The sequence below is a fragment of the Methylobacterium sp. J-070 genome, from assembly GCF_022829385.1.
Taxonomy (GTDB): Bacteria; Pseudomonadota; Alphaproteobacteria; order Rhizobiales; family Beijerinckiaceae; genus Methylobacterium.
Window position 1 is genome coordinate 1 of record NZ_JAKSXX010000293.1, and the last position, 47,609, is coordinate 47,609.

General features: G+C 71.7%; 50 protein-coding genes. 25 read left to right on the top strand and 25 right to left on the bottom strand.

All coding sequences use genetic code 11. The features are described 5' to 3' along the window. From MKL01_RS33870 to MKL01_RS33920, 11 genes are all read right to left on the bottom strand, one after another. The coding region (locus MKL01_RS33870; protein ID WP_243909600.1) for a 1-deoxy-D-xylulose-5-phosphate synthase N-terminal domain-containing protein at positions 1-174 on the bottom strand (174 nt) is incomplete at its 3' end. A 43-nt stretch (positions 175-217) separates the two neighbouring features. Next, positions 218-478 (bottom strand): exodeoxyribonuclease VII small subunit, encoded by a 261-nt coding sequence (locus MKL01_RS33875; protein WP_243909557.1) that lies wholly within the window; start codon positions 476-478, stop codon positions 218-220. A gap of 127 nt (positions 479-605) precedes the next feature. Continuing rightward, the gene (locus MKL01_RS33880) at positions 606-1,118 is read right to left on the bottom strand and encodes a tyrosine phosphatase family protein (RefSeq protein WP_243909558.1); all 513 of its coding nucleotides are present in this window, start codon (positions 1,116-1,118) and stop codon (positions 606-608) included. Between the two features lie 49 nt (positions 1,119-1,167). Continuing rightward, positions 1,168-1,728, bottom strand: coding sequence for an HD family hydrolase (locus tag MKL01_RS33885; protein ID WP_243909601.1), 561 nt, complete (start codon positions 1,726-1,728; stop codon positions 1,168-1,170). 29 nt (positions 1,729-1,757) lie between these two features. Next, positions 1,758-2,372 (bottom strand): DNA-3-methyladenine glycosylase I, encoded by a 615-nt coding sequence (locus tag MKL01_RS33890; protein ID WP_243909559.1) that lies wholly within the window; start codon positions 2,370-2,372, stop codon positions 1,758-1,760. A gap of 226 nt (positions 2,373-2,598) precedes the next feature. Beyond that, positions 2,599-3,447 carry a YgfZ/GcvT domain-containing protein gene (locus MKL01_RS33895; protein ID WP_243909560.1) on the bottom strand — a complete coding sequence of 283 codons (849 nt, stop codon included), beginning with the start codon at positions 3,445-3,447 and terminating at the stop codon, positions 2,599-2,601. Positions 3,448-3,549: 102 nt separating this feature from the next. Beyond that, the gene (locus tag MKL01_RS33900; RefSeq protein WP_243909561.1) at positions 3,550-3,804 is read right to left on the bottom strand and encodes a hypothetical protein; all 255 of its coding nucleotides are present in this window, start codon (positions 3,802-3,804) and stop codon (positions 3,550-3,552) included. 159 nt (positions 3,805-3,963) lie between these two features. Beyond that, complete coding sequence (locus MKL01_RS33905; RefSeq protein ID WP_243909562.1) at positions 3,964-4,425, bottom strand: TIGR02301 family protein; 462 nt, start codon at positions 4,423-4,425, stop codon at positions 3,964-3,966. Then, a complete protein-coding gene (locus MKL01_RS33910) occupies positions 4,422-4,910 on the bottom strand; it encodes an NUDIX hydrolase (protein ID WP_243909563.1) in 489 nt (162 codons plus the stop codon). The genes MKL01_RS33905 and MKL01_RS33910 overlap by 4 nt, the downstream gene beginning before the upstream one ends. After that, a complete protein-coding gene (locus tag MKL01_RS33915; RefSeq protein WP_243909564.1) occupies positions 4,907-6,052 on the bottom strand; it encodes a hypothetical protein in 1,146 nt (381 codons plus the stop codon). Before MKL01_RS33915 ends, MKL01_RS33910 begins: the two co-directional genes overlap by 4 nt. A 98-nt stretch (positions 6,053-6,150) precedes the next feature. Beyond that, positions 6,151-6,873, bottom strand: coding sequence for an SDR family NAD(P)-dependent oxidoreductase (locus MKL01_RS33920; protein WP_243909602.1), 723 nt, complete (start codon positions 6,871-6,873; stop codon positions 6,151-6,153). Between the two features lie 175 nt (positions 6,874-7,048). Between MKL01_RS33920 and MKL01_RS33925 the strand changes: the two genes are divergently transcribed. The 10 genes from MKL01_RS33925 (at position 7,049) to MKL01_RS33970 (ending at position 18,163) form a co-directional block, all read left to right on the top strand. After that, on the top strand, positions 7,049-7,630 hold the full coding sequence (locus tag MKL01_RS33925) for a carboxymuconolactone decarboxylase family protein (protein WP_243909565.1): 582 nt from the start codon (positions 7,049-7,051) through the stop codon (positions 7,628-7,630). A gap of 260 nt (positions 7,631-7,890) precedes the next feature. After that, the gene (gene ribH, locus MKL01_RS33930; protein ID WP_243909566.1) at positions 7,891-8,385 is read left to right on the top strand and encodes a 6,7-dimethyl-8-ribityllumazine synthase; all 495 of its coding nucleotides are present in this window, start codon (positions 7,891-7,893) and stop codon (positions 8,383-8,385) included. Positions 8,386-8,396: 11 nt separating this feature from the next. Next, positions 8,397-9,035 (top strand): transcription antitermination factor NusB, encoded by a 639-nt coding sequence (gene nusB, locus MKL01_RS33935; protein WP_243909567.1) that lies wholly within the window; start codon positions 8,397-8,399, stop codon positions 9,033-9,035. 3 nt (positions 9,036-9,038) lie between these two features. After that, positions 9,039-10,034, top strand: a complete 996-nt coding sequence (thiL, locus tag MKL01_RS33940; RefSeq protein ID WP_243909568.1) for a thiamine-phosphate kinase — start codon at positions 9,039-9,041, stop codon at positions 10,032-10,034. Positions 10,035-10,555: 521 nt separating this feature from the next. Further along, positions 10,556-12,700, top strand: coding sequence for a sodium-translocating pyrophosphatase (locus tag MKL01_RS33945; protein WP_243909569.1), 2,145 nt, complete (start codon positions 10,556-10,558; stop codon positions 12,698-12,700). Positions 12,701-12,871: 171 nt separating this feature from the next. Continuing rightward, on the top strand, positions 12,872-13,222 hold the full coding sequence (locus MKL01_RS33950) for a hypothetical protein (RefSeq protein WP_243909570.1): 351 nt from the start codon (positions 12,872-12,874) through the stop codon (positions 13,220-13,222). Between the two features lie 25 nt (positions 13,223-13,247). After that, complete coding sequence (locus MKL01_RS33955; protein ID WP_243909571.1) at positions 13,248-13,754, top strand: DUF6036 family nucleotidyltransferase; 507 nt, start codon at positions 13,248-13,250, stop codon at positions 13,752-13,754. A 207-nt stretch (positions 13,755-13,961) separates the two neighbouring features. Continuing rightward, positions 13,962-15,053: an alkene reductase gene (locus tag MKL01_RS33960; RefSeq protein WP_243909572.1), complete on the top strand. Its 1,092-nt coding sequence runs from the start codon at positions 13,962-13,964 to the stop codon at positions 15,051-15,053. A 313-nt stretch (positions 15,054-15,366) separates the two neighbouring features. Beyond that, complete coding sequence (locus MKL01_RS33965; protein ID WP_243909573.1) at positions 15,367-17,277, top strand: PAS domain S-box protein; 1,911 nt, start codon at positions 15,367-15,369, stop codon at positions 17,275-17,277. 166 nt (positions 17,278-17,443) lie between these two features. Further along, positions 17,444-18,163 carry an HAD hydrolase-like protein gene (locus tag MKL01_RS33970; RefSeq protein WP_243909574.1) on the top strand — a complete coding sequence of 240 codons (720 nt, stop codon included), beginning with the start codon at positions 17,444-17,446 and terminating at the stop codon, positions 18,161-18,163. On the opposite strand, the gene MKL01_RS33975 is transcribed toward MKL01_RS33970, so the two are convergent. Then, the gene (locus tag MKL01_RS33975; protein ID WP_243909575.1) at positions 18,100-18,597 is read right to left on the bottom strand and encodes an outer membrane protein assembly factor BamE; all 498 of its coding nucleotides are present in this window, start codon (positions 18,595-18,597) and stop codon (positions 18,100-18,102) included. The two genes, MKL01_RS33970 and MKL01_RS33975, sit on opposite strands and share 64 nt — an antisense overlap. A gap of 191 nt (positions 18,598-18,788) precedes the next feature. Between MKL01_RS33975 and MKL01_RS33980 the strand changes: the two genes are divergently transcribed. The 12 genes from MKL01_RS33980 to MKL01_RS34035 all read left to right on the top strand — a co-directional run bounded on the left by MKL01_RS33980 (position 18,789) and on the right by MKL01_RS34035 (position 30,854). Next, positions 18,789-19,364, top strand: a complete 576-nt coding sequence (locus MKL01_RS33980) for a ubiquinol-cytochrome C chaperone family protein (protein WP_243909576.1) — start codon at positions 18,789-18,791, stop codon at positions 19,362-19,364. Then, positions 19,361-19,876 (top strand): YceD family protein, encoded by a 516-nt coding sequence (locus MKL01_RS33985; protein WP_243909577.1) that lies wholly within the window; start codon positions 19,361-19,363, stop codon positions 19,874-19,876. The genes MKL01_RS33980 and MKL01_RS33985 overlap by 4 nt, the downstream gene beginning before the upstream one ends. Positions 19,877-20,185: 309 nt before the next feature. Then, on the top strand, positions 20,186-21,220 hold the full coding sequence (plsX, locus tag MKL01_RS33990; protein ID WP_243909578.1) for a phosphate acyltransferase PlsX: 1,035 nt from the start codon (positions 20,186-20,188) through the stop codon (positions 21,218-21,220). A gap of 294 nt (positions 21,221-21,514) precedes the next feature. Next, a complete protein-coding gene (locus MKL01_RS33995) occupies positions 21,515-22,507 on the top strand; it encodes a beta-ketoacyl-ACP synthase III (protein WP_243909579.1) in 993 nt (330 codons plus the stop codon). A gap of 155 nt (positions 22,508-22,662) precedes the next feature. Beyond that, positions 22,663-22,986, top strand: a complete 324-nt coding sequence (locus tag MKL01_RS34000) for an integration host factor subunit alpha (RefSeq protein WP_243909580.1) — start codon at positions 22,663-22,665, stop codon at positions 22,984-22,986. A gap of 258 nt (positions 22,987-23,244) precedes the next feature. Beyond that, positions 23,245-23,718, top strand: coding sequence for a MerR family transcriptional regulator (locus MKL01_RS34005; RefSeq protein WP_243909581.1), 474 nt, complete (start codon positions 23,245-23,247; stop codon positions 23,716-23,718). Between the two features lie 87 nt (positions 23,719-23,805). Next, on the top strand, positions 23,806-24,225 hold the full coding sequence (locus MKL01_RS34010) for a hypothetical protein (RefSeq protein WP_243909582.1): 420 nt from the start codon (positions 23,806-23,808) through the stop codon (positions 24,223-24,225). A 120-nt stretch (positions 24,226-24,345) separates the two neighbouring features. Then, positions 24,346-24,789 carry a cadherin-like domain-containing protein gene (locus MKL01_RS34015; RefSeq protein ID WP_243909583.1) on the top strand — a complete coding sequence of 148 codons (444 nt, stop codon included), beginning with the start codon at positions 24,346-24,348 and terminating at the stop codon, positions 24,787-24,789. A gap of 219 nt (positions 24,790-25,008) precedes the next feature. After that, complete coding sequence (locus MKL01_RS34020; protein WP_243909584.1) at positions 25,009-26,961, top strand: PrkA family serine protein kinase; 1,953 nt, start codon at positions 25,009-25,011, stop codon at positions 26,959-26,961. 150 nt (positions 26,962-27,111) lie between these two features. Then, positions 27,112-28,413, top strand: a complete 1,302-nt coding sequence (locus MKL01_RS34025; protein WP_243909585.1) for a YeaH/YhbH family protein — start codon at positions 27,112-27,114, stop codon at positions 28,411-28,413. 244 nt (positions 28,414-28,657) lie between these two features. Beyond that, positions 28,658-30,232, top strand: a complete 1,575-nt coding sequence (locus MKL01_RS34030) for a SpoVR family protein (protein ID WP_243909586.1) — start codon at positions 28,658-28,660, stop codon at positions 30,230-30,232. Between the two features lie 193 nt (positions 30,233-30,425). Then, entirely contained in the window at positions 30,426-30,854 is a 429-nt protein-coding gene (locus tag MKL01_RS34035) for a PaaI family thioesterase (protein ID WP_243909587.1), read from the top strand. Positions 30,855-30,860: 6 nt separating this feature from the next. Here MKL01_RS34035 and MKL01_RS34040 read toward each other — a convergent pair whose 3' ends face one another. The 9 genes from MKL01_RS34040 to MKL01_RS34080 all read right to left on the bottom strand — a co-directional run bounded on the left by MKL01_RS34040 (position 30,861) and on the right by MKL01_RS34080 (position 41,686). Next, the gene (locus tag MKL01_RS34040; RefSeq protein WP_243909588.1) at positions 30,861-31,481 is read right to left on the bottom strand and encodes a riboflavin synthase; all 621 of its coding nucleotides are present in this window, start codon (positions 31,479-31,481) and stop codon (positions 30,861-30,863) included. Between the two features lie 3 nt (positions 31,482-31,484). Next, complete coding sequence (gene ribD, locus MKL01_RS34045; protein ID WP_243909589.1) at positions 31,485-32,594, bottom strand: bifunctional diaminohydroxyphosphoribosylaminopyrimidine deaminase/5-amino-6-(5-phosphoribosylamino)uracil reductase RibD; 1,110 nt, start codon at positions 32,592-32,594, stop codon at positions 31,485-31,487. Then, complete coding sequence (gene nrdR / locus MKL01_RS34050) at positions 32,591-33,130, bottom strand: transcriptional regulator NrdR (protein WP_243909590.1); 540 nt, start codon at positions 33,128-33,130, stop codon at positions 32,591-32,593. Before nrdR ends, ribD begins: the two co-directional genes overlap by 4 nt. A gap of 102 nt (positions 33,131-33,232) precedes the next feature. Further along, complete coding sequence (gene glyA / locus MKL01_RS34055; RefSeq protein ID WP_243909591.1) at positions 33,233-34,537, bottom strand: serine hydroxymethyltransferase; 1,305 nt, start codon at positions 34,535-34,537, stop codon at positions 33,233-33,235. Positions 34,538-34,746: 209 nt separating this feature from the next. Further along, positions 34,747-35,058, bottom strand: coding sequence for a cupin domain-containing protein (locus tag MKL01_RS34060; protein ID WP_243909592.1), 312 nt, complete (start codon positions 35,056-35,058; stop codon positions 34,747-34,749). A gap of 76 nt (positions 35,059-35,134) precedes the next feature. Further along, the gene (locus MKL01_RS35900) at positions 35,135-35,941 is read right to left on the bottom strand and encodes a DUF937 domain-containing protein (protein WP_279605068.1); all 807 of its coding nucleotides are present in this window, start codon (positions 35,939-35,941) and stop codon (positions 35,135-35,137) included. A 157-nt stretch (positions 35,942-36,098) separates the two neighbouring features. Next, the gene (locus MKL01_RS34070) at positions 36,099-37,535 is read right to left on the bottom strand and encodes an MATE family efflux transporter (protein WP_243909593.1); all 1,437 of its coding nucleotides are present in this window, start codon (positions 37,533-37,535) and stop codon (positions 36,099-36,101) included. Between the two features lie 8 nt (positions 37,536-37,543). Further along, positions 37,544-39,520 carry a monovalent cation:proton antiporter-2 (CPA2) family protein gene (locus MKL01_RS34075; RefSeq protein ID WP_243909594.1) on the bottom strand — a complete coding sequence of 659 codons (1,977 nt, stop codon included), beginning with the start codon at positions 39,518-39,520 and terminating at the stop codon, positions 37,544-37,546. Between the two features lie 546 nt (positions 39,521-40,066). After that, positions 40,067-41,686, bottom strand: a complete 1,620-nt coding sequence (locus MKL01_RS34080; RefSeq protein ID WP_409566401.1) for a formyl transferase — start codon at positions 41,684-41,686, stop codon at positions 40,067-40,069. Between the two features lie 504 nt (positions 41,687-42,190). Between MKL01_RS34080 and MKL01_RS34085 the strand changes: the two genes are divergently transcribed. Beyond that, a complete protein-coding gene (locus tag MKL01_RS34085; protein ID WP_243909595.1) occupies positions 42,191-42,484 on the top strand; it encodes a hypothetical protein in 294 nt (97 codons plus the stop codon). A 303-nt stretch (positions 42,485-42,787) separates the two neighbouring features. Here MKL01_RS34085 and MKL01_RS34090 read toward each other — a convergent pair whose 3' ends face one another. Continuing rightward, positions 42,788-43,279, bottom strand: coding sequence for an RT0821/Lpp0805 family surface protein (locus MKL01_RS34090; protein WP_243909596.1), 492 nt, complete (start codon positions 43,277-43,279; stop codon positions 42,788-42,790). A 92-nt stretch (positions 43,280-43,371) separates the two neighbouring features. Between MKL01_RS34090 and pdxH the strand changes: the two genes are divergently transcribed. Beyond that, positions 43,372-43,995, top strand: coding sequence for a pyridoxamine 5'-phosphate oxidase (gene pdxH / locus MKL01_RS34095; protein WP_313901507.1), 624 nt, complete (start codon positions 43,372-43,374; stop codon positions 43,993-43,995). A gap of 163 nt (positions 43,996-44,158) precedes the next feature. Here the strand turns inward: pdxH and MKL01_RS34100 are convergent, their stop codons facing one another. Beyond that, a complete protein-coding gene (locus MKL01_RS34100; RefSeq protein ID WP_243909597.1) occupies positions 44,159-44,848 on the bottom strand; it encodes a 50S ribosomal protein L25/general stress protein Ctc in 690 nt (229 codons plus the stop codon). A gap of 296 nt (positions 44,849-45,144) precedes the next feature. Here MKL01_RS34100 and MKL01_RS34105 point away from each other — a divergent pair, with 296 nt between their 5' ends. Continuing rightward, the gene (locus MKL01_RS34105) at positions 45,145-45,420 is read left to right on the top strand and encodes a type II toxin-antitoxin system ParD family antitoxin (RefSeq protein ID WP_243909598.1); all 276 of its coding nucleotides are present in this window, start codon (positions 45,145-45,147) and stop codon (positions 45,418-45,420) included. 320 nt (positions 45,421-45,740) lie between these two features. Here the strand turns inward: MKL01_RS34105 and MKL01_RS34110 are convergent, their stop codons facing one another. Then, positions 45,741-46,634, bottom strand: a complete 894-nt coding sequence (locus tag MKL01_RS34110; protein ID WP_243909599.1) for an ABC transporter permease — start codon at positions 46,632-46,634, stop codon at positions 45,741-45,743. A gap of 1 nt (position 46,635) precedes the next feature. Further along, a complete protein-coding gene (locus MKL01_RS34115; protein WP_243909605.1) occupies positions 46,636-47,565 on the bottom strand; it encodes an ABC transporter permease in 930 nt (309 codons plus the stop codon). Positions 47,566-47,609 lie beyond the last annotated feature (44 nt).

The window sequence follows — 47,609 nt, forward strand, 5'->3', positions numbered from 1 at the left end:
CTCGACCACGCCCAGCCCCGAGCCCAGATGGCCGCCGGTGATCGACACCGCGTCGATCATCTCCGCCCGCACCGCGTCCGCAACCGCCTGAAGATCCGACTCCGGAAGACCCCGCAACGCCGCGGGGTTCGGGATACGGTCGAGAAGCGCGCTCTGCTCGGGGGTAATCGCCACGGCATCAACCTCTATCGGACGGGATCGGTCGGACCGCCGAGCCTCAGGACATATCGAGCGGCGCCACGCCCTCGGGCCGCCCGTCGGAGCCGAGGGTGATCCGCTGGATCCGCGCCTCGGCCCGCTTCAGAAGCGCTTCGCAATGCTTCTTCAGCACCTCGCCGCGCTCGTAGATCGCCACCGACTCGTCGAGCGGCACGTCGCCCCGCTCCAGCCGGCGGACGATCTCCTCGAGCTGTTCCAGTGCCTTCTCGAAGGGCAGGTCGCCGGCGGCGGGGGCCACCTCGGGTCGGCTCGCATTCATCCCGGATACTTCCTTTGGGGAGATTCTAAGGCGCTCGACCCCGGGGCTACAACCCGGGGATGGGGCGCGCCAGCCCGCTCAAGCCCGTTTTGACGCGGCGCGGCGGCCTTTGCGCCACACCTCACCCTCACGCGAGCGCCAGGCAAAACGGGGTGCCCTCGAAGGCGTCGGCCCCGCGGCCGATCCGGGCGATGGCCGCGACCATGCGGCCCTCGCGGCCGAGCATCCGGTCGGCGATCGCGACGAACAGGGGGTTGGGCGTGGCCGACGGGGAGGCCGCCCGCAGGGCGTCGGCGATCATGCCCTCGTCGCGCTCCGGCGCCAGCGCGCAGGCCGCGATATAGGCCGCCGCGGTCGAGCGGCTGATCCCCGCGTAGCAATGTACGACGAGCGGCTTCTCCCGGGGCCACGCCCGGACGAAGTCGAGCAGGCGCGCCACATGGTCTTCGGCCGGCAAGACATGTCCGTCGCGGGCCTCCGCGATGTCGCTGACCCCGATGACGGCGTGATTCTCGGCATCGATCAGGGCCGGCCGCTCCAGGGGCGTGCCGACATTGATCAGCGTGAGCACGTGGCTCGCGCCGGTGGCGGCGACGGTCTCGGGCAGCCGCGAGAGGGGGCAGACGTGAAGGGTCGGCATGGTGAGGCTGCCAGTGACGCGCGATCGTGACGGATCGAGGGCGAGGCGGTCAGGTTCCGCTGAGGTTCCGGAAGCGATCGAGGAAGCGCGCCTCGGCCTCGGCGGTCGGCCACGGCTCGGCGAGCGCCACGACCGCGCCCGGCAGATCCGTGGCCCGGCCGAAATGGAGCGCCGCCTCGTCGGGCGCGAATCCGGCGAGCCGGACCGCCTCCAGATGGGCGGCGATCCGGTCGGCCCGCTTCACCAGGCGGGCGAGCGTCGGCGCCGGGGCGGGCAGGCCGAAGCGGCTGCGTATGGCGGCGAGCAGGCGCAGCTCGACCCCGCGATAGGCATCGCCGATGGCGGCCTTCAGCGGGGAGATGATGTCGCCCACCACGTATTCCGGCGCATCGTGCAGCAGCAGCTCCAGGCTGTCCGGATCGGCGCAGGCGGGGACGATGTGGCGGCCGACCGCCTCGACCAGCAGGCTGTGCTGGGCCACCGAGAAGACGTGCGGTCCCCTTGTCTGGCCGTTCCAGCGGGCGACACGGGCGAGGCCGTGGGCGATGTCGGCGATCTCGATGTCGCGGGGCGCGGGGTCGAGGAGGTCGAGGCGGCGGCCGGAGAGCATCCGCTGCCACGCCCGCGGCGCGGGCGCGCTCACGGCGCCCGCCCCAGCCCGGCGCAGGATCCGTGCCGGTGACAGCCGACGAGGTGGTCGTTGACCATCCCCACCGCCTGCATGAAGGCGTGCACGATGGTGGGTCCGCAGAACGCGAACCCCTCCGCCTTGAGCGCCTTGCCGATCGCCCGGGAGACCGGCGTCTCGGTCTGGATCTCCGGCCGGGTCCGGGCCGTGCCCTGGATCGGGCGTCCGTCGACGAAATCCCAGAGGAAGCGCGCGAAGCCGGGCCCCTGCTCCTCGATCCGCAGCCAGGCCCGCGCCCCCGCGATGGTGCCCTGGATCTTGGCGCGGTTGCGGATGATCCGGGTATCGGTCATCAGCCGCGCCACGTCGGCCTCCGTGAAGCGGGCGATCCGCTCCGGCTCGAAACCCGCGAAGGCGTCGCGAAACCCTTCGCGGCGGCGCAGGATGGTGATCCACGACAGGCCGGCCTGGAACCCGTCGAGGATCAGCTTCTCGTAGAGGGCGCGGCTGTCACGCTCGGGCACGCCCCACTCGGTGTCGTGATAGGCGACATAGAGCGGGTCGAGGCCGGCCCACCAGCAGCGGGCGCAGCCATCGGGATGGTCGATCAGGCCGATCTCGGACATGGGACCGGTTTAGCGAGAACAGGAGCGGAACGCCATCGGTGCAGCGGAGCCGCTATCGCGGCGCTTCGCGTGCGGGGTCCGGGATCAGGTTCCGCTTCGCTCCACCCGGCCGGGAAAGGCGTGCTGCAGGATACATCGCGCCGCCCATTCCCGGGCGCATGAAGGGTCAGCGGAATGCGACCCGGGATCCAGCACAGGATTCGCCGCGAAGCGGCACGATCCATCGTCAACCCGCAGCGTCGGCCGCCTCCGGCATCGCGAAACGCGCGTAGGCCGGCCGCTCCAGCCGCACCGGTTGGCCGCCCGCGAGCGGCGTCTCCCCGGCCGCCAGCGCGTCGCCCAGGCGGTCGAGGCGGACCAGGGCGAGGCCGCGTCCGCCCGCGGCGCTGCCGGTGGTGCCGAGGACCTTGCCGCCGGCCGCGATCCCGGTGCCCGGCTCGGGGATGCCGTCCGGATAGGTGGCCGCCAGGATGCGCGTCCGCGCGGTGCCCCGGTGCTGCATGCGCGAGACCACCTCCTGGCCGACATAGCAGCCCTTCCGGAAGTCGACCCCGCCGAGCTGGTCCATCAGCGCCTCGTGCGGGAAGGCGTCGCCGAACGCGTAGTCGCGCCCGCCCTCGGGGATGCCCAGCGCGATCCGGTGCGCGTGGTAATCCGCCTCCGCGGCGTCGGCCGAGAACGCGCCTTCGGCGGCATAGAGCCGGGCGCCGAGATCGGCATGGCGGGAATCGGCGACGGCCTCGGCGGCGGCCGGCGCCGCCCCGTCCCAGGCGGCCGCCACCGCGACGGTGGGATCGGCGGCGATCGCCGCCTGGGCGCGCAGGCGATAGAGCGACAGGCGCTTGGCGAGATCCGCCGCCCGGTCCCCCCGCACGTCGAACCGGAAGCCGTCCGGGATCCGCGACACGAGGAAGTCGAACAGGACCTTGCCCTGCGGCGTCAGCAGGGCGCCCAGCCGCGCCTCCCCGGCCTGGAGCGTCTCGACGTTGCAGGTCAGCACGCCCTGGAGCAGCGCGGCGGCGTCGGGACCGGTGACGGCGACGAGGGCGCGGTCCGGCAACAGGGCGACGGGCATGGCGGGCACTTCCTCACGCGACGGGAGCGGTCCGACGATCCGGACCGTGCGGCCGGGAGGTAGGCGCGGCCCGCCCGCGGCTCAACCGCCCGGCGCGGGGCCTCAGTGCTGGAGGGTCGTCGTGAAGGCGCCGCCGCGGATGCGCTCGGGGAAGCCTTCCGCGTAGCGCGCCGTCGCCTCCTCGCCGTAGGTCATCACCAGTTCCTGGAAGGCCGCGAACAGCGCGGCCTGAGCCATGCAATCGCCGTCGAGCCCGTCGAGGCAGCCTTCCGCGAACGCTTCCGAGACGTAACTCAGCGCGACGCGCTTCTCCTCGACATCGACCTCGATGGGGGCGGTGTGAGAGATGTGCTGCATGACCCGATACTTCCGCTGCGCCGGGCCCAAGACCCGACGGACACCACGGATGATAAGCAGGTCCCGGCGGCTCGGCCAGCCGGGAATTTCAAATCGGTTAACGCGAGGGCTCAAATCCGATGCTTCGCCGGCATCGTCGCGCGGTGTGCTGCGCCTGCATCACCCCCCGAAACGCCCGGCCAGCGCATGCGACAGCCGGTCGCCCTCGACGACGTAGCGGGCGGCCGCCTCGTGGGCGGCCGGCGTGCAGACCCGGTAGGTCAGCGCGTAGCCGCGGTAGCCGCGGTTGTAGGCCCCGGCCAGCCGATCGCGGCGGGCCGGCGTCACGCCCTCGGACTCGATCAGCGCCTTCATCCGGGCCGGCCAGTCGGCGGCGTCGGCCGTGCCGCACAGGCCGCGCAGGAACGCCAGCGCCCCGATGATCTCGGACATCCGCAACAGCTCGCGGTCGTACGGCGCCTGCGCGTCCGCGGGGGCGTTCGCCTCCTTGGACGCCTCCTTCGGGGCTTCCTTGGCGGCGGGGGCGGCCGGGCGGCCGGAGCGCTGCTGCGCCAGCACCGGCCCGGCGGCGGCGCCCGCGAGCACCGCGAGCAGGCACGCGATCGAGGCCGGGCGCCTCACGTCGCCGCTCCGGCGCGCAGGGCCGCGACGCGCGCGAACGCCTCGCGCAGGGTGTCGGACAGGCCCGGGGTCGTGGCCAGGGCCGCGACCTCCGCCAGCGTCGCCCATTGGGTTCCGAGGGCCTCGGGTCCGGCGACCGGCTCGCCGCCGTGCCAGAGGGCCGCGTGTGGATGGACGACGTAATGGTGCCGGGCGCGCCCGGCCTCGTCGCGGACGATGATCTCGGTGGGCGACAGCACGCCGACCACCTCCGTGGGCAGGCCGACCGCCGCGCCGATCTCCTCGGACAGTTCGCGCAGGGCCGCCTCCGCCAGGGTCTCGCCGGCCTCGACGAGGCCGCCGGGCAGCGTCCAGACTCCGCGCATCGGCTCGTTGGCGCGCGCGGCCAGCAGGACCCGGTCGCCCCGGATCACCGCGATCGACGCGCCCACGAAGGGTCGGGCCGGGAACAGCCGGCTCTCGGCCGCCGGCGCCTCGGCGGTCACGGCGTCCCTCCCTCGGGGGCGACGACCGCCACCCGCCCGTCGGCGAGGCCGATCACGAGCCGCGTCGCCGCGCCCTCGCCGAGGACCACGATGCCGGTCTCGGCCGGGGCCGGAAGCGGCACGCGCAGGCGTTCGTGCAGGGATCCGCGCGCAGTGACGAGGGCGATCTCCGGCCGGCCCGCCACCGGCAGCGCCAGTTCGGGATCGCCGCCGCCGTTCGGGGCCGTGACGGCGAGATCCGAATCACCGTCCCCGGCCGCGTAGCCCTCCGCCGAGCCGGCGGGCTCGATCCTGCCGGGATGCAGCGTCCAGAGCTGGAGCACGCCCCGGGCGCTCACCGTGGCGGCCTGGGGCTGCCCGGATCCGGCAAAGTCGGCGACGCCGGCGATCTTCAGGGGCGGACCGGGCTGCGGCGGCGTGCGCGCCGTGACCGACCAGGCGGTCCCGTCCGGGCGATCGACGAGGGCCAGCCCGCCCGCATCCGCGCCCGAGCGCGTCGCCGCCAGGAGCGCCGGCCGGTCGCCGAGGCGCAGCAGGCGCGGCCGCAGGGGCGCGAACACCGCCTCGCCCCCCGCCGGCACCGTGACGGTGGCCACCGGGACCGGCTTCGGATCGGTGCTGACCGCCATCGGCTGGCGCTCGCGGATGGTCAGCACGGAGGCGGCCTCGCTCCCGTCTGCCGCGCGGGTGCGCCCGGTGAGATAGGCGCTGAGCGGCCCGGAGAGCGCCCGGCGCGAGCCGGGCAGGGCCCCCCGCGGCGTCTCGGCGGCGGTCAGCCCGTCCACCGTCTCCCGTCCGATCGGGCGGACCGTGACGGTCCCATCGGCGAGGGCCAGCACGGCGCCCCCCGCCTCGCCCCAGACCAGGGCGATCGGCGCGCTCTCCTCGTCGCCGACCTGCCGCCCGGCCGGCTGGCCGACCTTGGCGCCGGCGATCGTCAGGAGGCCGGAGGTCGCCACCGAGACCGCGGCCTCGCTGCGGGGACCCCGCAGGGCGCGGACCTTGAAGGGCAGGTCGAGGATCCGCACGCCGGGCTCCGCCCGCGCGGCGAGTGGTGCCGCAAACAGGACCAGGCCGACGGCGAGCGTCCGGCCGCGGACGCCGGGTGCGCGCCGGCGATAAGCCGCCCGGTCCAGGGGCACGGCTCCGAGGCCGCGTTCGAGAGGTCCGCGTTCGAGTTCGCGTGCTTCCGCGCGTTCGCGCGCCGGACCGGTCGCCCCTGCGGCGGAGAGCGCTCTGGTCAAACGTGCTGGCCGCCGTTGATGTGAAGCTCGGCCCCGTTCACGTAGGACGAGGCGTCGGTGCACAGGAAGTAGATCGCCTTGGCGACCTCGTCCGGGGTGCCGAGCCGGCGCTGCGGGATCTGCTCGACGAGCTTCTCGGTGCCCGGCGACAGGATCGAGGTGTCGATCTCGCCCGGCGAGATCGCGTTCACCCGCACGCCGAGCGGCCCGAAATCGGCGGCCATCTCCCGGGTCAGCCCGGCGAGCGCCGCCTTGGAGGTGCCGTAGGCGGCCCCCGCGAAGGGGTGGACCCGCGAGCCCGCGATCGACGTGACGTTGACGATCGAGCCCCTGGCCCGGGCGAGTTCGTCGCGCAGGCCCCGGGCCAGCAGGATCGTGGCGAAGACGTTGACCTGGAACACCCGCTGCCAGCCGTCGAACTCGGTGGCCAGCGCCCCCAGGCGCTCGCCCGCGGGACCCTTGGGCGAGATGCCGGCGTTGTTGACGAGCGCGTGCAGCACGCCGCCCTCGGCGTCGAGCCGGCCCCGGACCTCCTCGACGGCCCGCATCGTGTCCTGCGCGTCCGCGAGGTCGACCTGGAGATGGTCCTCGGGCCCCATCTCCCAGGGGCAGTTCTCCGGGAAGGCGTGGCGCGAGCAGGTGATCACGCGCCAGCCGGCCGCGGAGAATCGCTTGACCGTGGCGTGGCCGATGCCCCGGCTCGCGCCCGTGAGCAGCATGATGCGCCGGCGTTCGTTGACGGGGAGGGCCAAAGCCGTAAGCCTCGCTGGCGGTAGGGTTCGCGCCCCGATCGGGGCGCGGGTCGTGCCGGTGAGCCTCAACGGTCTAGGCGCACGGGGACCGGAAATCCAGAGCGCGTCGCGTCTCGGGACGACACAGGAGAGCGGGAACGCCATGGCCAGCGGGCAGACCAGCGCGGAGCGCATGCCGGGGATCCCGGCCGACAGCCTCTCGGAGGCCCAGGCCGCCGCCGCGGAGACGTTCCGGGCCGAGCGCGGCGTCCCGGTCTTCGGGCCGTTCGTGCCGCTCCTGCGCAGCCCCGAGCTGATGCAGTGCGCGAGCCGGATGGGGCTCTACCTGCGCTACGGCAGCGCCCTGCCGCTGCGGATCAGCGAATTCACGATCCTGATCGTCGCCCGGGACTGGAGCCAGCCGGTCGAGTGGTCGATCCACCTGCCCATCGCCCTCAAGGCCGGGGTCGCCCCCGAGACCGCCCAGGCGCTGTCCGAGGGGCGCCGCCCCGACACGATGAGCGCCGACGAGGCCCTGGCCTACGCCTTCTCGACCGAGCTGATGCGCAACCGCGCGGTGAGCGAGGCGACCTACGCCTCCGTGGTGGCGCGCTTCGGCGAGCAGGGGGCGGTCGATCTCACCGGCCTGAACGGCTACTACGCGCTGCTCGCGATGACCATGAACGTCGCCCGCACGGCGCTTCCCGAGGGGGAGGCCGCGCCGCTGCCGCCGCTGGTGGGGTAGGGTTTCGGAGCCGCTTCCGCGGCGGGCTCGCGTGCCGTGTCTCGGATCGGGTTCCGCGCCGCTCCACCCGTCCGGGACAGGGGCGGCGCAGCATGAACCGCAACCTCGTCCCGGGCGCAGGGCTCGCCGGGAAGCCGCTCCCCTTCGAACCACTCCCCCCGACCGCTTGTGGCGCCGGCCGCTTCGGTCTAACCGTCCTCCCCCGGACGGAGGCCTGCGGGCCGCCCGCCGATCCCCGAAAACCCGGCCGGACGAGAGACATGGTCGCCCATTTCCGCGCCGATGCGGCGCCCAAGCCCACCGACCCGGCGCTCGCCGGCGCCCGGATCCTCGTCGTCGAGGCGCGCTACTACGATGCGATCGCCGATGAGCTCCTCGCCGGCGCGCTCGCGGCGATCGAGGCCGCCGCCGCCCGGGCCACCGTGGTGACCGTGCCGGGCGCCCTGGAGATCCCCGCCGCGGTGGCGATCCTGCTCGACGCCGAGCCCTACGATGCAGTGGTGGCGCTGGGTTGCGTCATCCGCGGCGAGACCGGCCACTACGACATCGTGGCCGGCGAGAGCGCCCGCGCGCTGATGGACCTGTCGGTGCACCGCCGCGTGCCGCTCGGCAACGGCATCCTGACCGTCGAGACCGAGGCGCAGGCGCTCGCCCGCGCCCGGGTCGCCGAGATGAACAAGGGCGGCGGCGCGGCCGAGGCGGCGCTCGGGGTGCTCGCCCTCAAGCGCGCGGCCGAGGCTTCCCGCCCGCGATGACGAGAACCGACATGACCGGGACCACCGACACGAAGCCGGAGACGGCCGACAAGACGAGCGACAAGCCGGTCGCCCGGGCGATCAGCCCGCGCAGCGGCGCCCGCCTCGCCGTGGTGCAGGCGCTCTACGAGATGGACATCTCCGGCAAGGGTGTCCTCGACGCGCTCGCCGAGTTCGAGGCGTTCTGGATCGGCCGGGAGGTCGACGGGATCCTGCATCCCGAGGCCGAGACCGCCTTCTTCCGCGACCTCCTGCGCGGCACCGTGGAGGAGCAGCGGGCCATCGATCCGAAGCTCGACCAGGCCCTCGCCCAGGGCTGGCCGCTCCGGCGCATCGAGATCGTGCTCCGGGCGATCCTGCGGGCGGGGGCCTACGAGCTGATGTTCCGGCCCGACGTGCCGGTGGGGGCGGCGATCTCGGAATACGTCGACGTCGCCCACAGCTTCTACACCGCCGACGAGCCGGGCCTCGTCAACGCAGTGCTCGACCGGCTCGCCCGGGAGGTCCGGCCGGGGGAGGTCGGGCCCGCCAAGGGTGCGGGTAAGGCGGGGAGCAAGGGGGCGGGCAGGAGTTCCGGCAAGCCGGGCTCGTCCAAGCCGCTCCCCGCGGATTCATCCCCCGCCGACACGTCGCCCACCGACGAGGCCTGATCGGTGACCGGGCCGGCCCGCGCCTCCGAGGCCGCGCTGATCGCCCGCTACTTCGCCCCGCTGGCGGGGCCGGGCGCGGACGGGCTCCGGGACGATGCCGCCACCCTGACGCCGGCCCCCGGCCACGACCTCGTGCTCACCGCCGACGCCGTGGTGGCGGGGATCCACTACTTTCCGGAGGATCCGCCGGCCTCAATCGCCCGCAAGGCGCTCGGGGTGAATCTCTCCGACATCGCCGCCAAGGGCGCGGTCCCCCGCGGCTTCCTGCTGACCCTGGCGCTGCCCGACGACTGGACCGAGGCTTGGCTCGCCGAGTTCTCGGCCGGGCTCGGCCGGGCGGCCGCGGAGGCGGGCTGCCCGCTCCTCGGCGGCGACACCGTGCGGTCCCGCGGTCCCGCGCTGATCGGGGTGAGCCTGATCGGCGAGGTGCCGGCCGGCGCGATCGTGCGGCGCACCACCGCGCGGATCGGCGACCGGATCTGCGTCACCGGCACGATCGGCGACGCGGCGCTCGGCCTGCGGCTGCGTCTGGAGCCGGAGGCGCCCTGGGCGGCCGGTCTCGATCCGGCGCTGCGGGCGGTTCTGGCCGACCGCTACCTGCATCCGCGCCCGCGCCTCGCCGCCGCACCCGCGATCCGCCGCCACGCCTCAGCCGCCATGGACGTCTCCGACGGGCTCGCGGGCGACCTCGCCCGGATGCTGGGTGCGGGCCGGAGCGCCCGGATCGACGTGGCCGCCGTGCCGCTCTCGGCGGCGGCAAGGCGCGCCTGCGCGGCCGAGCCCGGCCTGATCGACACGGTCCTGACCGGCGGCGACGACTACGAGATCCTGTGCGCGGTGGCGCCGGATAATCTCGAGTCCCTCCGCGGCGAGATGGCGGAGGCCGGCATTCCCCTCGCCGCCATCGGCACGGTCACGTCCGGCGACGGGCCGCCCCGCTTCGCGATGGCCGACGGCGCGGCGCGCGCGTTCGCGGCCGGGGCGTTCAGCCACTTCTGAGGGGCTGCCCGGGAGACCGGGACTTCGCGGGCGAGCCGGCCCGGGGCCGTGTGGGATGATGGATTCGGCACCGCCGTCCCTGCGAGCGGAGGCAGGCCGGGACAGCGGCACGCTCGCCGCTGGGGTGCTGCCCCGGGTCGTTCCGCGCGCGCTGACGGAGAGGGACGTGGGCAACCGGGGCGTTCAGACGGAAACCTTACTCGGTTGATCGAAGGAGCCTGGCGGACGATCCCGGTACACCGTGGCCGGGTTCGAAAATGACGGTGGACCGGTGTCCGGGCGCCGCAAGATAGTGCATTGCTACCGCCAGTCAGCGGTTGGTGCAATGCAGCATTTTCCTGCCGCACTGCAAACTAGGTTCAAACACAGCGTTTGCGCTCTCCGGCGAAGTTTGGCAATCAAGGCATTGTTCTGGGAAGGAAAGCCCCGAATCCGAGCACCGCGTCCCATGGCCGTCGTCCGGCGGTCGAGCTCGCCGATCACAAGCCCCCGCCAGGCACGATAATAACAAGGACGGTCGAATGATTCCCTTGGTTCTGATCATCGTGGGCGGGCTCTGCGCCGTCGCCTACGGCATCGTCACGATCCTCGACCTGATGCGACGCGACGCCGGCACGCAGCGCATGCAGGAGATCGCCGCCGCCATCGCGGAGGGCGCGCAGGCCTATCTCCGGCGGCAGTACACGACCATCGGCCTCGTCGGCGTGGTCCTGTTCGTGCTGCTTGCCGTGGTCCTCGGGATCAAGGTGGCCATCGGCTTCCTGATCGGTGCCGTGCTCTCGGGGGCGGCGGGCTTCATCGGCATGAACGTCTCGGTGCGGGCCAACGTGCGCACCGCGCAGGCCGCCTCGACCTCCCTCGGCGGCGGCCTCGACATGGCCTTCAAGTCGGGGGCGGTGACCGGCATGCTGGTCGCCGGTCTCGCGCTGCTCGGGGTCGCCTTCTACTACCTGTACCTCACCCGCGGCGCCCATCTCGATCCGTCGAGCCGCGAGGTCATCGACGCGCTGGTGGCGCTGGGCTTCGGCGCCTCGCTGATCTCGATCTTCGCCCGCCTCGGCGGCGGCATCTTCACCAAGGGCGCCGACGTCGGCGGCGACCTCGTCGGCAAGGTCGAGGCCGGGATTCCGGAGGACGACCCGCGCAATCCCGCCACCATCGCCGACAACGTCGGCGACAACGTCGGCGACTGCGCCGGCATGGCGGCCGACCTGTTCGAGACCTACGCGGTGACGATCGTCGCCACCATGGTGCTGGCGGCGATCTTCTTCTCCGGCCCCACCGGCAGCGGCCGGGACGTTCTGGAGCCGATGATGCTCTACCCGCTCGCCATCGGGTCGGCCTGCATCCTCACCTCCATCGCCGGCACCTACGCGGTGCGGCTCGGGGCCAACCAGTCGATCATGGGCGCGCTCTACAAGGGGCTGATCACCGCGGGCGTGCTCTCGGTGGCGGCGATCGCCGCCGTCAACATGACCCTGCTCGGCGGCTTCGCGACCACGTTCACCACCTCGACCGGCGTCACCTTCACCTCGGCCGGCCTGTTCGGCTGCGCGGTGATCGGGCTCGCGATCACCGCGCTGATCGTGGTGATCACCGAGTACTACACCGGCACGAACTTCCGCCCGGTGAAGTCGATCGCGGACGCCTCGGTCACCGGCCACGGCACCAACGTGATCCAGGGGCTGGCGATCTCCCTCGAATCGACGGCGCTCCCCGCCCTCGTGATCGTGGCCGGCATCATCAGCACCTACGCGCTCGCCGGCCTGTTCGGCATCGCCATCGCGGTCACCGCCATGCTGGCGCTCGCGGGCTTCATCGTGGCCCTCGACGCCTTCGGGCCGGTCACCGACAATGCCGGCGGCATCGCCGAGATGGCGGGCCTGCCCCCGGACGTGCGCAAGTCGACCGACGCCCTCGACGCGGTCGGCAACACCACCAAGGCGGTGACCAAGGGCTACGCGATCGGCTCGGCCGGCCTCGGCGCCCTGGTGCTGTTTGCCGCCTACACGTCGGACCTGAACTACTTCATCGCCAATGCCAGCCCGACGCAGTACCGGTACTTCCAGGGCGTCAGCGTCGATTTCTCCCTGTCCAACCCGTACGTGGTGGTCGGGCTGCTGCTCGGCGGGCTGATCCCGTTCCTGTTCGCCGGCATCGCCATGACGGCGGTGGGACGCGCGGCCGGCGCGGTGGTCGAGGAGGTCCGGCGCCAGTTCCGGGAGAAGCCCGGGATCATGCAGGGCACCGACCGGCCGGATTACGGCCGGGCGGTCGACATGCTGACCCGGGCGGCGATCAAGGAGATGATCGTCCCATCGCTGCTGCCGGTGCTGTCGCCGGTGGTGCTGTTCTTCGTGATCCAGCTCATCGCCGGGAAGAGCCAGGCCTTCGCCACGGTCGGCGCGAGCCTGCTCGGGGTGATCCTCACCGGCCTCTACGTGGCGATCTCGATGACCTCGGGCGGCGGCGCCTGGGACAACGCCAAGAAGTACATCGAGGACGGCCACCATGGCGGCAAGGGCTCGGACGCCCACAAGGCCGCGGTGACCGGCGACACCGTGGGCGACCCCTACAAGGACACGGCCGGTCCCGCGGTGAACCCCGCGATCAAGATCACCAACATCATCGCGCTGCTGCTGCTGGCGGTGCTGGCGCATAGCTGAGGGGCGACGAAGTCCACGGCGGGACTTTCAGATCCCGCCGTGGAGCACATTCCATCCTTGTAGTGGCGATGATGCCGTGGCCGGTGATGAAGGGGCACGATCGGGTTTCGTAGCCTTCGGAAGCCGCGCTGTGCTCTGCGCGCGCCAAACCGGATGCGCTGAGACTCCGCTATGACCGAGGGAGAACGTTTCGTCGGCGATCTGCCGGTGAAGCTGGACTTTCACGACCGCAGCAAGCGGCGATCCTACGACGTGGCGAGGCGCGTTGCCATTCGACTCGAAGATGATCCCGGTTTGGTGAACAACGGCAGGGCCTATCTGGAGCGGTGTGTGCGCCCAGATCCGGCGCAGGCCCGGTACTACGCACTCTGGATGGATCTCCTTCGCCAGGATGTCCGGCAGATCGTGCGGCAGATGCTGGCGGATACCCCGCAAGGGGACCTTCTGCGCGATACCCAGCCGGTCTTCGTCGTGGTTCCACCCGAGGAACGAACACGGGCTCCAGGGATAGCCCAGCGTTGAGCGATAGTGCCGTGGATTTCGCCGGATGATGCGCCGGGACAAGCTCGATCACCTGGTGCGGGCCGCCAGCACGTTGACGGGCCATCGGCGCTTCGTGCTCGTCGGATCTGCCGTCATCCTCGTTCGGTGCAACAACATACCAGGCGACATGCTGTTGACCCCTGAGGTGGATCTCTTTGTCCCCGATGTGCCGGACTCGGAGGCGGTTTCGGACGCCATTGAAGCCGACATTGGCCGAGGATCGAGCTTCCACCAACAGTACGGTTATTACTGCGACGGGGTCTCTGCCGGAACCGCTGTTATGCCGACCGACTGGCAGCAGCGCGCGGTGCCATACGAGAGCTCGGGCTGTCCCGGCGTCACGGTGATTGTCGCCGATCCCGAGGACATCGCCCTACCCAAGATCGTAGCTTGGCGGGAGAAGGACAAAGACTGGCTCAAGTCGGGCCTGCGGTCCGGGATCTTTGCGCTCAACCTGATACGGCCCGCCTCCCGCGCATGCCTGATACAGCGCCTGGACTGGGAGAGATGATGCGTCGGCTCGCGTGGCTTGCAGCGGAATGCGCGTTGCCATTCGATCCGTCTCGGTAACCGTCCTCTCTGGTCCATCCTGCCATGTGCGCCCCCGCACGCCGCTGACCGCGCTGTTGCATTGCACCTTGGCATCGCCGCGCCGCAGCGCCACCTCGGCGCCGGAACGCACCGGATGCGGCGCCGCCGCACCAGCACGAGGTAACCCATGCCGTCCCTGCTCGACCCGATCCGTATCGGCGCCATCGAGGCGAAGAACCGGATCTTCATGGCGCCGCTCACCCGCGGCCGCGGCACAAGTGAGCACGTGCCGACCCCGATCATGGCCGAGTACTACGCCCAGCGCGCTAGCGCAGGCCTGATTCTCACCGAGGCCACCGGCATCTCCCAGGAGGGCCTCGGCTGGCCCTACGCGCCGGGGATCTGGTCCGACGCCCAGGTCGATGCGTGGCGGCCGATCGTGAAGGCCGTCCACGACCGGGGCGGCAAGATCGTCTGCCAGATCTGGCACATGGGCCGACTGGTCCATCCGGACTTCCTGGGCGGCGCGAAGCCGGTCTCGGCCTCCGCCACCACGGCCCCGGACCAGGCCCACACCTATGCCGGCAAGAAGCCCTACGCCGAGGCCCGCGCCCTGGAGGTCGCCGAGATCCCGCGGCTGCTCGGCGACTACGAACGCGCCACCGCCAACGCGCTCGCGGCCGGCTTCGACGGGGTGCAGATCCACGCCGCGAACGGCTACCTGATCGACGAGTTCCTGCGGGACGGCACCAACCACCGCACCGACCAGTATGGCGGCTCCATCGAGAACCGCGTGCGCCTGCTGCGCGAGGTGACGGAGGCCGTGGCGAAGGTCGCGGGGCCCGAGCGCACCGGCGTGCGCCTGTCGCCCAACGGGGCGATCCAGGGCTGCAACGACTCGAACCCCGAGCCGCTGTTCGTGGCCGCCGCCCAGGCGCTCGCCGATGTCGGCATCGCCTTCCTGGAGATGCGCGAGCCGGGTCCGGACGGGACCTTCGGCAAGGCCGACCATCCGCCGATCGCCCCGGCGATGCGGCGCGTGTTCCGCAACCCGATGATCCTCAACGCCGACTATGACGGCATCAGCGGCCAGAAGGCGCTGGATGCCGGCGTGGCCGACGCCATCGCGTTCGGGCGCACCTTCATCGCCAACCCCGACCTCGTCGAGCGGATCGCCAAGGGCGCGCCGCTCAACAAGGACGAGGCCGCCACTTGGTACAGCCAGGGCCCGGAGGGCTACATCGACTATCCGACCCTGAGCCAGGCCCGCGCGGCCTGACAGGATGACCGCGCGTCCGGGACCTGCGTGGCGGGCCCCGGATGCGCGGGGATCGCGTGCGCGGAGCGAAGCGACTGAGGGATCCGCGACGAGCCGTGATCGTGCGCCGCACCGGGTTGCCGCGCTCGACGCGCAGTGACCGAGACGCCATCGCAGGGGCGCGCGGCACCGCATCGACCGGCCTGAAGCGCCCCGAAAACCGATGCTTCGCCGCGGCCCGGCTGCCCGGCGGCGGGAACCGGGGCGGCGAAAACCTTAATCGGCGCTGCTGCCTATGCATCCGGCCCGGGCGCGCCTATGTGTGCGCGAGACCATGGCTGTGCCCCCTCACATAAGCGCGCGATCCGAATCGACCGTCGGGCCCTGGAGCACCGCCGACCGGGTCGCCGAACTGCACGACCTCGCGATTCTCGATACCGAGCCGGAGCCGCTCTACGACGATCTCGTCCGGGTCGCTGCCTATGTCTGCCGCGCGCCCGTGGCCCTCGTCAGCCTGGTGGATGCCGAGCGGCAATGGTTCAAGTCTGAGGTCGGCCTCGGCACCCGTGAATTGCCGATCAACTGCTCCGTCTGCGCCCACACGATCGAGGCGGGCGACCTGCTGATCATCCCCGACCTGACCGCGGATCCGCGGACGATCGAGAACCCGCTCGTCACTGGGGCGCCGTCCTTCCGGTTCTACGCGGGCGCGGTGATCCGTGGCGCGCAGGGCATCCCCCTCGGCGCGCTCTGCGTGCTCGACCGGGCGCCGCGGCCGGACGGTCTCGATTCGGATCAGACCGCCACGCTCACGGCCTTGGCCCGCCAGATCTCGAGCCTGCTGGAACACCGGCGCACGCTCGCCCGGGTGGCGGTCCGCGAGGCGGAGATCGCCGCGAGCGAGCGCCGCTTCCGCGTGATGACGGCGGCGATGCCCCAGATGGTCTGGACCACGCTGCCGGACGGGTTCCACGACTACTACAACGACCGCTGGTACGAGTTCACCGGGGTGCCCTACGGCTCCACCGACGGCACCGGCTGGAACGGGGTGTTCCACCCCGACGACCAGGAGCGGGCCTGGGCCCGGTGGCGCCACTCGCTGTCCACCGGCGAGCCCTACGAGATCGAGTATCGCCTGCGCCACCGGGACGGCGCCTATCGCTGGACCCTGGGCCGCGCCATGCCGCTGCGCGATGCGGACGGGCGGATCGAGCGCTGGTTCGGCACCTGCACCGACATCGACGACCTGAAGCGGGCGGAGACCGAGGCGCGCAAGCTCGCCGCGATCGTCGAGACCTCCAAGGACTTCATCGGCCTCTCCACCCTGGACGGCGCGATCACCCACCTCAACGAGGCGGCCCTGGCGCTGGTCGGCCTGCCCGATCTCGCCGCCGCCCGCCGCCTCCGGATCCCCGATTTCTTCACCGACGAGAGCCGCCGGATCCTCACCGAGACCGCGATGCCGGCCGTGCGCCGGGACGGCTTCTGGGAGGGCGAGCTGACGTTCCGCCACGTCGGCACGGGCGAGCCGGTGGCGGTCTTCTACAACATCTTCCCGGTGCGCGACTCCACCGGGGCCGAGATCGGCTACGCCACCGTCACCCGCGACCTGCGCGAGTCGAAGCGCGCCGAGGAGGCCCGCGACCTGCTGATCCGCGAGCTGTCCCACCGGATCAAGAACATCTTCGCGGTGGTCGGCGGCCTCGCGGCGCTCACCGCGCGCAGCGACCCGGCCGCCAAGCCGTTCGCCACCGCCTTCCGCGAGCGGCTCGGGGCGTTGGCCCAGGCCCACGAATACGTCCGTCCCCATACGCCCGAAAGCGCCCCCGCGGTGGCGGGCCAGACGGTCTTCGGGCTCATGCGCCTGATCATGGCTGCCTACGAGGAGGGCGGCCGCTCCCGGGTCGCCATCTCGGGGGACGATGCCGAGATCGGCGAGCGCACCGCGACGGCCCTCGCGCTGATCATGCACGAGCAGGCCACCAATGCGATGAAGTACGGCGGCCTCTCCACCAAGGAGGGCGGCGTCGCCCTGAGCGGCCACCGGGAGGCGGAGCGCTATACGCTGACCTGGGCGGAGGCCGGCGGCCCCCCGGTCACCGGCGCGCCGTCCCGGAAGGGCTTCGGGACGGTCCTGGCCGAGCGCAGCGTCGCCGGCCAGCTCGACGGCGTGCTGGAGCGCGACTGGGCCCCCGGCGGCCTCCTGATGCGGCTCAGCGTCCCGCTCGAGAACCTCCGCGCCTGAGCGGGCGTCGGCCGTCGATGGTCACGCATCCCCGGCACGCGCCACCGCCCCCTCCGACGGCGCGTCGGAAATCCGCCGGTCCGCCCGCGAGGGGGAGCGCGCGGTGCCGGCCGGAGACGGGTCCCGTCCCGCGGATCGCGGCCGCGCAAACCTTATGGCCTCCCCGATGAACCTCCGCACCGGCGCCGCCGGGCCGCACCTCGTCGTGCTCGATTTCGACGGGACCCTGGCGGACAGCTTCGACTGGTTCTGCTCGGTCCTGAACGGCGTCGCCGACCGCTACCGCTTTCGACGGGTCGAAGCCCACGAGGTCGAGGGCCTGCGGCTGCAGGGCGCCCGCGCGATCGTGGCGCATCTCGGCATCCCGCGATGGAAGCTGCCGTTCATCGCCCGGCACATGCACGCGCTGGCCGCGCGCGATGCCGGGCAGATCGCGCTGTTCCCGGGCGTGCCGGCCATGCTGGCGGCGATCGCCGAGACGGGCGTGACGCCGGCGATCTTGTCGTCGAACCGCGCCGATACGGTCCGCCGGGTGCTGGGGCCGGAGAACGCGGCCCGCATCGGCGCCTATGCCTGCGGCGCCTCGCTGTTCGGGAAGGCGCAGCGGCTGCGGGGGCTGCTCGCGCGCAGGGGCGTCGTGCCGCATCGCGCGCTCTGCATCGGCGACGAGATCCGCGACCTGGAGGCCGCGCGCGCCGTCGGCTGCCCGTTCGGGGCCGTGGCCTGGGGCTATACCGATCCCCAGGCGCTGGCGGCGCAGGGCCCCGACTATCTGTTCACCGAGCCCGCCGAGATCGGCGCCTTGGTGGCAGGGGGCGCCGACTACTGGCCGCGGGTCGCGCCCGGCACGACGCTGGCGCCGTTGCCGCTGCCGAACGGCTCGTAGCGGGTCAGGCCGCGGAACAGCTGGCTGATGAAGGCGCGGTCGGCGCCGCTGGTCGGCGTGGTCCGCTCGATGAAGTCGAAGATCCGGCCGTCCTGCAGGCCGTAGAGGGCCACGCGCTCGACCTTGAAGCCGGGGGTGAAGTAGACCGCCGTGACGGTCTGATCCTCGACCTGCTCGCCCAGGAACATGACCGTCCGGCGGGTGTTCTGCGAGATGTAGTACCAGGACTTGTTGCCCACCGTGGACACGGTCGACGGCGTGCCGAGGATCTGCAGCACCTGCTCGGGGCTCATGCCGGGCTTGACCGTGGCGAGGGCCGCCTGATCGACCTGGTAGCCGTGGCGGAGCTCTTCGCCGATGCAACCGGACAGGCCGGCTCCCGCGAGGCCGATCAGAGCGAGGCGCGCGAAGGACTGGACGAGACGGCGCCGCATCGGGACCCCAGAGAGCGTGTTGACGGACGGGACGCAACCGTCGCCGCCGGCACGGGATTCCGACAGCGCTTGCGCCCTGGGCGTGGGTTGCCGTACCGCGGGGTTATGGCTTTGACAAGGCAAGCTTGGCCACAGGTGGCCGCCTTCCGTCCAGGATGTCCCGCGGCCCGCGCGGCGGCCGAGGGGCGGACATGATCGGCGGGCTGTTCCGGCGTGCGAACGCCCGTCGCCGCGCCGTCGAAGGTCTGCACATGGCCCTGAGCATGGCCGCGCGCCGGCCGGGCCTGTACACGCGCCTCGGCGTGCCCGACACGCTGGAGGGCCGGTTCGAGGCCCTGTGCCTGCACGCCATCCTGGTCCTGCGGCGGCTGAACCAACTGCCGGCGCCGGCCGCCGAGGTGGCGCAGGATCTGGTGAATTCCGTCTTCACCCAGCTCGACGCCGCGTTGCGCGAGTCGGGGGTCGGCGACATGGGCGTGTCAAAGCGGATGAAGAAGCTCGGCGCGGCCTTCTACGGCCGCGCCGAGGGCTACGATGCGGCGCTCGGGTCCGGCGACGGCGTCGCCCTGCGGGCGGTCCTCGCCCGCAACGTCCTGGGCGGCGAGGGAGACGGGGCGGGCCTTGCCGCCTACGTGCTGGCCGCCGACGCGGCCCTCGCCGGGACCGACCTCGACGGACTGCTCGGGGCCGGGCCGCCCTTCCCGGAGCCGGACGGCTTCGCGCCGGACCCGGCCCGGACTGGAGAGCGAACAGGAGACATCGCATGACTCGGGACGGCAGCCAGGACAGCGGCCCGCTCTCGCGCTGGGTCAACGTCGAGCGCCTGCCTCAGGGGCGCGGCGCCGTCACCGTGGAGGCGAGCCCGGCCGAGTGCGCGGCGCTGGCCGCCGATTTCGGCATTCCCGGCCTCCGCGACCTGGTCGGGCGGTTCGCGATCGAGGGGGCGACCACCCGCCTCGTGGTGACCGGCACCGTGGAGGCGCTGGTGACGCAGGTCTGCACCGTGAGCCTCGAACCGTTCGAGGCGCCGGTCCGGGAGCCCGTCGAGGTGGTGTTCACCGGCACCGACCAGCTCGCCGGCACCGACGCCGAGGACGCCGACATCCCCGACCCCCTCGTGGGCGGCCGCATCGACTTCGGCGCGCTCACCGCCGAGTTCCTGGCCCTCGGCCTCGATCCCTATCCCCGCAAGCCCGGCATCGCCTTCGAGCCGGTGGTGGTGGGCGACGATGCCGGGCCGTTCGACGCGCTGCGCCGGATCCGTGACGGGCAGGCGTAGAGCCGAGGCGCGGGCAAGCCGCGGCCCTGTACGCCTGGTACGCCTGCCCGCGATGCGGAGCCTCCGCGGGAGACCCTCGGTCAGTCGGGGGCGCCGCCGGCGGGCCCGGGATGGCGGCGGGTCTTCGAACGCCCAGCCGATCCCGGATCCCGCGCGATCAAGTCTCCCCGGTGCGATTACCCCGCATGGGCCGCCCGATTTCATTTGCCCGCCCGGCCGGTATCGCTATGGTCCGCCGCGCCCGGCGGGGACCGTCCCGCCAGTGGGCTGAGCCCTTTCCCCCGCCGAGCCCCGCGACCCGTTACCGACATGTCCGAACGCGTGTGCATCTCGCTCGACGCCATGGGCGGCGACCACGGGCCCTCCACGGTCGTGCCCGGCGCGGCACTGGCCCGGGAGCGCCATCCCGGCACCACCTTCCTGATGTTCGGCGACGAGGCGGTGATCGCGCCGCTGGTCGCCAAGGAGCCCCGGCTCAAGGACGGCGTCGAGATCCGCCACACCACCGTGGCCGTGGCGATGGACGACAAGCCCAGCCAGGCGGTGCGCCAGGGCCGGGGCAAGTCGTCCATGTGGCAGGCGATCCAGGCCGTCCGCGACGGGCAGGCCGATGCCTGCGTCTCGGCCGGCAACACCGGCGCCCTCATGGCGATGTCGAAGATCTGCCTTAAGACCATGTCGGGCATCGAGCGCCCGGCCATCGCCTGCCTGTGGCCGACCGTGCGCGGCGAGAGCATCGTGCTCGACGTCGGCGCCACGATCGGGACCGATGCCGAGCATCTCGTCGAGATGGCGGTGATGGGGTCGGCCATGGCCCGCATCGTGTTCGACCTCGAACGGCCCACCGTCGGCCTGCTCAACGTCGGCACCGAGGAGATGAAGGGCAACGAGGCGGTCAAGGAGGCGGCCCGGATCCTGCGCGAGATGGAGAGCCCCGGCCTCGCCTATCACGGCTTCGTCGAGGGCACGGATCTCGGCCGCGGCACCGTGGACGTGGTGGTGACCGAGGGGTTCACCGGCAACATCGCCCTCAAGACCGCCGAGGGCACCGCGAAGCAGATCGGCACCTATCTGCGCGCCGCCATGACCCGGACTCTGGCGGCCAAGATCGGCGCCCTGTTCGCCCGGCAGGCCTTCCGGGCGCTCCGGGACAAGATGAACCCGAGCCGGTCCAACGGCGGCGTGTTCCTCGGCCTGGAGGGGATCGTCATCAAGAGCCACGGCTCGGAGCACGCGCAGGGCTTCGCCGCCGCGGTGGATCTGGCGCACGACATGGCGCGCCACGACATGATCCGCACGATCCGCGAAATGCTCGACCAGACGGCGGCCCTGGCGCCGGCGTGATTCCACCTTGCCTTGGGGCGTGGCGTATCCCACCACGCTTGAGCATCCGCCCGGTCATTCCGGGGCGTTGCCCCGGGACGACAGGGTGACACGTCCGACCGCGATCGCCCCTCGGATCGCCGGACGCGGCCCGGAACGGTCTTCTCGCACCCGCGGCCGGCCCGCTGTCCGGGCGCGCTCACCACCGGGTCCGGATCTCTGCCCCGGCTCCGCATGTTCAGACGGATGGAATTCGGGCGTCCGGGGCGACACACCTGAGACTTGTGAAGCCCGCGCCGCCCGGGAAGGAAAGCGATGTCAGTCCTCCGCACAGATTCTTCGCCGGCGCTGCGCTCGGTGATCGTCGGGACCGGATCGAGCCTGCCCGAGCAGGTTGTGACGAACGCCGCCCTGACCGGGCGGGTCGACACCTCGGACGAATGGATCGTCCAGCGCACCGGGATCCGCCAGCGCCACATCGCGGCCGCCGACGAGACGACTTCGGTGCTCGGCACCCGGGCGGCACGGGCCGCCCTGGCGGATGCGGGTCTGGGGGCGCAGGATATCGACCTCGTGATCTGCGCGACCTCGACGCCGGACCACACCTTCCCGGCCACCGCGACCCAGATCCAGGCGGCTCTGGGCATCCATCAGGGCGCGGCCTTCGACCTCCAGGCGGTCTGCGCCGGCTTCGTCTTCGCGGTCTCCACCGCCGACAAGTTCCTGACCACCGGGGCCGCCCGCCGGGCGCTGGTGATCGGCGCCGAGACCTTCTCGCGGATCGTCGACTGGGAGGACCGCACCACCTGCGTGCTGTTCGGCGACGGCGCCGGGGCGGTGGTGCTGGAGGCCCGGGACGACGCCGACGGGCGCGGCGTGCTCTGCGCCAGCCTGCGCTCGGATGGCCGGCACCGCGAAAAGCTCTACGTCGATGGCGGCCCGGGCTCCACCGGCACCACAGGGCGGCTGCGGATGGAGGGCCGCGAGGTGTTCCGGTTCGCGGTCGGACAGGTGACCGACGTGATCGCCGACGTCTTCGCCCAGGCGGGCGTCACCGCGGCGGATCTCGACTGGTTCGTGCCCCACCAGGCCAACCGCCGGATCATCGAGGCCTCGGCCGACAAGCTCGGGATCGCCCGGGACAAGATCGTCCTGACCGTCGACCGCCACGGCAACACCTCGGCGGCCTCGATCCCCCTGGCTCTCGACGTGGCGCGGCGGGATGGCCGCCTCCGGGCCGGCGACCTCGTGATGATCGAGGCGATCGGCGGCGGCTTCAGCTGGGGTGCGGCGCTGATCCGCTGGTGACAGAGCCGAAACAATTCAACGCCCCGGCGCGGTTGACCGGGGGCAGGGCGCCGATTAGCGTGCCAGATCATAGGGATACGCCTTCAGCGTTCGGCGCGGCCGTGATCGCCGCACCCGATGCCATGGGGCGAGCGACGCGGGCGAGGGGACACGGCATGGCAGGCAAGACGGTGACGCGCGCCGACTTGAGCGAGGCCGTCTACCATCAGGTGGGCCTGTCGCGGACCGAGTCGGCCGCCCTCGTCGAGACCGTGCTGTCGGAGATCTGCACCTGTCTGGCGGGGGGCGAGACGGTGAAGCTATCGTCGTTCGGCTCCTTCGTGGTGCGCAGCAAGGGCAAGCGGGTCGGCCGCAACCCCAAGACCGGCGTCGAGGTGGCGATCGAGCCGCGCCAGGTGATGGTGTTCAAGCCCTCGAACGTGCTCAAGGCCAAGATCAACGGCCTCAACGGCACGGGCCCGCACGACGAGGATGAGTGAGCGGGGCTCCTGGCCCGGCAACGGACCGCTACGGCGGTGACGCGCGGCGCCCTCACCGGCCGAGGGACGATGTTCACGCATGGTGCCGGATGACGCCGGCCGGTCATAGAACCATCGTGGCCCGCAGAGGGGGCAGCCGCGGATCGGGCTCCGATCGCGCCGGGACGGCGAACATTATGTCGTCCGCTGCCGGTAAGGCTTGAGCCCGGCCCCGCGGACCGGCAAGATCGACGCCTCCACGCGCCGCATCAGACAGCCATGCCCCCAGCCCTCGCCGCCGAACAGACCGCCGGAACCGGCGAGAAGAGCGCCCACGCCTTCCGGACGATCAGCGAGGTGGCCGAAGACCTCGACGTGCCCCAGCACGTGCTGCGGTTCTGGGAGACTCGCTTCGGCCAGATCCGTCCCGTGAAGCGGGCCGGGGGGCGGCGCTACTATCGCCCGCAGGACGTCGAGCTCGTCGCCGGGATCCGTCATCTCCTGCACGTGCAGCGCTACACCATCGCGGGGGCGCAGCGGGTGCTCAAGGAGAACGGGGTCCGCTTCGTCCAGGCGGTCGGGCGCGGCGAGGCCGCGGCGGCCGAACCCTCGCACCAGGAGGCGGAGGCGGGCATCGGCGGCGGTGCTCTCGGGGATCCGGACCGGGCGGCCCTGGCGGACGCCCTGGAGGACCTGCGCGCCTGCCGGGCCCTGCTCGACGACCTGGGCAGGGTAGACAACGGCGCGGTCTGACCCGACGGGCGCGGCCCGCAGGAGGGCCGCCTTCGGTCGCACCCGCGCCGACCGAACTTTCCGGCAACGACCCGCGTTGTCGCCCGCATGGCCGCGCCCAAATCCAAGCTGTCGCCCAGCCAGGAACTGATGGCCCGCATCATGCGGATCGTCCGCACCTGCCCGGATGCGGCCTCCGAGGTCCTGGAGCTGATGTTCCTCGTCAGCCAGATCGAGGCGGCCACCGGCGTCGACCGGGAGTACCGCGACGCGAAGCGGGTGATCAGCCGCCTGCGCAACCCGCTCTGGGAGATGGGTCCCTCCGACCGGGCGAAGCTGCTGACGGCGGCCGAGACGATCCGCCGGGTGTGCCGCCTCGCCGAGGCGGACATTCCCCCGGTGCCGATCGCCGATGCCGGGGAGCGCGCCCGGGTCGAGGCGCGTCTCGCCGCCGCCCTGGCCGGGGAATTCGACGCCGCGCAGGTTGCACGCATCACCGGCATCGTCGCGGCGGCGCTGCAGACTTGACGCGTATGCCGAACCCTCGACGGCCGTCGGATGCGTTCCCACATGCTCATCACCGATGAACGGGGCGTCCGGACCGGAGTCCGGAGGCGCCTCCCGGGTCGGCATTGGAGAGACGCTGCCATGATCGCCCTTCGTCCGCTCGCCGCGCTGCTCGCAGGGAGCTTGGCTCTCGCCGGACCGGCGCTGGCCCAGACGCCGGCCAGCCGGACCAAGACCGTCGCGCCCGGCAAGACGGTGCGGATCGAGATCGCGCCCAATCTCAAGAAGGATTGCTCTCCCGGGCCGATGCCCGAGTTCAAGGTCTCCGGGCCGCCGAAGAACGGGTCGGTCATCACCAAGGTCGGCAAGCTGAAGACGCCGGCGAGCTATCGCTGCCCCAACAAGGAGGCGGCGGTGCAGGCCCTGTTCTACCAGCCCAACAGCGGTTTCACCGGCTCCGACGAAGTGACGTTCGAGGTGAAGAGCGCCGACGGGCAAGTGCAGACTCAGACCGTGAAGATCACGGTCGGGGCGAGCGGCGCCAAATCGGGGGACGATGCCAAGAAAGAGGGCACGGATCTGTAAGCAGGGGCGGGCGTGCACAGTCTCGGCCGCGTCATGCCGCCTCCGACAGGTGCGAAGCGGCGGCGCGGAATTGCATCCGGGCCGCCTTCAGGTCGCCGGGGTGTTGCAAGCAATCGACATGCCGGGCGCCATGCTCGCCGCACTGCGACAAAAGCGGGCCTGTCGGTTGCATCCGAGCCGAGACAGGATGAAGCTGTCACGGTCTGAGAGGGTTATCGAATGCCCATGCATGCGACGAACGACCTTTTCCAGAGCTTCGCCCGAGGGTACGAGGCCCGCCGCGACACGGAGATGACGCTCTCCGAGTATCTCGAGGCGTGTCGCGACGAGCCCTTGATGTACGCCTCGGCCGCAGAGCGAATCCTCGCGGCGATCGGCGAGCCCGAATTCGTCGACACCGCCAAGGATTCGCGCCTCGGCCGGATCTTCATGAACCGGACGATCCGCACCTACCCGGCCTTCCGCGAGTTCTACGGCATGGAGGAGACGATCGAGCGGATCGTCTCGTTCTTCCGCCACGCCGCGCAGGGGTTGGAGGAGCGCAAGCAGATCCTCTACCTGCTGGGCCCGGTGGGCGGCGGCAAGTCGTCGCTGGCCGAGCGGCTTAAGCTGCTGATGGAGGTCCACCCGGTCTACGTGCTCAAGGCCGGGGACGAGGTGTCGCCGGTCTTCGAGAGCCCGCTCGGGCTGTTCGACCCCGAGACGATGGGCGAGGAGATCCAGCGGCGCTACGGCGTCCCGCGCCGGCGCCTCACCGGCCTGATGAGCCCCTGGGCGCTCAAGCGCCTCGACGAGTTCAACGGCGACATCTCGCGGTTCAAGGTGATCAAGGTCCGGCCCTCGCGCCTGCGCCAGATCGCCATCGCCAAGACCGAGCCGGGGGACGAGAACAACCAGGACATCTCCTCGCTGGTCGGCAAGGTCGACATCCGCCGCCTGGAGACCCTGTCCCAGGCCGATCCCGACGCCTACTCGTATTCCGGCGGCCTGAACCGGGCGAACCAGGGCATCCTCGAGTTCGTCGAGATGTTCAAGGCGCCGATCAAGATGCTGCACCCCCTGCTCACCGCCACGCAGGAGGGCAACTACGTCGGCACCGAGAATATCGGCGCGATTCCGTTCACCGGCGTGATCCTGGCCCACTCGAACGAGGCCGAGTGGCAGACCTTCAAGACCAACAAGAACAACGAGGCCTTCATCGACCGGATCTACGTGATCAAGGTCCCTTACTGCCTGCGCGTCACCGAGGAGCAGCGGATCTACGAGAAGCTGATCTCCGGCTCGGAGCTGTCGGACGCGGCCTGCGCCCCCGGCACGCTGGAGATGCTGGCGCGCTTCTCGGTGCTGTCGCGCCTGCGGGAGCACGCCAATTCCAACGCCTTCTCGAAGATGCGGGTCTATGACGGCGAGTCCTTGCGCGAGGTCGATCCCCGCGCCCGCTCGATGCAGGAATACAAGGACACCGCCGGCGTCGACGAGGGCATGGACGGGATCTCCACCCGCTTCGCCTTCAAGGTCCTGGCCGCGACCTTCAACCACGACACCACCGAGGTCTCGGCCGACCCGGTGCACCTGATGTACGTGCTGGAGCAGGCTCTCAAGCGCGAGCAGCTCCCGCCCGAGACCGAGAAGAAGTACCTCGAATTCATCAAGACCGAGCTGGCCCCGCGCTACGCGGAGTTCATCGGGCACGAGATCCAGAAGGCCTACCTCGAATCGTACCACGATTACGGCCAGAACCTGTTCGACCGGTACATCGACTACGCCGACGCCTGGATCGAGGACCAGGACTTCAAGGACGCCGAGACCGGCCAGCTGATGAACCGCGAGCTCCTGAACCAGGAGCTGACCAAGATCGAGAAGCCCGCCGGGATCGCCAACCCGAAGGACTTCCGCAACGAGGTGGTGAAGTTCGCCCTGCGCTCCCGGGCCCAGCACGGCGGCCGCAACCCGAGCTGGACCTCCTACGAGAAGCTGCGCGAGGTGATCGAGCGGCGGATGTTCTCCCAGGTGGAGGAACTGCTGCCGGTGATCTCCTTCGGCTCCAAGAAGGACGGTGACACCGAGAAGAAGCACGGCGAGTTCGTCGAGCGCATGGTGGCGCGCGGCTACACCGAGCGGCAGGTCCGCCGCCTGGTGGAATGGTACATGCGGGTGAAGCAGGCCGGCTGAGAATCGACCCTCGGCCGCCACACTTCCGGGCGACCGGCCGGCGAAGGTCTCGGGCCAGCTGCGAACGAGGGATCCATTCCTCCGGCCACGGCATGGTATGAAGAGGGTCCGGACCCGGCCGGAGCACGCGGACGAGGGTTTTCGCAGCGGATGCACATCGTCGACCGACGTTTGAACCCGGGCGGCAAGAGCCTCCCCAACCGCCAGCGCTTCCTGCGCCGCGTGAAGGACGTGGCCCAGCGCGCCGTGCGGGAATCCGCCCGCGAGAAGGACATCAAGGACCTCGGCAAGGACGGCCGGGTCAGCGTGCCGGCGGACGGCGTGCGCGAGCCGCGCTTCTCCCGCCAGCCGGGCACCGGCCTGCAGGACCACATCCTGCCCGGCAACAAGACCTACGTGGAAGGCGACACGATCGAGCGGCCGCCGGGCGGCGGAGGCGGCCGCGGCTCGGGCGAGGGCGGGGAGGGCGGCGAGAACAGCGAGGACGCCTTCCGGTTCGTGCTCACCCGGGACGAGTTCCTGGAGCTGTTCCTCGAAGATCTGGAACTGCCGGATCTCGCCAAGCGCCGCCTCGCCGTTGTGGAGACCGAGGGCCTGCGCCGGGCCGGCTACACGGTGACCGGCTCGCCGGCGAACCTCGCGCTCACCCGCACCCTGCGCAATTCGATGTCGCGGCGGATCGCCCTCAAGCGCCCCAAGCCCGAGGAGGTCGCCGCGCTGGAGGAGAGGCTCGACGCCCTGCCGGAGGGCGATCCGGAGCGGCCGGACCTGGAGCAGGCGCTGCTCAAGCTCCGCGAGCGCGCGAAGCGCATCCCCTACGTCGACCCGATCGACCTGCGCTTCCGCCGGTTCGAGCCGTACCCGCGGCCAATCGCCCAGGCGGTGATGTTCTGCCTGATGGACGTGTCCGGCTCGATGACCGAGCACATGAAGGACCTCGCCAAGCGGTTCTACATCCTGCTCCACATCTTCCTGACCCGCCGCTACCGGCACGTGGAGATCGTGTTCATCCGCCACACCGACCGGGCCACCGAGGTGGACGAGGAGACGTTCTTCGGCTCCCGGGAGACCGGCGGCACGCTGGTGTCGTCGGCGCTCGTCGAGATGAAGCGCGTCATCGCCGAGCGCTACGACCCCAACGACTGGAACATCTACGCCGCCCAGGCGTCGGACGGCGACAACGTCTCCTCCGACGGGCCGACCTCGACGGAGCTGCTCCGGTCGCACATCCTGCCGGCCTGCCAGCACTTCGCCTATCTGGAGGTCGGCGACGAGAACGGCCCCCGGGCCGGCTTCGTCGAGCACCGCACCACCCTGTGGCGGACCTACGAGGCCATCGCCAAGGCCGGCGGGCCGATCGCCATGCGCAAGGTCAACCACCGGCGGGAGATCTACCCCGTGTTCCGCGAGCTGTTCGGCCGCAAGGATGCGCGGGCCGAGGCGGAGGCGTGAGAACGCGCGACGGTTCTCCCTCCCCCCGCCGCGGGGGAAGGTCCCCCGCGAAGCAGGGGGGGAGCGGGGCAGCGCGACGCTCCGGGATGTGGCGTCCGTCGCGCCTTTTCCGGAAGCGGCGCTCCCCTCTTGCGGGACTTCGTCCCGGCCCGACCCTCGCTGATGCGAGGCCCACCCTCCCCCGCAGCGGGGGGAGGGAGATGCGCGGCTCCGGCCGGATCCAAGCAATCGATCGGGAGGCCGTATGACCCTCGTCAAGGCACGGACACCCCAAAAATCCATCTCGGGTAACCAAAAACCCCTGTTCACCGGGAACGACTGGGATTTCGACACCATCCGGCGCATCCACGACGCCTGCGAGGGCATCGCCGGGCCGCAGCTCGGCCTGTCCTGGTATCCGAACCAGATCGAGATCATCACGGCCGAGCAGATGCTCGACGCCTACGCGTCGATCGGCATGCCGCTGTTCTACAAGCACTGGTCGTTCGGCAAGCACTTCGCCCAGCACGAGGCCGGCTACCGCCGGGGCCTGATGGGGCTGGCCTACGAGATCGTCATCAACTCCGATCCGTGCATCTCCTACGTGATGGAGGAGAACACCGCGACCATGCAGACGCTGGTCATCGCGCACGCGGCCTTCGGCCACAACCACTTCTTCAAGAACAACTATCTGTTCCGGCAGTGGACCGATGCCGAGGGCATCCTCGATTACCTCGATTTCGCGAAGGGCTTCATCAGCCGGTGCGAGGAGCGCTACGGCCATCAGGCGGTGGAGCAGGTGCTCGACGCCGCCCACGCGCTGATGAGCCAGGGCGTCCACCGCTATCCCCGCAAGAAGCGGCCGGACCTCGCCTCCGAGCAGCGCCGCGAGCGTGAGCGGATCGAGCACGGCGAGCAGATCTACAACGACCTCTGGCGGACGCTGCCGCAGAAGATCGGCACCGTGCGTCCGGACGTGGCGGCGGAGCGGCGCAAGGCGCTGCTCGAACTGCCGCAGGAGAACATCCTCTATTTTCTGGAGAAGATCGCCCCGCGGCTGCGGCCGTGGCAGCGCGAGATCCTGCGGATCGTCCGCCTCGTGGCCCAGTATTTCTACCCGCAGCGCCAGACCAAGGTGATGAACGAGGGCTGCGCCACCTATTGCCACTACCGGATCATGAACGCCCTCTCGGAATCCGGGCAGATCGGCGAGGCGGCCTACCTGGAGTTCCTGCAATCGCACACCAACGTCATCCGGCAGCCGAACTACGACGACCGCTCCTATGGGGGCCACAACCCCTACGCGATCGGCTTCGCCATGATGCAGGACATCGCCCGGATCGTGGAGCAGCCGACGATCGAGGATCGGGAGTGGTTTCCCGAGATCGCCGGCACGGGCGACGCCATGGCGGTCCTGCGCGACTGCTGGGAGAATTACCGCGACGAGAGCTTCATCCAGCAGTTCCTGTCGCCGAAGCTGATGCGCGACCTGCGCCTGTTCCACGTGGTCGACGATCCCGAGGAGCCGGAGCTGCGGGTCGAGGCGATCCACGACGAGCGCGGCTACCGCAAGATGCGCCGCTCCTTCGCGCGCCAGTACGACGTCGCGTGGCTCGATCCGGATATCGAGGTGGTGGACGTCGATCTTGAGGGTGACCGGCGCCTGATCCTGCACCACAAGGCGATCAACAGGATCACTCTGCAGAAGGACGACGCCAAGCGCGTGCTCCAGCATCTCGCCGACCTCTGGGGCTACGACGTGGTGCTCAAGGAGGTCGAGCCGGCCACCGGCACGGTGCTGGGCGAGATCACCGCCAGCGCCCGGCCGATCTTTTTCTGAGCGGCCGGACGAGACCGACGTCCGACCCGATCCCCGCATCCTGAGGGGTCCGCGGAAGCGGGCCGCGCAGGAGCCCTCCCTCCGGACATCGCGCCCGAACTGGAACCCTCCAAGGCCTCCGCTGCGTGCCGGCATGTCAGGACGCGGGAGCTCTGCCGATTGCTCCGCACCGCAAGTCATGCTGCAAGCAGGCATGACCGCCACGCTCCTGAGCCTCACCGAGACCAACGCCTTCCTCGATCGCGAATTCCCGCAGATGCAGGCGGGCGGGCGCGCCTATCACCTCGAGGCCGTGGGACCGCTCTCCGCACGGATGCGGCTGGAGGCCCAGGAGCGCTTCCTGCGCCCGGGGGCGACGGTGTCGGGCCCGGCCATGATGGCGCTGGCCGACTACGCCCTCTACGCGGCGATCCTCGCCAATATCGGCCCGGTGGCGCTCGCCGTGACCACGAGCCTGACCTTCAACTTCCTGCGCAAGCCCGCCGCGGGCGATCTCCTGGCGGAATGCCGGCTGCTCAAGCTCGGCCGGCGGCTCGCCGTGGGCGAGGTGCTGATCACCGCCGCGGGCAACGCGGATCTCGTCTGCCACGCCACCGGCACCTACGCGATCCCGCCGCGCTGAGGACGGTCAGGCTCGGGCCTCGGTGAGCCGGGCCGCGTAGCGGGCGATCAGATCGACCTCCAGATTGAGCCGGTCCCCGGTGCGCCGCTCCCCCCAGGTGGTGACCTGGAGGGTGTGGGGGATCAGCAGGACCGAGAACCGGTCATCCGTAACGCCGTTCACCGTGAGCGAGGTGCCGTCGAGGCAGACCGAGCCCTTCTCGGCGATGAACTTCGCCAGACCGGCCGGGGCCCGCAGGGTGAAGCGCTCGCTGGCACCCCAGGCATCGGCCGTGACGGCTTCGCGCTGCACGATCTCGGCGAGGCCGTCGACGTGTCCGGTGACCAGATGGCCGCCGAGTTCGTCGCCGATCCTGAGGGAGCGTTCGAGGTTGATCCGCGTGCCGGCGGCCCAGGAGCCGACGGTGGTGCGCGCCAGGGTCTCGGCGGCGGCATCCACCGCGAAGACGCAGCCCCCCTCGGCGGGTTCCACCGACACCGCCGTGAGGCATGGGCCCGCGCAGGCGATCGAGGCGCCCAGGGCGATGGTGGCCGGATCGTAGGACGCGCGGATCGCGATCCGGCGCAGGTCGCCGCCGCCCGAGACCGAGACCACCGTGCCGACGTCGCTGACGAGTCCCGTGAACATCGCTTACGTCCTGTTCCGTTCGTAGGTCACGGCGGTGTCGGGTCCGAGCGACAGGTGCTCGGTCTCGCGGAACCGGTCGCCCGCCAGAAAGCCGGCGAGGGCCGGGCCGAGCGCCGGCAGACCGCCGCGCGCGCCCAGCTCCGCCGGGCCGGTGACCAGCGTGCAGGCCTCGATCAGATCGGCCTGCGCGAGCGCCTCCGCAAGGCGGGGGCCCCCCTCGCTGCACAGGCGCGTCAGACCGCGCGCGCCCAGGTCGGCCAGGGCGGCCGGCAGGTCGATCCCGCCCGCTGCCGCCGCCGCGACGGTCGCGATCTCGACCCCCAGCGCCTCCAGGGCCCGGCGGGCATGGGCCGGGGCGGCGCGGGTGGTGAGGACCAGGGTCGGGACATCCCGGGCGGTGCGGGCCAGGACGCTGGCCGGCGAGAGGCGCAGGTGCGTGTCGAGGACGATCCGCAGGGGCGAGCGCCCGGCCAGCCCCGGCAGCCGCACGGTCAGCGACGGGTCGTCGGCCCGGGCGGTGCCGATGCCGATCAGGATCGCGTCGGCATGCGCCCGCCACAGATGCACGGCCCCGTCCGCCACCGGGCCGGTGATCCGCAGGCGCTCCGATCCGGCGGCGGCGCAGAAGCCGTCGCGGGTGCGGGCGAGCTTGAGGTGCAGGGCCGGGCGGCCGCGGGTCACGCGGGTGACGTGGCCGACATGGTCGCGGGCCGCCGCGTCCCGCAACAGCCCGGTCTCGACGGTGACGCCCCCCTGCCGCAGGAGCGCGTGGCCGCGCCCCGCCACCCGCGGATCCGGATCCTCCAGGGCGCTCACCACCCGGGCGATCCCGGCGGCCAGGATCGCGTCCGTGCAGGGCGGCGTGCGGCCGTGATGGGAACAGGGCTCCAGGGTGACGTAGAGGGTCGCGCCGCGGGCGGACGATCCCGCGGCCGCGAGCGCCAGGGGTTCCCCGTGCGGGCGCCCGCCCGGCGCGGTCGCCCCGGTCCCGAGGATCCGCCCCGTCCCCGGCTCGACCACGACGGCGCCCACCGACGGGTTCGGCCACGTGCGGCCGAGGCCGCGCCGGCCCAGCGCCAGGGCCAGGCGCATGAAGGCGGCATCGTCGCTCATGGGCGTCCGGCGCGGCGGCGGCCCGGCGCCCCGGCCTCCGGCTCCGCCGCGGCGTCCGGGCCCGGCGCGGCCGCCGGCGGCAGGATGCCGTCGCCCAGCGTGCCGAGCAGGTCCTCGAAATCCTTGGCTTCGCGAAAGTTCTTGTAGACCGAGGCGAAGCGCACGTAGGCGACGTCGTCCAGCCCCTTCAGCCCGGCCATCACCAGCTCGCCGATCGCCTCGGAGGTCACCTCGGGCTCGCCCGCGCTCTCGAGCTGGCGGGTGATGCCGCTGACCAGCCGCTCGATCCGCTCCGGCTCGACGGCGCGCTTGCGGAGCGCCACGTCGATGGAGCGCTGGAGCTTGTCCCGGTCGAAGGGCACGCGCTTGCCCGAGCGCTTGAGCACCACGACCTCGCGCAGCTGCACCCGCTCGAAGGTGGTGAAGCGGCCGGCGCAATCCGGGCAGACCCGGCGGCGCCGGATCGCGGCGCCGTCCTCGGAGGGCCGCGAGTCCTTCACCTGGGTCTCGGAGCCGCCGCAATAGGGACACCGCATGGGACTGCACTCGACACATAAAGACGGCCGCGGACCCGTCGGATCCGCGGCCGTTGTCTATTCCACGCCGCCGGGGTCGGGAAGGCCGGCCCCGCGCACGCCTCAGCCGTAGATCGGGAACCGGTCGGTGAGCGCGTGCACGCGGGTCTTGACGCTGGCCTCGACCGCGCTGTCGCCCGCCTCGCCCTTGGCGGCCAGGCCGTCCAGCACCTCGACGATGAAGCCGCCGATCTGCTTGAACTCGGCGACGCCGAAGCCCCGCGAGGTGCCGGCCGGGGTGCCGAGCCGGATGCCCGAGGTGATGGTCGGCTTCTGGGTGTCGAAGGGCACGCCGTTCTTGTTGCAGGTGATGTGCGCCCGCGACAGCGCGGCTTCCGCCGCCTTGCCGGTCAGGCCCTTCCGCTGCAGGTCGACCAGCATCAGGTGGTTGTCGGTGCCCCCCGAGGTGATGTCGTAGCCCCCCGACATCAGCGTATCGGCGAGCGCCTTGGCGTTCTCCACCACCTGCCGGGCGTAGATCTTGAACTCGGGCTTGAGCGCCTCGCCGAAGGCCACGGCCTTGCCGGCGATGACGTGCATCAGCGGGCCGCCCTGGAGGCCGGGGAAGATCGCCGAGTTGAACTTCTTGGCCAGCGCCTCGTCGTTCGTCAGGATCATGCCGCCGCGCGGGCCGCGGAGCGTCTTGTGGGTCGTCGTGGTGGCGACGTGGGCGTGCGGGAACGGCGAGGGATGGACGCCGGCCGCCACGAGCCCCGCGAAGTGGGCCATGTCGACCATGAAGTAGGCGCCGACCGAATCGGCGATCTCGCGGAACTTGGCGAAGTCCCAGTGACGCGGGTAGCCCGAGCCGCCGGCGATGATCACCTTCGGCTTGTGCTCCTGCGCGAGGGCGGCGACCTGGTCCATGTCGATGCGCTGGTCCTCGCGGCGCACCGTGTAGGAGACCGGCTTGAACCACTTGCCCGAGACGTTCGGCGGGGCGCCGTGGGTGAGGTGGCCGCCGGCGGCGAGGTCGAGGCCCAGGAAGGTGTCGCCGGGCTGCATCAGCGCCAGGAACACGCCCTGGTTGGCCTGGGAGCCGGAATTCGGCTGCACGTTGGCGAAGCCGCAATCGAACAGGCGCTTGGCGCGCTCGATGGCGAGATCCTCGGCGATGTCCACGAACTGGCAGCCGCCGTAGTAGCGCCGGCCCGGATACCCTTCCGCGTACTTGTTGGTCAGCACCGAGCCCTGGGCTTCCAGTACGGCGCGGGAGACGATGTTCTCCGAGGCGATCAGCTCGATCTCGTGCTGCTGACGGCCGAGTTCCTTGGCCACCGCGTCGGCGATCTCGGGATCGACATCCGTCAGGGGGGCGGCGAAGAAGCTGTTGGAGAAGTGCTTATCGGCGGCGGTACCGGCGCTCATGGTCTGCCTCTGTTCTGGTAGGGGCGATGCCCGGCCTTTCGTCGGCGTGCACGGGCGGGCGTTGGAACGGGAATTCCTACACGCGCGGGGCGTTCTGGCCAAGCACAGGCATTTTGGACGCGCGCCAAGAATAATTTGCCGCAGGTAAGAGCCTCAAGCCGTCGCGGCGCTATCGTCCGTCACGGGTGCCCAGGAAGCACATGCCCGGTCTATCCACCCAGATTCGTCTCGATCAGCACCGTCTCGGTCTCGAACGCGGCGGCATGCCACGTCCCGGCGGGGAAATGGAACACGCTCCCGGCGGAGAACGGCTTGCGGCCCTGCTCGGTTTCCAGGAACCCTGAGCCCGACAGGACCTGCACGAACTGCTCGTGATCGTGGCTGTGGCGCGCCGCCGCGGTGCCCGCCGGCACCACCACGCGCGCGAGGCTCGCGCCGGCGCCCGGGATCGCTCGCTTGGCGACGCCGTTCGCCGCGACGCTCTCGGCGCGGTCCGTCCAGGCGGTCAGGTGGTCGGTCATGGCACGCCTCTCCTCGCCACCGAGAGATGCGGCGCGGACCCGCCGAGTCAACCGACCTCCGGCGCCCGCCCCCGCGTCACCCCGTCCCGCCGGAGGGGCGCCCGCGCCGACCCTTGGCGACCGCCGGGTCGGGGATCGCGGGATCGGGAGCCGACGGGGCCGGGGCCCGGGCGCTGCCGCCCGGCGGGGTGGCCGGGGCCTGCGCGCCGGCGGAGGGCCAGAAGGTCTCGAACAGGTCCTGCATCGCCCGGATGTTGTTGCCCTGGACCTCGGCCCCGGTGCGCAGCATCTGCTGGAGCATGTCGGAGCCGGCCTCGCCCGCCTTGGCGTCCGGCGGCCGGGGAGCGGGCTTCTGGGCGGCCTTCGGCGCCGGGGCCGGAGGCCCGCCGGCTGCGGGCATGAAGGCCTTGGCCATCTCGGCCCAGGCCGGCCCGAACGGGAACGGCACGGTCGGCGCGCTCGACCGCGCCTGAGCGGGCTCGCCCTGCGGCTGGTTCAGCATCACGTGGACGATGCTCGCCACCACGGCACCGGCCATCATCGGCAGCATCTGGCGCAGGACCTGCGCGCCGACGCCGCTCGTCGCCGAGGCCTGCCGCAGCACCCCCTGCATCAGCTGGGCCGAGCCGAACATCTGGATGAGCGCATCGAGACCCTGCGGTGCCCCCGGCCGGGCGGCCTCCAGGCCGAACATCCGCGCGAAGCTGCCCGGATCGAAGCTGCCCAGGTCCATGCCGACGCTGCGCTGGAGACCGAAGGTCAGGGCCGGCATCAGCGCCTCGAAGGCGCGGGCCGTCTGCTCCGTCGTCAGGCCGAATTGCTGGGCCATGGTCTGGAGCCCGGCCTCGCCCTGGGCCTGGAACATCTCGAGCGGATTGAACATGACGCCTCGATCCTGCCCCGGCCGGACCGGCCCGGGCGGGCATCGTGACCCGTTGCGCGGCGAAATACCAGTTCATACCGGCGGAACTTGTGTTCGACGACCGGCCGCGGCCGCGATGAACAGATCGTCCTCTCAGGCGCCGGGCGCGCCCGCCGCCTCAGCTTACCGGCCCGGGGTGCGCGTGGCCGGCCGGAAGCGGTGCCGACCGGTGCGGCGCCTCCGGGGCGCCGTCCGGCTCGGCGGCGGGCGGACCGACGCCTTCGAGCCGGTCGACGGTGCGGCGGGCGAGCAGGAAGCCGAGCGTCCCGAAGGCCAGCGACCCGAGCCCCATGCCGGCCACCACGCCCCGGGGTCCGTAGAGCGTCGCGCCGAGCATCGCGGGCGGGATCGTGCCCAGCGTCGCCCGTCCCCAGTTCAGCAGCGTCGAGCGCACCGGGAAGCCGAGGTTGTTGAAGGCGGCATTGCCCAGGAACAGCAGCCCGTTGAAGAACCAGATCGCCCCGCCGACGAGGCAGAAGAAGCCGAACAGCTCGGCCGCCACCCCGTGCAGGCCGAACAGGGACGCGAGCGGGGCCCGGGCGAGCGCCAGGACGAGCCAGACCAGCGCCACGTAGGCGAGGGTCACCCGCACCGCCTCGCGCAGCACGCCGCGCATCCGGTCGAACCGGCCCGCGCCCCAGTTCTGCGCCAGGATCGGGCCGATCGCCCCCGACAGGGCGAACAGGCCGCCGAACGCCACCGGCGTCAGGCGGTCGATCACCGCGGCGGCCGCGACCGCATCGGCCCCGTAGCCGGCAAATAGACGCGCCAGGAAGGCGCTCGCCACCGAGGGCGCGAGGTTGGTGAGCACGGCCGGTCCCGCCACCTCCGACAGGGCGGCCGCGTCGGCCGGCAGGTCGGCGAGGCGCGGCCGGCCGAGGAGCCCGTGGCGGGCGACGCCGCGCACCCCCACCGCCACGAAGGTGGCGCGGGCCAGGCAGACCGTGATCGCCGCGCCCTCGACGCCCAGGCCCGCCCCGAAGATCAGAAGCGGATCGAGGACGGCCGTGACCAGGGCCCCGGCCACGGTGACCAGCATCGCCTGCCGCGCCTCGCCGACGGCCCGGAGCAGGCCGGTGAACAGCATGCCGGCGGCGAGCAGGAGGTTCGACGGCAGGGTGATGTGCAGGAACAGCGCCGCCACCCGCAACGCGTCCCCGCGGGCGCCGATCAGCGTCAGGAGCGGGTCGGCGAGGAGGGCGATCAGCACCGCGATCACGACGGCCACGAGGCTGCCGAGCACCAGCGCCGAGGTGGCCAGCCGCCGGGCCGCCGCGGGGTCGCTGGCGCCCACGGCCTTTCCGACCAGGGCGCCCGCGGCGATCATCAGGCCGATATTCACCGCGGTGGCGAAGAACTGCACGATCGCGGCGAAGCCGACGGCGGCGGTGAGGTTCGGGTCGCCGAGCTTCGAGACGTAGAACAGCGACAGCAGGTCGACGACGAAGATCGCCATCAGCCCCACGGAGCCGGTGGCGGCCATCACCACGACGTGCCGGAGGATCGAGCCCGAGACGAAGCGGCCGGTCTCCGCCGGGGGCGGGCCGTCAGACATCCGGTCGGTCACGCATTCCGGACGCCGCCTTCCGCCTCCAGCTCGGAGTCCGGGTCGCCCTCGGCCTCGCCGGCGTCGACGTCCTGCGGGGCGAGGGCGGGCCGCTCCAGGACGCGCTCGGCCGCCTCGCGCCGGTCGCCGCCCACGAGGTCGCGGGTCTCTGTGCTGAGCGCCCGGGCGGGCCGGATGGGGGCGGTGAGCGGCTCGGGCTTCAGCCCCGCCGCCGCCCCGCGCATCCAGCTGGCGCCGTCCGGCAGGGCGCCGGCCTGCTGCAGGACGAGGCGGGCGATATCGCGCTTGCGCACGTCGTCGGTCCGCGCGGCCGCGGCCTCCGGCGACAGGCCGAGCCCCTCCAGCGCCGCCCGCCCGAAGGTCAGGGCGGATTCGGCGGTCTCGCGGATCTGGTAATCCACGTCGCGGTTCATCAACTCGACCGCGTGCAGGCGGTCGTAGGCGCGCACGAAGGTGCGCACGCTGGAAAATTCCTCGTGCACGATGTCGACGATCTTCAGGGCCCCCTCCCGGTCGTCGACGCAGACGCAGACCAGCTCGACCCGGCCGATCCCCGCGGCGCGCAAGACGTCGAGCCGCGTGCCGTCGCCGTAGTAGATGCGGAAGCCGAAGCGCGAGGCCGCGCGCAGCTGTTCCACGTCCTTGTCGATGACCGTGGCCGTGATGCCCTCGGCGAGCAGCACCTGCGTCAGCAGCTGCCCGAACCGCCCGAAGCCGATGACCAGGACCTGGGCCTCGCCGCTCTCGGCGAGCTCCGTCGACGGGGCCTCCAGGTCGTGCGTGGTCTGGGCGTTGCGCCGCTCAATGAGCTTGTCGAGGCCCTTGGCGGCGATCGGCCCGATCAGCATGGTGAGCGCGGCCAGGGCCACGGCGAAGCGCGTCGCGGTGGCGCCGGTGAGGCCGAGATCCTCGGCCTGCGGCAGCAGCACGAAGGCGAACTCGCCCGCGGGCGCCAGGACGGCCGCACCCCGCAGGGCGCCCAGCGTGTCCGACCCGAACAGCCGGAACAGGCCGGCGACCAGCGCGACCTTCACGAGGATCGCCCCCAAGGTCGCGCCGAACAGGGCCGGCCAGACCTCCCGCACCAGGCCGCCGTCGATCGACATGCCGACGCTCATGAAGAACAGGCCGAGCAGCATGCCGCGGAACGGCTCGATGTCGGCTTCCAGCTGGTGGCGGAAGTTCGACTCGGCGAGCAGGATGCCGGCGAGGAACGCGCCCATCGCCATCGACAGGCCGACCTGCTCCATCAGCAGCGCCGTACCGAGCACCACCAGCAGCGCCGCCGCCGTCATCACCTCGCGGGCGTTGCTCGCCGCGAGCAGCCGGAAGAACGGGTTCAGGCCGTAGCGGCCGACCAGCACCACCGCGAGGATCGCCGCCAGCGCCTTGCCGGTGGAGAGCGCCGCGTCGCCGAGCCAGGAGGCGTCGGTCGCGCCGCCCGCCGAGGCCAGCAGCGGCATCAGGGCCAGGATGCCCACCACCGAGAGGTCCTGGAACAGCAGCACCGCGAAGGCCCGGCCCCCGTATGCGCTGCCGAGGTCGCCGCGCTCCTCCAGGAGCTGCAGCGCCACCGCGGTGGCCGAGAGCGCGAGGGCGAGGCCGATCACCGCGGCCGCCCCCGGCTTGAGGCCCGCCAGCACGCCGACGCCGCCGAGCACGAGCGCGCAGACCACGAGCTGCGCCGTCCCGAGGCCGAAGATGTCGCGGCGCATCGAGACGAGCTGCGACAGGTGCAGCTCCAGGCCGACGATGAACAGCAGCAGCACCACGCCGATCTCGGCGACGCTGGCTGCGGTGTCGGGCTCGGCGATCAGCGACAGGCCGGACGGCCCGATCAGCACCCCGGCCACCAGGTAGCCGAGCACGGCGCTCTGGCCGATCAGGCGGAACACCGGGACGCCGATCACCGCGGCCGACAGGAAGGTCAGGACCGGCGGCAGGAAGCTCGCATGTTCGACGGGGCTCGCCATGAAGATCGTCCCGGCGGTTCTTCTCAGGTTCGCGCGCGAAGCACCCGCTTACCGCGGGCGGGGCCGGGATGCGAGCCGTGCGCGGGTGCCGTTCGGCACAAGCGGGCCGCGTGAGCGTGCGGGCTTTGCTCAACTCCGGCGTGCGCCTGCCCTCTCGCGGATGGAGCGGAGCAACCCGGCTGACCTACGGCTTTGGACGTCCCGCAGCCGTTCCGGCCCTATGTTGCGTTGGCGAAGAACAGGAACGCTAGGAGCCGGCCCGGGCAAGCTATTCGGCAATTCGGAAGGCGCCGCGCTGACTCTTCGGGGCGGTCGCCTTTCCCGGGCGCAGGGAGCGTGAGCGGACTGCGACCCGTGATCCAGCACGGGACTTCGCGAAGCGTCCATCCGGACGAAACGGTGCCGCCGGCGCGGCTCGTTCCCGTGCCGGATCCCCGATCGGGTCCCGCTGGTGCTCCACCTGCCCGGGAAAGAAGCCGCCTCGTGAAGCTTGAACGATCACGTTCGCACGCCGCACGACACCTCGCGCGGGAGGGTTCGGCATCCTCACCCCGGCCGCCGCATCCGCGCCCGGCGCGAGCCGTCGATGAATTCGAATCCGCCGGCCGCGCTGAGCATGTGCAGGCGCGAGCCCGGCCAGGCGGCGCCCGGCCCCAGGCGCGTCTCGACCCGCTGGGTGTAGCCGTCCTCGTCGAGGCGCACGATCCGGGCGAGGCCCAGCGCCGCGCCGTAGCCCTGGCGGCAATCCTGGACCGGCCGGATCAGGGCGCCGTCCCGCGCCACGATCGGCCCGGCGGCCCTAGCCGAGCCGACGTCGATGAGCACCGGGTTCAGCCGGTGGGGCGTCCAGGGGCCGCGGAAATGCGGGGCGTGCCAGAGATGCAGCGTGTCGGAATAGCTGCCCCCGCCCGCCCGGACCGTCGCGAACAGCCACCAGCGGCCGTCGTGATGCAGCAGCGTCGCGTCGCCGGCCACGACCCCGTCCACCAGCACCGCCTCGTGGACCCAGCCCCGCGGGAAAGCGGTGGCCCGGTAGAGGTCGATCGTCCCCGAGACGTGGGATTCCGGGATCATCCAGACCTCCCCGTCCGCCTCGAACACGAAGGGGTAGGACAGGTGGGTCTCGAGTTCCAGGACCGGCTCCGGGCGCCCCCGCGGCCCGTCGGCATCGAAGCCCACCGCCGAGATCACCCCCTTGCCGCGCCGGTAGTCGAACTCCTCGACGAAGAGCGTCACGGCCCCGGCCCGGGCGATGGCGAACGGGTCGGCGTAGAAGCGGTGCCCGTCGTCGGGCAGGTCGATCCAGCCGCCCTCCGGGTGACGGCGCAGGTCGATCAGGTCGGGGCCGTCGATCCGCCGCCAGCCGACCCGCCATTGCGGCCGGTGGAAGCAGAGGGCGTAGAGCCTGCGGGCGATCAGCCGGGCGAGCCCCCCGGTGGCGCGGCGCCCGGCCCCCAGGCTGCCGAGGTCGAAGGGCCGTCCCGGCTGCAGGGGCGCCTGGCTGCCGTCCGGCAGCGTCGGAGACGCGGCCCCGTCGAGGGCGGCGGCGATCAGCGTGATCGTCCGCGCGAGGTAATCCTCGAAGGCGGCGAGCATCACCGTGTGCGACTCCGCGCCGAGGCGCCCGACCGCGACCGGGGCGCTGTCCGGGCCGCGCAGGGCCGCCACCGGCGCCCGTCCGGCGAACAGGGCCGCCAGCAGGCCCGCCTCGCCGGGAATCCCGTCGAAATCGAGCCGCCACGTCGGCGTGGCGGTCGGTTCCCCGGGCTCTCCCGCGAGGTCGAGGACGAGGTCGGCGTCGCCCCCGTCCGGACCGGTCTCATAGGGTGCGAGGGCGACCGGCTCGGCCGCGGTGGCGAGGCCCGGGCGGGGCAGTCCGTGGATCGCGGCCTCCAGCCGGAACAGCAGCTCCGCGTTCGCCGGCAGGCCGCCGCACCCCTCGGTCCAAGCGATCCGGATCTGGCGGTCGGGCCGCTGCCCGATCTGGTCGAGGAGGCGGATGTGCCAGCCGCGCAGGGCCCGGCGGTCGAGCCGCACCGTGATCGTCCGCGCACAGGCGCGTGCCTCGCCCGCCCCCAGCCCCGACCGCGCCGGCGCCCGGCCGCCGGCTCCGGGGCCGTGTCTCGACGCACTCTCCTTCGCCGGGCCGGGATCCACCTCGGCCACGAGCGCCCTCAGCAGACCGTTCGGGGCCGGTCGACGCTGCGTCCGCGGCGATCTTCGATCGGGCGCAGGTCTTTGATCGGGCGCAGGTCTTTGCCGCACATCCACCGGTCCCTGAGGCGATGCCCGCTGAGGTCGATCCGTGCCGCCGCCCGCTCGCTCCATCAGCCGAACGGCCCCGCGTCCGGCGTGTCGATGTTCGTCGGGACGCTCACGGCGATCTGGATCCTGCCCGTACCCGCCGGACAGCCGTGGGTACGGCCGTCGGGGACTGAAACCTGTTGCTCGGCGATACGATCAAGCAAGGCCGGGCGGCTGTCCACCTGTACAAGCCTAAAGACCAGGGCGATTTCTGCGGAAGTGATTAAAAAGCTTGATGTCATTCTGCGGAGTAAACTTGTGTTGCGGCTCCGTGATATCGTGTCGCGCAGCCGTTGCGGGGTCCGCCCGGGAACCCCCGGTTCGGCCACGCCGTTCGCTCTGCAGGATGTGGTTCGGAGACAGGATATGACGCGCAAGACGCTGGCCCTGACGGCGATGCTCCTCGTCGCCGTGCCGGGCACGGCCTTCGCCTTCGGTGGCGGGGGTGGCGGCGGGGGGGACAGCGGCAGCGGCCTCTCGCCCTACGCCGCCCTCAGTGGCAACGACCGGTCGGCCGGGGTGAACAACGGCAATTACCGCGACCCGGCCCTCGACCCGTATATCCGCACCTACGACCCGGAGGCGGCGGTCCGCTACGCCGTGCCCCCGCAGGCGCAGCCGCGCCTCCGGATGCGGCCCTATTACGGCCGTCCCTACTGAGGCACCCGCAAGCCCCCGCCGCGTCGGGGCGTCATGGTGGAGGTCGCCGCGGAGACGTCCGCGGCCGGTCTCCTACGGGTCTCGTTGTCCTGGCGTCGGGGGGGCGATGCCGGGCGCTGCCCGGGACGCCGTCCGGTCGAGGGCAGGGCGCGTTGCCCGACCGAAACGGGGTTAGGGAGCGGCGCGGACGGCCGCCGGACCACGCCCTCCGGGGGCCCCGACGCCTCCCATGATGGGAACCGTCCGGCCCGCCTCCGGCGCTCGAGGGAGCGCGTTGAACGGGCTGCTCTGCACGGAATGCCGTCAGGACGGCTCGGGGCCCTTCGCGGTCCAGACGCGCTTGAGCGTCCAAGGACCGCCGGAGGGTTTGCAGCCTGTGCCGCGGACGAAGCGGCTGTTCCCCGGCCCGATCACCGAGGCCAGGAAATTGCGGCAGATCAGATCCTCGGCGACGTAGGGCAGGCCGGTCGGGTTGACGCTGCCGTGCAGGCCGGTCTCGGGGTTGTCCCACTTCACCGGCCGGCCGTTGCCCTGCGGATCCAGGGCGACCGACAGGGCCGCGCGGGCGCGCCGCCAATCCTCTTCGGCGAGGTCGTTGCCGAAGCTCGCGGGCCGCTTCTCGATGCTGCCGGTGACGACGGGCTCGTCGGCCACCCGCGCCGGCGCCTCGGCCTCGCTCCGGAACACGAGCAGCGGCTGGCCGCAGCCGGACAGTGCCAGGGTCAATCCCAGGACTGGTCCGCACGCGCGGAGGCGCGACCGTCGGCTCGGCTCTTTACATGCGCATCGCCGCATTACACCTGACTCACGACGGGCTATCCGCTCGACCGAACACGCCGATGTCGGTGCCCCCTCAGGCCCTGGACGCGGCAGGCAGGAGTGTTGCCGTGGATCAGTTAAGGACCGATGACCCGAGGTCCCTGGACTTCACCCTCAGCGACGATCCCGTGGCGCTGTTCGCCGCGTGGATGAAGGAGGCCGAGGCCGCCGAACCGGAGGATGCAAATGCCATGGCGTTGGCCACGGCCGGGTCGGACGGTCTGCCCGACGTGCGGATGGTTCTGCTGAAGGGCTTCGACGCGGACGGCTTCGTGTTCTACACCAACACCCGGTCCGCCAAGGGCGCGGAGCTGGCGGACAATCCCCAGGCCGCCCTGGTGCTGCACTGGAAGAGCCTGCGCCGCCAAGTGCGGGCCCGGGGCCCGGTGACGCCGGTGACGCCGGAGGAGGCGGACGCCTACTTCGCGAGCCGCCGCCGGGAGAGCCGCCTCGGCGCCATCGCCAGCCAGCAATCCAGCCCGCTCGCCGACCGGGCCACCCTGATGCGGGCCGTTGCGGACCTCTCCGAGCGGTACGGCGACGGGCCGATCCCCCGGCCGGCGCACTGGACCGGCTTCCGCATCGCCCCCGTGAGCGTCGAATTCTGGCAGAACGGCGACTACCGCCTGCACGACCGGGTCCGCTTCACCCGCGCCGGCGACGGCTGGAGCCGGGCGCGGCTCTATCCGTAGCGAGGATCCGGGCTTCGAGAGGTCCGTGACCCGGGTCTTTCGAGGTGCCTGAGCTGGCCTGTCCCATCGCTCAGTGACGCCGGCCCTCGGCGATCGGCCCCTCGAAACGCAGAGAGCCCCGGCGGGGCCGGGGCTCTCGACGACGTGGGGGATGCGACGAGGCTCAGGCCTCCTCGCCATCCTTCTTCTCTTCGTCCTCGGCAGCGGCCTCTTCGGCCTTCTCCTCGGCGGCCTCGGCCGACTGAGCCTCTGCGATCGCGGCCTCCTCGGCCTCGACCTCGGCGCCCAGCACGGTCGGCGGCACGATGTTGGCCACCGGATCGGTGGGCTCGCCGGTGTGGGTGCCGGCCGGGATCTTGACGTCGGAGACGTGGATCACGTCGCCGATCTGGCGGCCGGTCAGGTCGACCTCGATCGCGTCCGGGATCTGGTCCGGGGCGACCTCGAGCGTCAGGGTGTGGGCGACGATGTTGAGGGTGCCGCCGAGCTTCTTGATGCCGGGGGCCGCGTCCTCGTTGATGAAGTGCACCGGCACCTCGACGGTCACGGTCTGACCGGAGACGACGCGCAGGAAGTCGACGTGCAGCGGGACGCCGGAGACCGGGTCGAGCTGGAAGTCGCGCGGGATCGCCCGGACGGTCTTGCCGCCGGCCTTGATCTCGAACAGCGTGGTCTTGAACCCGCCGGCGTAGATCAGGGTGCGGGCGCGGACGAGGTCGATGGCGATGGATTGCGGCGGCTGGCCGCCTCCGTACACGACGGCGGGAACTTGGCCCTGGCGACGAACGGCCCGGGCGGCCCCCTTGCCGACCCGGTCGCGTGCCACGGCCTCAAGCGTCTTGACTGCGCTCATGGCGTGATCCTTCAGATGATGACGAGATCCGGAAACGAAAAAGCCGCCCGACGCGGACGGCTGTGACCTTCCCGGTGCGCCCCTGCCTCCAAGGGTGTCGGAGGGCGCGCCGTGCGCATACACGGGTGGGGGCGGATTGGCAATGTCGGGGCGGCGCATCCCGGATCAGGTTCCACCGCGCAGCACCTGTCCGGGATAGCCGTGGTGCAGGATCAGCCAGACGGTCCGCGGCTGGACGACGGTCAGATGTGTATGACATTGTCATACGTGATCCGGAGGGTATCGAGGAGCCATCCATGCGCGCCAGCAAGCCCGTCACCGTGACACTCGGCGACCTGCAGGAGCGCGTCGATGCGCGGATCCAGTCCGGCACCTACGCCACCGTGAGCGAGGTTCTCCGCGCCGGCCTGCGGGCTCTCGACCGCGAGGAGGAGGCTCTCGACGCCATCCTTCGGCAGCGGCTTCAGGAGGCACTGGACGATCCGCGTCCGTCGATCCCGGCCGATCAGGTCTTCGCCGATCTCCGGGCCCATCATGCCGCCCGGGCGGGGGCAGCCAAGCGTGGCGCATAGCGTCCGCTTTCATCCGCTGGCGCGCACGGATCTCTTCGACCTCTACGGCTACATCGAAGGTCAATCCGGCACCGAAAGGGCCGGAACCCATCTGGAGCGCATCGAGGCTCTGCACGAGCCTGGCCGACTTTCCCGAGCGGAGCCTCCCCCGCGACGATCTGCTGCCGGGCCTCCGCACCGTATCGCTGGAGCGCCGCGTGCTGAATGCGCTCACTGTGACCGGGACGGACGTGACGATCCTGCGGGTGCTTTACGCGGGCCGTGTCCTGTCGGCCCGGGACGTGCCGGTTTAGATCCCAACTGTCGGGACATCTGTCTCGCTACGGCCCCATCCCCGCCAGCGCCCGCCGGGCCCGGCGCCTCTGCAGCCACAGGGTCAGGCCGAGCGCCGTGCCGATCACCAGCGCCGAGACCGCCGTGGTCACCGTGCCCAGCGCATAGATCTCCGGCGTCGTCACCGTGGTGGTCAGGCCCTGCAATTCCAGCGGCAGGGTGTTGCGGCCGCCGATCGCCTGGCTGGTGCGGGCGAGCTCGTCGAACGACAGGGTGAAGCCGAACAGGGCGACCCCGACCAGCGCCGGGGCGAGGATCGGCACCACCACGTGCCGGAGGGTCTGCGGGCCGCTGGCCCCGAGGTCGCGGGCGGCCTCCTCGTAGGCGGGGTCGAACCGGTTGAACACCGCGAACAGGATCAGCAGGCCGAACGGCAGGGTCCAGGTCAGGTGCGCCCCGAGCGCCGAGGTATAGAGGCCCATGAACGTGCCGTGGTCCTGCAGGAATCCCCAGCCGGTGGCCGCCGCCAGAGCCTTGACGGCGTCGTCGAGCAGCCGGAATTCCAGCCCGATGCCGAGGGAGACCACGATGGAGGGCACGATCAGGCTCGACACCGCCAGGGCGAAGACGAGGCTGGCGCCCCGAAACCCCTTCCGGAAGGCGAGGCCGGCGTAGAACGCCAGGGTCACGGTGAGCGCCATCACCACGAGCCCGAGGCGCAGCGAGCGCCGCAGCGCCGCCCAGATGTCGACGACGCCGACGCCGGCCCACAGCTTGGCGAACCAGTGGGTCGAGACCCCGTTCATCGGGAAGGTCAGGCCGCCGGACGGGCCCTGGAAGCTGAGCGCCAGGATCGTCAGCGTCGGCCCGTACAGGAACAGGACGTAGAGAGCGAAAATCCCGGCGAGCCCGTAGAAGACCAAGCCGCGCGGCCGGTCCATCTCAGAGCTCCCGGCGCAAGTCGATCATCCGGGTGAGCCCCAGGATCATCATCAGCACGGCGGCCAGCAGCACCATGGCGTTGGCGGCCGCCGCGGGGAATTGCAGGTAGGCCATCTGCACCTGGATCACCTTGCCGACGCTGGCGATCTGCTGGCCGCCCATCACCCCGACCGTGACGAAGTCGCCCATCACGAGCGTCACCACGAAGATCGACCCGATGGCGATGCCGGGCTTGGCGAGGGGCAGCACCACGTTCCAGAGGATCTGCGCGCTTGAGGCGCCGCAGTCGCGCGCCGCCTCGATCAGCCGCCGGTCGATCCGCGCCAGGCTGTTGAAGATCGGCACGATCATGAACACCGTGTCGAGGTGCACGAAGGCCAGCACCACCGAGAAGTCCGAGTAGAGCAGCCCCTCGATCGGCTCCCGGATCAGCCCGAGGGCGCGGAGCGTGTCGTTGACGAGGCCGTTGCGGCCGAGCAGCGGGATCCACGAGATCATGCGGATCACGTTCGAGGTCCAGAACGGGATCGTGCAGAGCAGGAACAGGCCCATCCGCACCGTATCCGAGCGGATATGGAAGGCCAGGAAGTAGGCGATGGAGAAGCCCAGCGGCAGGGTGATCGCCAGCGTCAGGGCGACGAACTTCACCGTCGAGAGATAGGTGCGCAGGGTCGTGCACAGGTCGGCCGACAGGCAACCGTCGAACACGTCGGCGTAGTTCTGCAGCGTCGCCGCGGGGATGATCTCGTACTCGTTGTACTCCCAGAGCGACACGATGCCGGTGAGCACCAGCGGCACCACCAGGAAGACCAGGAAGACGAGGGCGAGCGGGGCGGCCTGGAGGTAGGCGAGGCTGCGGCGGCGTGGGGGAGCGGCCGCGACCGGCGATGCGACGGTCTCGGCGGGCCGGGGGAGGGCGAGGTCGTTCACCGGATCGCCCTCGACGGTGCCGCGGTCTGCCTCCCCCCTCTGCG

Coding starts and splice junctions, on each gene's coding strand:
- MKL01_RS33875 (WP_243909557.1), bottom strand. CDS start 478: ATGAATGCGAGCCGACCCGAGGTGGCCCCCGCCGCCGGCGACCTGCCC.
- MKL01_RS33880 (WP_243909558.1), bottom strand. CDS start 1,118: ATGCCGACCCTTCACGTCTGCCCCCTCTCGCGGCTGCCCGAGACCGTC.
- MKL01_RS33885 (WP_243909601.1), bottom strand. CDS start 1,728: ATGCTCTCCGGCCGCCGCCTCGACCTCCTCGACCCCGCGCCCCGCGAC.
- MKL01_RS33890 (WP_243909559.1), bottom strand. CDS start 2,372: ATGTCCGAGATCGGCCTGATCGACCATCCCGATGGCTGCGCCCGCTGC.
- MKL01_RS33895 (WP_243909560.1), bottom strand. CDS start 3,447: ATGCCCGTCGCCCTGTTGCCGGACCGCGCCCTCGTCGCCGTCACCGGT.
- MKL01_RS33900 (WP_243909561.1), bottom strand. CDS start 3,804: ATGCAGCACATCTCTCACACCGCCCCCATCGAGGTCGATGTCGAGGAG.
- MKL01_RS33920 (WP_243909602.1), bottom strand. CDS start 6,873: ATGCTGCTCACGGGCGCGAGCCGGGGCATCGGCCACGCCACGGTCAAG.
- MKL01_RS33925 (WP_243909565.1), top strand. CDS start 7,049: ATGGCCAGCGGGCAGACCAGCGCGGAGCGCATGCCGGGGATCCCGGCC.
- ribH (WP_243909566.1), top strand. CDS start 7,891: ATGGTCGCCCATTTCCGCGCCGATGCGGCGCCCAAGCCCACCGACCCG.
- nusB (WP_243909567.1), top strand. CDS start 8,397: ATGACCGGGACCACCGACACGAAGCCGGAGACGGCCGACAAGACGAGC.
- MKL01_RS33945 (WP_243909569.1), top strand. CDS start 10,556: ATGATTCCCTTGGTTCTGATCATCGTGGGCGGGCTCTGCGCCGTCGCC.
- MKL01_RS33950 (WP_243909570.1), top strand. CDS start 12,872: ATGACCGAGGGAGAACGTTTCGTCGGCGATCTGCCGGTGAAGCTGGAC.
- MKL01_RS33955 (WP_243909571.1), top strand. CDS start 13,248: ATGATGCGCCGGGACAAGCTCGATCACCTGGTGCGGGCCGCCAGCACG.
- MKL01_RS33960 (WP_243909572.1), top strand. CDS start 13,962: ATGCCGTCCCTGCTCGACCCGATCCGTATCGGCGCCATCGAGGCGAAG.
- MKL01_RS33965 (WP_243909573.1), top strand. CDS start 15,367: ATGGCTGTGCCCCCTCACATAAGCGCGCGATCCGAATCGACCGTCGGG.
- MKL01_RS33970 (WP_243909574.1), top strand. CDS start 17,444: ATGAACCTCCGCACCGGCGCCGCCGGGCCGCACCTCGTCGTGCTCGAT.
- MKL01_RS33975 (WP_243909575.1), bottom strand. CDS start 18,597: ATGCGGCGCCGTCTCGTCCAGTCCTTCGCGCGCCTCGCTCTGATCGGC.
- MKL01_RS33980 (WP_243909576.1), top strand. CDS start 18,789: ATGATCGGCGGGCTGTTCCGGCGTGCGAACGCCCGTCGCCGCGCCGTC.
- MKL01_RS33985 (WP_243909577.1), top strand. CDS start 19,361: ATGACTCGGGACGGCAGCCAGGACAGCGGCCCGCTCTCGCGCTGGGTC.
- plsX (WP_243909578.1), top strand. CDS start 20,186: ATGTCCGAACGCGTGTGCATCTCGCTCGACGCCATGGGCGGCGACCAC.
- MKL01_RS33995 (WP_243909579.1), top strand. CDS start 21,515: ATGTCAGTCCTCCGCACAGATTCTTCGCCGGCGCTGCGCTCGGTGATC.
- MKL01_RS34000 (WP_243909580.1), top strand. CDS start 22,663: ATGGCAGGCAAGACGGTGACGCGCGCCGACTTGAGCGAGGCCGTCTAC.
- MKL01_RS34005 (WP_243909581.1), top strand. CDS start 23,245: ATGCCCCCAGCCCTCGCCGCCGAACAGACCGCCGGAACCGGCGAGAAG.
- MKL01_RS34010 (WP_243909582.1), top strand. CDS start 23,806: ATGGCCGCGCCCAAATCCAAGCTGTCGCCCAGCCAGGAACTGATGGCC.
- MKL01_RS34015 (WP_243909583.1), top strand. CDS start 24,346: ATGATCGCCCTTCGTCCGCTCGCCGCGCTGCTCGCAGGGAGCTTGGCT.
- MKL01_RS34020 (WP_243909584.1), top strand. CDS start 25,009: ATGCCCATGCATGCGACGAACGACCTTTTCCAGAGCTTCGCCCGAGGG.
- MKL01_RS34025 (WP_243909585.1), top strand. CDS start 27,112: ATGCACATCGTCGACCGACGTTTGAACCCGGGCGGCAAGAGCCTCCCC.
- MKL01_RS34030 (WP_243909586.1), top strand. CDS start 28,658: ATGACCCTCGTCAAGGCACGGACACCCCAAAAATCCATCTCGGGTAAC.
- MKL01_RS34035 (WP_243909587.1), top strand. CDS start 30,426: ATGACCGCCACGCTCCTGAGCCTCACCGAGACCAACGCCTTCCTCGAT.
- MKL01_RS34040 (WP_243909588.1), bottom strand. CDS start 31,481: ATGTTCACGGGACTCGTCAGCGACGTCGGCACGGTGGTCTCGGTCTCG.
- ribD (WP_243909589.1), bottom strand. CDS start 32,594: ATGAGCGACGATGCCGCCTTCATGCGCCTGGCCCTGGCGCTGGGCCGG.
- nrdR (WP_243909590.1), bottom strand. CDS start 33,130: ATGCGGTGTCCCTATTGCGGCGGCTCCGAGACCCAGGTGAAGGACTCG.
- glyA (WP_243909591.1), bottom strand. CDS start 34,537: ATGAGCGCCGGTACCGCCGCCGATAAGCACTTCTCCAACAGCTTCTTC.
- MKL01_RS34060 (WP_243909592.1), bottom strand. CDS start 35,058: ATGACCGACCACCTGACCGCCTGGACGGACCGCGCCGAGAGCGTCGCG.
- MKL01_RS35900 (WP_279605068.1), bottom strand. CDS start 35,941: ATGTTCAATCCGCTCGAGATGTTCCAGGCCCAGGGCGAGGCCGGGCTC.
- MKL01_RS34070 (WP_243909593.1), bottom strand. CDS start 37,535: ATGTCTGACGGCCCGCCCCCGGCGGAGACCGGCCGCTTCGTCTCGGGC.
- MKL01_RS34075 (WP_243909594.1), bottom strand. CDS start 39,520: ATGGCGAGCCCCGTCGAACATGCGAGCTTCCTGCCGCCGGTCCTGACC.
- MKL01_RS34085 (WP_243909595.1), top strand. CDS start 42,191: ATGACGCGCAAGACGCTGGCCCTGACGGCGATGCTCCTCGTCGCCGTG.
- MKL01_RS34090 (WP_243909596.1), bottom strand. CDS start 43,279: ATGCGGCGATGCGCATGTAAAGAGCCGAGCCGACGGTCGCGCCTCCGC.
- MKL01_RS34100 (WP_243909597.1), bottom strand. CDS start 44,848: ATGAGCGCAGTCAAGACGCTTGAGGCCGTGGCACGCGACCGGGTCGGC.
- MKL01_RS34105 (WP_243909598.1), top strand. CDS start 45,145: ATGCGCGCCAGCAAGCCCGTCACCGTGACACTCGGCGACCTGCAGGAG.
- MKL01_RS34110 (WP_243909599.1), bottom strand. CDS start 46,634: ATGGACCGGCCGCGCGGCTTGGTCTTCTACGGGCTCGCCGGGATTTTC.